Origin of the sequence: Streptomyces sp. NPDC047880 (assembly GCF_040706515.1) — a bacterium.
Lineage (GTDB): Bacteria > Actinomycetota > Actinomycetes > Streptomycetales > Streptomycetaceae > Streptomyces.
This window is the reverse complement of sequence record NZ_JBEZOK010000016.1, coordinates 114,397-163,796: the sequence shown is the minus strand read 5'-3', so window position 1 is coordinate 163,796 and position 49,400 is coordinate 114,397. Positions and strand designations below refer to the sequence as shown.

The following is a 49,400-nucleotide window of genomic DNA, read 5'->3' as shown; positions in this document are numbered from 1 at the left end:
GAGGAAGGCGCGCAGGGCCTCGGGGGTGTTGGTGTCGAGGGCCTTGGTGGCTTCGCGCTTGACGCCTCGGCCGGAGTCGGGGTCGCCGATGATGCGGACGATGGCGACGCGGTCGTCTTCGGCCTGGGCGAGGCGGTAGCCGGTTTCGAGGAAGGCGCGCAGGGCCTCGGGGGTGTTGGTGTCGAGGGCCTTGGTGGCTTCGCGCTTGACGCCTCGGCCGGAGTCGGGGTCGCCGATGATGCGAACGATGGCGACGCGGTCGTCCTCGGCCTGGGCGAGGCGGTAGCCCGTCTTCAGGAACTCCCTCATGTCCTCCACGGTGCCGTCGAGCGCCTCGTTGGCCTCGCGGGCGACGCCGCGGCCGGAGTCCGGGTCGGCGAGGATGCGCGCGATCGCGATACGGAGCTCGTCCTCCGACATCTCGTCCACCGGCGTCCCGTCCGACGGCGCTGCCGACACCACCGCGACCGCCGCGGGAGCGGTGCCGGCGGCGAAGGCCGGAGTGGTGAGCAGGAGGGCGGGCGCCAGGGCGCCGGCGGCGACGAGCAGGGCACCGCGGGTGAGTCTCATGCGTGAACCTTCCTTCGGGGCAAGGGAATCGAGAGCATGTTCGCATGTCCCGTTCGGCGGGTCCGCCCATTTATGACGGAGCGTCAACGTCCCTGCCCGCGAGGTCACTTCCGGCCGTCGGGCGCGTACTCCTCCAGGAAGTGGGCGACGCGGTCGGCGTAGCCGCGTACGTCCGGGGGCACGCCCTTCGTCGCGTTCACCGTCCGGTACGACGTGCGGTACGCCGCGGCGATGAGGACGCGCCGGTCGCCCGGCAGGTCCTCCTGCAGGCGCGGGGCGATCCAGCACAGGTAGCGGCCCATCGCCGGGATGGACTCGGCGGGCGGGAAGGGGGGTTGGGGGACCGTCTCGCCTGGGGTGCCGTCCTCGTTCATCCACCAGCGCAGGACGCGCGGGGTCCAACGGGCGATGCCGTACTCGTTGTTGTCGGGGTCGGAGAGGTCCGGGTCGAAGTCGCTCTCCACCTTCAGCATGGCGGCGATCAGGACCGGGCTGACCTCCTTCTGGTCGCAGTCGTGCGCCGTCTCCACGATCAGCAGCCGGTAGGCGGGCGGAACGCCCCGGTCGGTGCGCAGTTCGGAAGCGCCGTACGCGGCGGCGGAGACGTTTGCGGACGCGCCGGACCCGGTTCCGCCGCCGGTTCCGCCGGCGCCCGCCCAGACGCTGATGCCGTAGGCGAGGGCGGCCAGGGCCGCGGCGGCTCCGGTCAGGACGGCCGCGACGGACCCGCGGCGCATGCGGCGGGCGGTACGCATGCGGCGGGCGGTGCGCAGGCGGGGCAGGCGGAAGACGTGCCGGTCCGGGCCCGCGGCCGCCGTCACACGGCGCAGCAGCTCGGTGCCGCCGATGCGCTGCCGGTGCGTCCGGGTCAGGCAGGCGCACACGATCTCCCGCCAGTCGTCGGGCAGTTCCGGCGACAGACGCAGCTCGTCGGCGCCGCGGGCGTACGCCGCCGCCGCGTCCCGGCGGGCGGCCGGGGTGGCGCCGGGCAGCGGGAAGGCGCCGGTGAGCACGAGGTGGGCGAGGACCCCGAAGGCCCAGATGTCGGCGGAGGGGCGGATACGGCGGCCGCGCTCGCCGATCTCGGTCCACAGGAGTTCCGGCGGGGTGTAGTCGGGTGTGGAGAAGGCCGGGGTGTAGGCGTGGGTGCCCTCCAGTTCGGCGGCCATGTTGAAGTCGGCGAGACGGACCGAACCGTCCGCCATCAGCAGCACGTTGGCCGGCTTCAGGTCGCCGTGCACCCAGCCGGCGCCGTGCAGCTGGGCGAGGCCCTCCGCGATCTGCCCGAGCAGCCCGGGGCCGGCGGCGGGCCGGGGCGAGGCGGCGAGCAGGGCCGACAGGGAGCCCTCGGCCCGTTCCAGGACGAGGACGGTGGCGCCGTCCAGGTCCGGACGGCCCGGGTCGTCGACCGTCAGCGTCTGGTACATCCGCACCAGCCGCGGATGCCTCAGCCGCCGGTACAGCTCGACCTCCCGCTCGATCAGTTCGCGCAGGTGGGTCAGCCGGCGGGGCGTGGCCGTCCCGGTCGGCAGGAACTTCAGCGCGGCCGTGGGCGGCAGTCCGGTGCCGTCACCGACGCACCGGGCCGCGTACACGCTGCCGAAGGCGCCCGTCGCGATGGGCTCGCACACCTCCCAGACGCCGACCCGGTAGCCCTTGGGCACGGGCACGGCGTACGCCTCGGTCACCGGACCGACCCGGCCCGGTCGAGGCGGCCGAGGATCCGGGTGGCGCGGTGCGCGGACCCGCGGGCGCGGCGTTCACCGGGCGTGATGTGGAGGTGGGTGGGGTTTCGCTCGTCCTCCGTGGTCGGCGGAGGTACCACGATGATGCTGTACAAGGTGCTCTCCCCGTGCCTGAACGGCTACACCGTCAGACTAGGGCGACGCACCAGGGCCGTGCCCCCCCTCGTACGGGTGAGACACGGCCCTTGGATGTTGATTGGCGTGAACCGGTCCTGCCGACCGGGTCCGTTCAGTAGCGGGGGCGGTTGAACCAGGCCTTGCCGGCCGAGTTGCCGACGAACACCGCGACCAGGACGGCCAGGATGGTGTGCACCAGACCGACGATGACGAACGGGTAGATGCCGAGGACCGCCGTGATGATGGCGAAGACCAGGATGGTGACCCGGGCGCCGTTGCCGCCGTTCTTGAACTTCGTCGCCAGGACGGCCGCGAACACCAGCCAGGCCAGGCCGAACACCACGTAGCCCCAGATCACGCCGGTCGAGTCACCGACCAGATCCTGGAAGGCGGTGTTGTCCTTGAGGGACTCGTCGTCCTTCGCGGCGTTCAGGGCCACGGCCGCGAAGGCGAAGATGGCGATGCCGACGACCTGCAGACCGACGATGACCCACAGCATCACGCGGGCCGCGCTCACCGAGCCGGGCATCGTGGTCGGCGCGGCGGGGCCGCCGTAGGGGGAGACCGGAGGGGCCTGCGGATAGCCGTAACCGGGAGCCTGCCCCTGGTCCTGCGGGTAACCGTAGCCCGGCTGCTGCGGCTGCTGCCCCTGGGGAGCGCCGTAGGGGTTGTTCGGGTCGCCGTAGCTCATGGGGGACTTTCCTCCGTTGGTCCTTGTGCGGGCACGACGCGTGACATCCGCACGGAGGAAAACCTTCAGTATTGCGACCGTCCCCCCGTTGAGCTGCCCGCGGTACTTGTCATGTCATCGTTCTGCACCACTGACCGGCTTGTCCAGCCGCATTCCCGATGTGTTGTGCAAGTGCAACATCGCCGATCATGGGCGGATACGGGGCATGGGAGCCCCCGGTGCCCGGATTGCGGGCGGATTGGAACCGTGGCGGGGTCATCCGCGAGGATGGGGGCATGACCGCCCAGATTCTCGATGGCAAGGCCACCGCAGCCGCGATCAAGTCCGATCTGACCGCCCGCGTGGCGGCGCTGAAGGAGAAGGGCGTCACGCCCGGCCTCGGCACGATCCTGGTCGGGGACGACCCCGGCAGCCAGAAGTACGTCGCCGGCAAGCACCGCGACTGCGCGCAGGTGGGTATCGCCTCCATCCAGCGCGAACTGCCCGCCACGGCCACCCAGCAGGAGATCGAGGCGGCCGTCCGCGAGCTGAACGAGGACCCCGCCTGCACCGGGTACATCGTGCAACTGCCGCTCCCCAAGGGCATCGACGAGAACCGCATCCTCGAACTGATGGATCCGGACAAGGACGCGGACGGTCTGCACCCGATGAACCTGGGGCGTCTCGTCCTCAACGAGCCCGCCCCGCTGCCCTGCACCCCGAACGGCGTGCTGACGCTGCTGCGCCGCTACGGCGTGGAGATCAAGGGCGCCGAGGTCGTGGTCGTCGGACGCGGTGTGACCATCGGCCGGCCGATGCCGCTGCTGCTCACCCGCCGCAGCGAGAACGCGACCGTGACGCAGTGCCACACCGGCACCCGTGACCTGTCGGCGCACCTCAAGCGCGCGGACATCATCGTGGCCGCCGCCGGCTCCGCCCATCTGATCCGCGCCGAGGACGTGAAGCCCGGTGCGGCCGTCCTCGACGTCGGTGTCTCGCGCAGCGCCGAGGGCAAGATCGTGGGCGATGTCCACCCCGATGTCGCCGAGGTCGCCGGCTGGATCTCCCCGAACCCCGGCGGAGTCGGCCCGATGACCCGTGCCCAGCTGCTCGTCAACGTGGTCGAGGCGGCGGAGCGCAGTGCCGGCTGAGCACCAGGCCCCCAGTGGGCAGCAGGCCGCCGGCGGGCACGAGGCTCCCGCCGGGCGCGAGTCCCTCGGCGGGCACGAGTCGCCGGAGGACCTCACCGTCCGGGACCCCGTCAGCGCGCCCGACGCCGAGGGGCGGCCGCGGCGGGTCACCCGGCGCTTCCCGCTGTTCACCAAGGACACCGCGCGGCCCGAGGGCGGTGGCCGGGCCGCACCCGGGGACGCTCCCGCCCCGGCCCGCCAGTGGCCGGTGCTCGCCGTGCTGGGGCTGACCGGACTCGGACTGCTGGTGACCGCTTTCGGTCAGTTCCGGTTCGGGACGCTGCTGATCGGCGTCGCTCTGCTGGCCGGCGGGGCGATGCGCTGGCTGCTGCCGGGCGTCGGCATGCTCGCCGTCCGCTCCCGGTTCACGGACATCGTCACCTACGGCCTGCTGGGCACCGTGATCGTCCTGCTGGCGCTGATGGCCCAGCCGAATCCGTTGCTGCAGATTCCGTTCCTGAAGGACACCCTGCACTTCACGGTCACCAACGAGTGACGGGACGGCGGCCCGTCCTCTCCCCCGAGGAAGGACGGGCCGCCTGCACACACCACCCTCCTGCACGGCGAACGACCTGTTCAACGGCTGTCAGTACGCTGTGGCACGGAGGTGACGGTTCCGGTACGTCTCGCTTCCGGTACCACACAAAGTGGTGCGACGGCGGGGTTGGCATGGACAATCGGGACGGTCCAGGGTGTATCGCGCGCGGTCACCATGCTCCTGTGCGCCCCTCGTCAGGGAACTGAGATCCTGACTGGGCGCATCCCTGTGGGTATCCAGAACGGGGACTCGGCCAAGGCCGCCACGCGCGGGGCGAACAGCGCGAGAAATATCAGCACGTACCGGGGGGAAGAGGGGGAGCAATGCCTCGTTGGAAGGCCTTGCCGGATGAGCTCGATCCGCAGATCAGGGAGTTCACCAGTCAGCTGCGCAGGCTCGTGGACCGGGGTGGTCTGAGCATCGCGTCGGTCGCGGACCGCACGGGCTACAGCAAGACGTCGTGGGAGCGTTATCTGAACGGCCGGCTGCTCGCCCCCAAGGGCGCGATCGTGGCCCTGGCCGAGGTCACCGGCACCAATCCGGTGCACCTGACCACCATGTGGGAGCTGGCCGAGCGTGCCTGGAGCCGCTCGGAGATGCGGCACGACATGACGATGGAGGCCATCCGGATATCCCAGGCGCGCGCCGCGCTCGGGGAGTTCGGCGGGCAGGACTTCAGCGACCCCGCGGCCTCCGGCAAGGCGGCCTCCGCGGGCGAGGGCAGAGCAGCCTCCGCGGGCGGCGGCGAGCCCGCCCGCCGTAGCGGCGGCACCACGGTCACGCCGGGCATCGCGGGACCGGCCGGTGTGGCGCCGACCGTGCCGCCCCAGCCGACGGCCCCCGAGGTCCAGGACTCCACCGGCTCCGGTCTGCGGGAGGAGGGCGGCCGGGCCGCCGAGCCCGAGGTCAACTCGTGGGGCCTGGCCGGTTACCAGGGCCCGTCGCCGTCGGGCGGGCGCTCCGCCGGCACCGGTGCGGGCAGGGGGGCCCGGCCCGGCTCGGCTTCCGGGGCCTCCGCGGGGTCGTCCGGCCCCGGCCGGAGCTCCGGTGCCGGAGCGGGCTCGTACGGCGAACCGCAGGACGCCGTCCCGGCCCGGGCCGGAGGGTCCGGCGGGTCCGGTGGCGCCGGGGGGAACCGCCGGGGGGCCTCCGCCTCCGCCGCCGCGGGCAAGAAGCGGACCATGACGTTCCTCGCGGGTGTCGTGGGCGTGCTCGTGGTGATCGCCGGCGCCTTCTACCTCATGGGCGGCGATGGCGACGACGAGGCCAAGGGCACAGACACGTCGCCCAAGCCGACCGTCAGCAGCGACCCGAAGCTGCCGCCCGGCGTGAAGTGCGGCGGTGACAGCTGCACCGGCAAGGACGCGGAGGCCATGGGGTGCAGCGGTGACCGGGTGACCACGGCCGAGACCGCGACCGTCGGCACCACCGTCGTTGAGGTCCGCTACAGCGAGACCTGCAAGGCGGCCTGGGGGCGCATCACCCAGGCGGCACAGGGCGACGAGGTGCAGATCAGCTCGGGCAGGGCGAAGCAGACCGGCAGCATCACCGAGGCCGGGGACGCCATCGCCTACACCCCGATGGTGGCCGTGAAGAACGCCGCGGACGCCAAGGCCTGCGCCACGCTGACGGCCGGACAGAAGGGGTGCACCGGCTGACAGGCGGCGTGCGGTCCGCCCGCGCCCGGCCGGGACATTCCGAAAGGGAGGAATGCCCGCCCTGATCGGGGGCAGGCGAACCGTACCCCCACGGGAGTCCGGCACGGTCGGTATCCCCCAGGCGGCCGCCTTCGTCCTCCTCTCCCGGACGGGCGGCCGCCTCTCTCGTTCGGCACGTACGCGTGTGCGGGCCGAACGGGGTTGTGGGCTGGGCCACACCGACCCGGACGTACGAGATCCCGGATGCGCGATAGCCTGACCGCTGGTCGGATCTCTTGACGCCAAGAGATCGATCAAACGTCCGGGGCAGGGACCCCGCCCCACCGCCAGCTGTCATACGGAGAACGCCATGACCCGCACTCCCGTGAACGTCACCGTCACCGGCGCGGCCGGCCAGATCGGTTACGCCCTGCTCTTCCGCATCGCCTCCGGTCAGCTGCTCGGCGCGGACGTGCCGGTGAAGCTGCGCCTCCTGGAGATCACGCCGGCGCTGAAGGCGGCGGAGGGCACGGCCATGGAGCTGGACGACTGCGCGTTCCCGCTCCTCCAGGGCATCGACATCACCGACGACCCGAACGTCGCCTTCGACGGCGCCAACGTCGGTCTGCTCGTCGGCGCCCGCCCCCGCACCAAGGGCATGGAGCGCGGCGACCTGCTGGAGGCCAACGGCGGCATCTTCAAGCCGCAGGGCAAGGCCATCAACGACCACGCCGCGGACGACATCAAGGTGCTGGTCGTCGGCAACCCGGCCAACACCAACGCCCTCATCGCCCAGGCCGCCGCGCCGGACGTACCGGCCGAGCGGTTCACCGCGATGACCCGCCTCGACCACAACCGCGCGCTGACGCAGCTCGCGAAGAAGACGGGCTCGACGGTCGCCGACATCAAGCGCCTGACGATCTGGGGCAACCACTCCGCCACCCAGTACCCCGACATCTTCCACGCCACGGTCGCCGGCAAGAACGCCGCCGAGGTCGTGGGCGACGAGAAGTGGCTGGCCGAGGACTTCATCCCGACCGTCGCCAAGCGCGGCGCCGCCATCATCGAGGCCCGCGGCGCCTCGTCGGCCGCCTCCGCCGCGAACGCCGCCATCGACCACGTCTACAGCTGGGTCAACGGCACCGCCGAGGGCGACTGGGTCTCCATGGGTATCCCGTCCGACGGTTCGTACGGCGTGCCGGAGGGCCTCATCTCCTCCTTCCCCGTCACCACCAAGGACGGCAAGTACGAGATCGTCCAGGGCCTGGAGATCAACGAGTTCTCCCGCGCCCGGATCGACGCCTCCGTCAAGGAGCTCGAGGAGGAGCGCGAGGCGGTCCGCGGCCTCGGTCTCATCTGACTCATCTGACCGGAGCCCTCAGGGCTTCATCCGGGTTTCGCACGCGGGCCCCGCACCGGTTCTCCGGCGCGGGGCCCGCGGGCTTTCCCGGAGCCGGCGGCCCCGGACCGGGCCGCACGGCACCCGCGATGCCGGACTCGGCCCCACTCCTCCCTGCTCGCCGGGGGCGACGCCGGCCGGGGCGCCGCGTTCACCAGCCGTGACGGGCGGGATGTCCGGCCCTGGTGAACCGACGCCCGGTGCGCCGGCGCCGACGGCCGATTCGCCGCACCTTTCGTCCTGTTTGTCCACATCTCCCGTGATGCAGCGCACTTTCGGCCACGGGTGCGCATGCAATTGCGGGAGTCGGGCAGGCGAACTCGGTCTCTTAGTGACACGACTGTGACACAGGGGCGCTGATCAGGAACGGAAGGCGAAGAGCGATCATGGCGGAAAGTACCGAACTTCAGGCGCGTGAAACCATCCATGCGGGAGGAGAATGGCGGGCGGCCATCTCCGGGGCCACGCGCGAGATCCTCGACCCCGCGGACGCGCTGCCCTTCGCCGTGGTCGCGGAGGGCGACGAGAAGGACACCGATCTGGCGATCGCCGCCGCCCGGCGCGCGTTCGACGAAGGCCCCTGGCCGCACACCCCCGTCCCCGAGCGGGCCGCGCTGCTGCGCCGGGTCGCCGATCTCCTGGTCCGGGACCGCGACAAGCTCGGCCGGCTGGAGGCCCAGGACGCGGGCAAGACCGTCGAGGAGGGCCGCGTCGACATCGACTGCGTCGCCGACGCCTTCCGTTACTTCGCCGACCTGGTCGCCGGTGAGGCACCCGGCCGGGTCGTGGACGCCGGTTCGGCCGACATCCACAGCGTCGTCGTGCACGAGCCCATCGGCGTCTGCGCGATGATCACGCCCTGGAACTACCCGCTGCTCCAGGCCAGCTGGAAGATCGCCCCCGCCCTCGCCGCCGGCAACACCTTCGTCGTCAAGCCGAGCGAGATCACCCCGATGACGACGATCGCGCTCATCGAGCTGCTCGTCGAGGCCGGCCTGCCCGAGGGCGTCGCCAACATCGTCACCGGCCCGGGCCACTCGGTGGGCGCGCGCCTGTCCGAGCACCCCGACGTCGACCTGGTCTCCTTCACCGGCGGCCTGGTCAGCGGCACCAAGGTCGCCCAGGCCGCCGCCCCGACCGTCAAGAAGGTCGCCCTCGAACTGGGCGGCAAGAACCCCAACGTCGTCTTCGCCGACGCCTGCGCCACCGAGGAGGGCTTCGACACCGCCGTCGACCAGGCCCTCAACGCCGCCTTCATCCACAGCGGCCAGGTCTGCTCGGCCGGCGCCCGCCTCATCATCGAGGAGTCCGTCCGGGACCGCTTCGTCACCGAACTCGCCCGCCGCGCCGAGAAGATCCGCCTCGGCCGCGGCACCGAGGACGGCGTCGAGTGCGGCCCGCTCGTCTCCGAGCAGCAGCGCGCCAAGGTCGAGATGTACGTCGAGTCCGCCCTCAAGGAGGGGGCGGTGCTGCGCTCCGGAGGCAAGCGCCCCGAGCCGTCCCCGCAGCGCCCCGAGAACGGCTACTTCTACGAGCCGACCGTCCTCGACCACTGCCACCGCGAGATGCGCGTGGTGCGGGAGGAGGTCTTCGGGCCGGTCCTCACCGTCGAGACCTTCCGCACCGAGGACGAGGCCGTCGCCCTCGCCAACGACACCGAGTACGGACTCGCGGGCGGCGTCTGGACCGCCGACCCGGGCCGCGCCCGGCGCGTGGCCGGCCGGCTGCGCCACGGCACCATCTGGATCAACGACTTCCACCCCTACCTGCCGCAGGCGGAGTGGGGTGGCTTCGGCAAGAGCGGGGTGGGCCGGGAACTCGGCCCGGCCGGACTCGCCGAGTACCGAGAAACCAAGCACGTCTACCAGAACCTCGCTCCGAAGCCGGTGCGCTGGTTCGCGGGCTGACCCCCGCCTCCCGCGGGGCTGCCGACCCCCATCCCGGGCTGACCCCCACATCCCGGGCTGACGTCCCCGCCCCCGAGCCCGTTCACTTCATCCCCACTGGAGCAAGTACGCCATGTCCCACACCAGCCATGAGTACGACTATGTCGTGATAGGCGGCGGAACCGCTGGTTCCGTCATCGCCTCCCGCCTGACCGAGAACCCGGACGTCACCGTCGCCGTCATCGAGGGTGGCCCCAGCGACGTCGGCCGTGACGACGTACTGACCCTGCGCCGCTGGATGGGTCTGCTCGGCGGCGAACTCGACTACGACTACCCCACCACCGAACAGCCACGCGGAAACTCGCACATCCGGCACAGCCGGGCCCGCGTCCTGGGCGGCTGCTCCTCGCACAACACGCTGATCGCCTTCAAGCCGCTGCCCGCCGACTGGGACGAGTGGGAGGCCGCCGGCGCCAAGGGCTGGGGCGCGGTGCAGATGGAGGCGTACTTCGCCCGGCTGCTCAACAACATCGTCGCGGTCGACGAGAAGGACCGGAACGCCATCGCCCGCGACTTCGTCGACGCGGCCCAGGAGGCCCTGGGCGTGCCGCGCGTGGAGGGCTTCAACAAGAAACCGTTCACCGAGGGCGTCGGCTTCTTCGACCTCGCCTACCACCCCGAGAACAACAAGCGGTCCTCGGCGTCGGTGGCGTACCTGCACCCGGTGATGGACGAGCGGCCCAACCTGACGATCCTGCTGGAGACCTGGGCGTACAAGCTCCAGCTCGACGGCGACCGCGCCGAGGGCGTGCACGTGCGCACCAAGGACGGCGAGGAGATCCTCGTCAAGGCCCGCAACGAGGTGCTGCTCTGCGCCGGCGCCGTCGACTCGCCGCGGCTGCTGATGCACTCCGGCATCGGCCCCAAGGCCGACCTGGAGAAGCTCGGCATCCCCGTCACCCACGACCTGCCGGGCGTGGGTGAGAACCTGCTCGACCACCCCGAGTCGGTCATCGTCTGGGAGACCAACGGCCCCATCCCGGAGAACTCCGCGATGGACTCCGACGCGGGCCTGTTCGTGCGCCGCGACCCCGAACTGGCTCACCCCGACCTGATGTTCCACTTCTACCAGATCCCCTTCACGGACAACCCGGAGCGACTGGGCTACCGGCGGCCGGAGTTCGGCGTCTCCATGACCCCGAACATCCCCAAGCCGAAGAGCCGCGGCCGGCTGTACCTGACCAGCGCCGACCCCGAGGTCAAGCCCGCGCTGGACTTCCGCTACTTCACCGACGAGGACGACTACGACGGCAGGACCCTCGTCGACGGCATCAGGATCGCCCGTGAGATCGCCAAGACCGAGCCCCTGGCCGGCTGGCTCAAGCGCGAGGTCGCCCCCGGCCCGGACGTCACCGGCGACGAGGAACTCAGCGAGTACGCCCGCAAGGTCGCGCACACCGTCTACCACCCCGCCGGGACCTGCAAGATGGGCGCCGCCGACGACCGGTCGGCCGTCGTCGACCCGGAGCTGCGCATCCGCGGCCTGGAGGGCATCCGCATCGCGGACGCCTCCGTGTTCCCCACGATGACCACCGTCAACCCGATGATCGGAGTCCTCATGGTCGGTGAGAAGGCCGCCGAGCTGATCGGTGGTGGTTCCAAGTGACCGCGACCCTCGAACCCCCCACGGAGCAGACCATGGACACCGCACCCGTCTTCTCGGTGGAGGGCCTGTGGAAGGTGTTCGGCCCCAAGGCCGAGCGCGTACCCGGCGACCCCGAGCTCACCGCCCTCGACCCGGCCGAGCTGCGCTCCCGCACCGGCTGCACGGCCGCCGTCCGCGACGTCACCTTCGATGTGCGCAAGGGCGAGGTCTTCGTCGTCATGGGCCTGTCCGGCTCCGGCAAGTCCACGCTGGTGCGCTGTCTGACCCGGCTGATCGAGCCGACCGCGGGCACCATAGCCATCGACGGCGAGGACGTCCGCGCCATGGACCGCTCCCGGCTGCGCGAACTGCGCCGCCACCGCGCCGCCATGGTCTTCCAGCACTTCGGCCTGCTGCCGCACCGCACGGTCCTCGACAACGTCGCCTACGGCCTGGAGATCCAGGGCATGGGCAAGGCCGAGCGGCGCGAGCGGGCCGCGGAGGTCGTGGCCAAGGTCGGCCTCGAGGGCATGGAGCACCGCCGCCCCACCCAGCTGTCCGGTGGCCAGCAGCAGCGCGTCGGCCTCGCCCGCGCGCTCGCCGCCGACCCCGAAGTACTGCTCTTCGACGAACCGTTCAGCGCGCTCGACCCGCTGATCCGGCGCGACATGCAGGACGAGGTCGTCCGGCTGCACCGCGAGGAGGGCCGCACGATGGTCTTCATCACCCACGACCTCCAGGAGGCCCTCAAGCTGGGTGACCGCATCGCCCTGATGCGCGACGGCCGGGTCGTGCAGCTCGGCACGCCCGAGGAGATCGTCGGCTCGCCCGCCGACGACTACGTCCGCGAGTTCGTCCGCGACGTCCCGCGCGAGCAGGTCCTCACCGTCCGCACGGCCATGCGCCGCCCCTCCGCCGGCCAGGACGGCAGCGGACCGGCGGTGCGCCCCGACGCCACGGTGTCCGAGGCGATCGAGGCGGTCGCCCGCGCCGGCGCTCCGGCCCGGGTCGTGGACAAGGGCCGCTGCGTGGGCGTGGTCGACTCCGACACGCTCCTCGGCGTCGTCGCCGGGACGGAGCAGCCCGCTCCGCCCGGGACGGAGCAGCCCAAGGAGGCGGTGTGATGGCCACCATCACCGCGAACCCGCCCCACGTCGGGCTGCCCGGTCTCCTCAAGCACCGGGCCGTCCACAAGCTGCTGCTGCTCGCCCTCGCCGCCGCGATCCTCGTGCCCCTGGCCAACGCCCGCTGGGCGAGCGGCACCTGGCCGAGCGCGCTGACCGTCGACTTCTCGGAGCCGCTCGCCAAGGCCAGCGACTGGATCATCGACAACCGCGACAGCCACCCGCTGTTCCTCTACTTCTTCGGCCACGTCAGCAACGTCGTCGTCATCGCCGTACGGGCCGTCTACCTCACCCTCCTGGCCGTCGGCTGGGCGGGCGTCACGGCCCTGGGCGCACTGGTCGCCTGGCGGGTCGCGGGCGTGAGGCTGGCGCTCGGCACCGCGGCCGCGTTCCTCGCCTGCGGGCTGCTCGGCATGTGGGTGCCCACCATGCAGACGCTCGCCCTGATGGTCGTCGCGGTCCTCGCGTCGGTCGTCGTCGGCGCGCTGCTCGGACTCGCCGCCGGGCTGTCCGACCGGATGGACCGCATACTGCGTCCGGTCCTGGACACCATGCAGGTGCTGCCCGCCTTCGCCTACCTGCTGCCGGTCGTGCTGGTCTTCGGCATCGGCGTCCCGGCGGCCGTCCTGGCCACCGTCATCTACGCCGCCCCGCCCATGGCCCGCCTGACCTCGCTCGGTCTGCGCGGCGCGGACAAGGAGGTGCTGGAGGCCGTCGAGTCGCTCGGCTCCACGGCACGCCAGCGCCTGCTGACCGCCCGGATCCCGCTGGCCCGCAAGGAACTCCTCCTCGGCCTCAACCAGACGATCATGATGGCGCTGTCCATGGCCGTCATCGCGGCCGTCATCGGCGCGGGCGGTCTCGGTGACCGCGTCTACCAGGCCCTGGCCTCGGTCGACGTCGGTGCCGCGCTCGCCGCCGGCATCCCGATCGTGCTGCTGGCCGTCGTCCTGGACCGCGTCACCGGCGCGGCGGGCGAGAAGCTCGGCGCCGAACCCGAGCCGCACGGCGGCCGCGGCTGGCTCTTCGCTCTGGCCGGCGTCGTCGTCGTGGCGGTCGCCGGGCGGCTCGCGGGCCGCCTCGACTGGCCCGACTCCTGGGTCGTCGGCATCGCCGAGCCCGTCAACCGCGCCGTCGACTGGATGACCGCGCACCTGTACTCGGGCGTCCCGGTCGTCGGCGGCACCGCCGACTGGGCGGGCCACTTCACCACCTGGGTCCTCGACCCGATGCGCGACGGCCTGCAGGCACTGCCCTGGTGGGGCGTCCTGCTGATCGTCGCCGCCCTGGCCTGGGTCATCGGCACCTGGCGGACCGCGCTCACCGCCGTCCTCGCCATGGCCGCGATCGGCGTCCTCGGCGTCTGGAAGCCCTCCCTGGACACCCTCTCCCAGGTGCTGGCGGCCGTCGCCGTCACCCTGGTCGTCGGCTTCGCCGTCGGCATCGCCGCGGCCCGCAGCGACCGGCTGGAGCGGGCACTGCGCCCGGTCCTCGACGTGTTCCAGACGATGCCGCAGTTCGTGTACCTGATCCCGGTCGTCGCCCTGTTCGGCGTCGGCCGCGCCCCGGCCGTCGCCGCCGCGATCGTCTACGCGCTGCCGGCCGTCGTCCGCATCACCACCCAGGGACTGCGCCAGGTCGACCCGGCCGCGCTGGAGGCGTCCGGCTCGCTCGGCGCGACCAGCTGGCAGCAGCTGCGGCAGGTGCAGCTCCCGCTGGCCCGTCCGGCGCTGCTGCTCGCCGTCAACCAGGGCCTCGTCCTGGTCCTCGCCGTCGTCGTCATCGGCGGCCTGGTCGGCGGTGGCGCCCTCGGCTACGACGTCGTCTTCGGTCTCGCCCAGGGCGACCTGGCGACCGGTCTGGTGGCCGGCGGGGCGATCGTCTGCCTCGGCCTGATGCTCGACCGGGTGACGCAGCCCACCGAACGCCGCGCGAAGAAGGGAGCGTGACATGCGAGTCCGCAAGACTGCCGTGATCGCCGCGGCGAGCTCCCTGGCGCTGCTCACCGGCTGCGGCGCGGCCGACATGACCAAGCAGGCCTCGCCCTTCGCCAACGCGCAGGGCGCCAAGACCGTGACCCTGTCCGTGCAGTCCTGGGTGGGCGCCCAGTCCAACGTGGCCGTCGCCCAGTACATCCTGGAGCACGAGCTGGGCTACCGCGTCGACACCGTCCAGGTCGACGAGGTGCCCGCCTGGGACGCCCTCAGCCAGGGCCGCGTCGACGCGCTCCTGGAGGACTGGGGTCACCCCGAGCAGGAACAGCGGTACGTCAAGGACAAGAAGACGATCGCGCCCGGCGGCGGACTCGGCGTCACCGGCCACATCGGCTGGTTCGTCCCGACGTACCTCGCCGAGCAGCACCCCGACATCACGAACTGGAAGAACCTCAACAAGTACGCCGACCTCTTCCGCACCCCGGAGAGCGGCAGCAAGGGCCAGCTGATGGACGGTTCGCCGTCCTACGTCACCAACGACAAGGCGCTGGTGAAGAATCTGAAGCTGGACTACCAGGTGGTGTTCGCCGGGTCCGAGGCGGCGCAGATCACGCAGATGAAGCAGTTCGCCAAGGAGAAGAAGCCCTTCCTCACCTACTGGTACTCCCCGCAGTGGCTCTTCAAGAAGGTCCCGATGACCGAGGTGAAGCTGCCGGCGTACAAGGAGGGCTGCGACGCCGACCCGGAGAAGGTCGCGTGCGCCTATCCGCACACCCCGCTGCAGAAGTACCTCAACGCGGACTTCGCGAAGAAGGGCGGCAAGGCGGCGGCCTTCCTGAAGAAGTTCAAGTGGACGACCGAGGACCAGAACGAGGTCTCCCTGATGATCGCCGACAAGAAGATGACGCCGGAGGACGCGGCGAAGAAGTGGGTGGACAGCCACGAGTCCACGTGGAAGAAGTGGCTGTCCTGACGTTCACCGCGCCAGCCGGTCGGCGATCTCCCGCAGGGCCCGGGCGGCCCGCCGCTGGAGTCCCGGCCCGAAGGTGATCCGGGTGGCCCCCAGCGCGCCGAGTTCGGCGGGTGAGGGGCCACCGTCGGCCGGGGCCCATGCGTTGACCGGCCCCTGGATCCCGGCCCGCAGCAGCGGCAGCACCTCCGGCGGGGCCTCGATCGGGTACACGCAGTCGGCCCCCGCGGCGACGTACAGCGCGGCCCGCTCGATGGTCCGTCCGGGATCGTCGACCCCGCGGACGAAGGTGTCGATGCGCGCGTTGACGAACAGCCGGTCACCGGCCGCCTCCCGCACCCGGGCCAGCCAGTCGGCGTGTGCGCGCGGGTCCTTGAGCACCCCGTCCTCGGAGTCCTCCAGGTTGCACCCGACCGCCCCCACCTCCAGCAGCCGCTCCACGAGGTCCTTCGGGGCGAGCCCGTAACCGCCCTCCACGTCCGCCGACACGGGCACGTCGACGGCCCGGACGATCCGGGCGACCGCCGCGAACATCTCGTCGGCCGGGACCTGCCCGTCCTCGTACCCGAGCGAGGCGGCGACCCCGGCGCTGGGCGTGGCGAGCGCCGGGAAACCCGCGTCGGCGAACACCCGCGCACTGGCCGCGTCCCACGGCCCGGGCAGGACCAGCGGGTCGCCGGGCGCCCGGTGATGATGCAGTGCGCGGAAAGCCTCCACCTTGCTCACGGCGTGTACCCCCCAGGCGGGATCCGGCGGCCGACCATCACCCGGTTCCAGTTGTTGATGGCGACGACCAGCCCGATCAGATGGGCGAGCCCGGCCTCGTCGAAGTGCTTGGCGGCCCGCTCGTACACCTCGTCCGGCACGAAGCCCTCGGTCAGCACGGTCACCGCCTCCGTCAGGGCCAGCGCGGCCCGCTCCCGCTCGTCGAAGACCTCCTCGGCCTCCTGCCACGCGGCCAGCAGACCGAATCGCTCCTCGCTCACCCCGTACTCGCGGGCGATCGCGAGGTGCATGTCGAGGCAGAAGGCGCAGTGGTTGAGCTGCGAGGCGCGGATCACCACGAGTTCGGCCAGGGCCGGATCGCCGAGACCCTTCTTCGCCGTGGCGCTCAGGGCGGACAGGGCCCGCCCGACCGCCGGATCCAGCAGCCGGGTCCGAGCGCTCACTTGTACTGGCCGGGCTGGTAGTGGCCCGGCACCATCCGGCAGGTCACCCCGAACCGGTTCCAGGCGTTGATCACCGTGATCGCGGCGATGACCTGCGCCAGCTCGGCCTCCTCGAAGTGCTTCGCGGCGGTGTCGTAGACCTCGTCCGGTACGAAACCGTCCGTCAGGACCGTCACCGCCTCCGTCAGCTCCAGCGCCGCGATCTCCTTCGCGGTGTAGAAGTGCCGCGACTCGTCCCAGGCGCTGAGCTGCACGATCCGCTCGACGCTCTCGCCCGCCGCCAGGGCGTCCTTGGTGTGCATGTCGATGCAGAACGCGCAGTGGTTGATCTGGGAGGCCCGGATCTTCACCAGCTCGTACAGCGTGTGGTCCAGGCCCTTACGGGCGGCGGTCTCCAGACGGATCATCGCCTTGTAGACCTCGGGCGCATGCTTGGCCCACTCCAGGCGCGCGGGCCGCTCGGGGGCGTACTCCACGCTGTCCGGGGGCGTCGTTACGTCGGTGTGCGTCGTCATGCCGTCGACCCTAGGAAGGAAGCAGCCCAGGAGTATGGTCCATTTCCATGGCGGAATCCTGGGCCACTCTGGGGCTCGACCTGCACGTGGAGCCGACCGGGCCGGGCCTGAGACGGGGGCTGACCGACGCCCTGCGCGAGGCCGTGCGCTCCGGCCGGCTGACCCCCGGCATCCGGCTGCCGTCCTCCCGGGCACTCGCCGCCGACCTGGGCATCGCCCGCAACACCGTCGCCGACGCCTACGCCGACCTGGTCGCCGAGGGCTGGCTCACCGCCCGGCAGGGCTCGGGCACCCGGGTCGCCGAGCGGCGGGTCGTCCCGCCCGCGGGCACCGCGCCCCACCCCCGCGCTCCCGGCCGCCCGGCCTACGACCTGCGCCCCGGCAGCCCCGACCTCGCCTCCTTCCCGCGCGCGCAATGGCTGAAGGCCGCCCGCCGCGCCCTCAACGCCGCCCCGCACCGGGCACTCGACTACGGCGACCCGTACGGCCGTCCGGAGCTGCGTGCCGCGCTCGCCGGGTACCTCTCCCGGGCCCGGGGCGTACGCGCCGACCCCGACCGGATCGTGGTGTGCGCCGGGTTCGCACACGGCCTGGAGCTGCTCGCCACCGTCCTGCGGGCGCGCGGGGCGCGAACCGTCGCGGTCGAGTCGTACGGCCTCGACTCGCACCACAGGATCCTGTCCGGCTCCGGCCTCACCACCGCCCCGCTGCCGTTCGACCGACTCGGCACGGACCCGGCCGAGCTGTCCGGAGCCGGTGCGGTCCTCCTCACCCCGGCCCACCAGTTCCCCATGGGCGTGCCCCTGCACCGCGACCGCCGCAGGGCCGTCGTGGACTGGGCGCGGCACACCGGCGGTCTGGTGCTGGAGGACGACTACGACGGCGAGTTCCGCTACGACCGGCAGCCCATCGGCGCTCTCCAGGGCCTGGACCCCGACCGGGTGGTCTACCTGGGCACGGCGAGCAAGTCCCTCGCGCCGGGGCTGCGGCTCGCCTGGATGGTGCTGCCGCCGGGCCTCGCGGAGGAGGTCGCGGCGGCCAAGGGCGGCGTCGACATGTGCGGGACGCTGGACCAGCTGACCCTGGCCGAGTTCCTCACGTCCGGTGCCTACGACCGGCACGTGCGCGCGGCCCGCCTGCGCTACCGGCGCCGCCGGGACGCCCTGGTCGCCGCCGTCACGGCCCGGGCCCCCGAAGCCCGTGTCAGCGGCATCGCGGCCGGTCTGCACGTCCTGCTGCGGCTGCCGCCGGGCACCGAGCAGTCGGTGGTCCAGGCGGCGCACTGGCGGGGTCTCGCGCTCCACGGACTCACCCGCTACACCCACCCCGGCGCGCGGGCCGAGCCCGTCGACGCCCTGGTCGTCGGCTACGGCACGCCGCCGGACCACGCCTGGTCGGGAGCACTGGACGGGCTCTGCGCGGTACTGCCGGGATAATCACCGAATTCCCTTCGGGAATTCTGGACGAAGGATATGGTCCCCGCACGGGTGAACGGCCGCCGCCTTTTCCGCGGCCCAGGACGCCGAAGGCCCACAGCCGGCTCGCGCCGCGCCCGTCGGGAACAGCGGCCACCGCCACCTCCCGCACCGCCGGATGGCCGCGCAGCGCGGCCTCCACCTCCGGCGGCGAGACGGTGATGCCGCCGGCCATCTCCATGTCGTCGACGCGGCCCAGTTGCCGGTAGGTGCCGTCCGGTTCGCGGCGGGCCCGGCCGCGCGTGGCCAGCCGGCCGCCGACCGGCGTCCGGGCGGTCTCCTCCGGCCGGTTCAGGTAGCCGGGCGTCACCGTCGGCCCCGTACCCACATCTCGCCCTCGTCGCCGTCCGGCACGGGCCGGCCGTCCCGGTCGCGCAGCTCCACCTCGAAACCGGGCACGGGAAGGCCCACGGTGCCCGGACGGTGGTGGGCGAAGCCGTTGGCGCAGAACGGCCGCGGGATTCCCGGGCGCCCCGGTCCCGGCCGGGCTCAGCGTGGCCTGCGGGCTGGTCATCGCCGGGCCTCCCCGGCCGCACCGGCCTTCTGCCCCGGGGACCGCGGGCGCGTCGGGTCGGCCGTGTGCCGGCTGAGGGCCCGCAGGGGGGCCGCGGTCTTCAGCAGCATCTCCTCGTACTCGGCCTCCGGGTCGGACCCGAGGACGATCGCGCCGCCCGCCCCCAGATGCACCCGGCCGTCGATGAAGACGGCGGTCCGGATCACGATGGCGAGGTCCGCGCCGCCGCCGCACCCGAAGTAGCCGAGGGCACCGGAGTACACGCCACGGGCCTCGGTCTCCAGCGAGTCGATGATCTCCAGCGTGCGCAGCTTCGGCGCGCCGGTCATCGACCCGCCGGGGAAGCAGGCACGGACGCAGTCCACCGCGTCCGTGCCGTCCCGCAGCCTGCCCTGCACGGTCGAGACCAGCTGGTGCACGGTGGCGTACGTCTCCGTGGCCATCAACTGGGAGACCCGCACGGTCCCGGTCCGGCACACCTGCCCCAGGTCGTTGCGCAGCAGGTCGACGATCACAAGGTTCTCGGCGCGGGTCTTGGCGTCCGCCGCGAGCGCGTCACGCAGCCGGGCGTCCTCCTCCGGTCCGTCGCCCCGGGGCGCGGTGCCCTTGAGGGGCCGGGCCTCGGCGGTGCCGTCCCGGCCGATCCGCAGGAACCGCTCGGGCGAGGAACCGGCCACCTCCAGCTCCCCGAATTTCAGGAACGCCGCGTGGGGGGCCGGGTTGTCGCGGCGCAGCGTCCGGTAGAACTCCAGCGCGTCGGGCGGGGCGGGCAGCCGGGCGGCGTTCGTCAGGCAGACCTCGTAGCTGGTGCCCGCCTGCAGCGCCCGCCGGCACGCCTCGATGTCGGCGAGGTAGGCCGCCCGGTCGCGCACCAGCCACGGCTCGGCGGCGCCGGGGTCGGCCGGGGACGGCGGCCCGGGCAGCACCGGCCGCTCCGTCGCCACGCAGGAGAGACCGGTCAGCACGCCCTCCAGCCAGTCGGCGGCCTCCCGCGCGGCCTGCGGGGTGTCCTCCGCCAGGCACACCACGTAGGTGAAGCCCTTCTCGTGGTCCACCGCGATCACCCGGTCGGCGAACAGCCAGGCGGCGTCCGGGGCGGGGGAGCGGTGCCGGTTGGACGACCCGCAGTCGGCCTTCACCTCGTAGCCGAAGTAGCCGACGTAGCCACCGGTGAAGTCGAACGGCAGCCCCGTCGCGTCCACGCGGCGGTTGGTCAACTGCCGCTTGAGGTAGTCGAAGACGCTCGCCCTGACCCGCCGCACCGGCCGGCCCGCCCGCTCTATCTCGCACTGCCCGGCGGCGACGTCGTACCGCACGAACTCCGCGAGCGGCCCCTGGTCGTCCCCGAGGAACGAGAACCGCGAACGCCCCGGCTCGACCAGCGAGCTGTCCAGCCAGAAGGCACGCGGTGACCCGGCGAACAGCCGGCCGAAGACCGCCTCGGTGTCCACGGCACCGCTGATCCGCCGGGTGTGCAGCCGATACCCGGCCCGCCCGGGGTGACGGGGCCGGGTGCTGGCGGCGGCGGACGCACCCGCGCCGTCAGGCGTGCCCCGTCCCGCGGCCGGGACGCCCGGGTGCGCCGAAGCGGTCTCGCTCGACGGTTTCGCCGCGCCGAGGGGGACGACGGCCGCCCGGGAGCGCGCGGTGACCTGGAAGACGGCCGCCGTCGCGGGCTTGCGAAGGGGCCCGGGGCCCCCGAGGGCGGCCCCTGCCCGCCGGAGCCCCGCGTCGCACTCCGGGACGACGGGCCGCCGCCGGACCCCTTCGTGCGACGGCACGGCGGTGTTCTTCGAGCGCAGCTTGCCGGCCCGCTCGGCCGTCAGGTTGCGGAAGTTCACGAGCATGCGGTGCCCGTACTCCGTGAGGACCGACTCCGGATGGAACTGCACTCCCCACAGCGGCCGTTCGCGGTGCCGGAGCCCCATCAGGACACCGTCCTCCGACCAGGCCGTGGCCTCCAGGGTCTCCGGCAGCGGCTCGCGCACGGCCAGCGAGTGGTAGCGGACGGCGGTGAAGTGCTGCGGCAGGCCGTGGAACAGGTCCCGTCCGTCGTGCCGGATCGTGGACAGGTGCCCGTGCCGCGGCCGTGGCGCGGGCACCACCCGTCCCGCCTCGCCGAGCGCGATGCCCTGGTGCCCCAGGCACACCCCGAGCACGGGAACCGGGGAGGTCGCCAGCAGCCTGCTCCCGATGCCGAAGTCACGCGCCTCGCCCGGGTGCCCCGGGCCGGGGGACACCACGAGGTTGTCGAACGCGCGGAGGTCGGGGAGACCGTCGACGGGCGCGTCGTTCCGGACCACCACCGGCTCCTCGCCGTTGACCTCGGCGATCAGCTGGAACAGGTTGTACGTGTACGAGCCGTAATTGTCGATGAGCAGGGTCTTCACCCGCCCACCTCCCTCTGTTCGTTCACGGGCCTATGCGGCCCGGCGTTTGTGCCGCCCGCGCAGTGCCTGGAGCGACGGATACAGCCATTTCCTGAAGAAACGCTGGGGTCGCGGCATGAGAATCCAGGTGACGAGGGCCGTCAGACACAGACACAACAACAGCGTGCGAAACAGTGCATTGAGGTCACCGAGGTGGGGAAGCACCGTCGGATTGAACAGGAGCACCGGCGGGAAAACCGCGCTCATATTCACGAACCACAGTTTCCACTTGGCCGGCGGGGCCGGTGGCGCGGGCGTCAGCGTCTGCGCGTCGAACCAGGCCCGGGCGCCCGGCACCCTCCGGCGCTCCGCCTCCCGGGCGACCCCTTCCAGCCGGGCGTCCCACTGCTCCCGGGAGGGCGATTTCTCCCAGGCCAGGGCCGAACCCTCGCTGGCGAAGCGATGGACGACATGCCACTCCGCCCCTCCGTCGACAAGTACTCCACCCCCCCAGAAATCCCGGCTGTCGCGCGGTCGCGCCCAGCATGGCCCACCCCCGGGAATGGAGGTCGGCCGCACGGCCCGGCGTCACGCGATAGGCCACGGTGACCGTGGACGGGATTACTGGTCACGCCGTCCCTTACGGAAAGCGCTCGCCGCGCGTTCAAGATTCAACGAATAATTCTCCGGCTGTTCGCGGAATCGCTCCCGAAGCACGGGCTTTCAGCAGCCGGAAAGTGCCTGCTCACGCCCGCGCGGCAGCGCCCTCCTCCGCCTCCACCGGCGCCTCCCCGAACCGTGACAACGCCAGCGCCCCCGCCACCGCCACCGCGAAACCGACGATCGCCAGCCAGCCCAGCCCCGGCCGCGTACGGTCCCCGAGCCACACCACCCCGATCAGTGCCGGCGCCACGGTCTCCCCGAGCACCAGCCCGGCCGTCGCCGTGGTGACCGACCCGCGCTGCAGGGCCGTGGTCAGCAGCAGGAACGCCGCCCCGCCGCCGAGCAGCAGCGCGTACGTCGCCGGATTCGGGAACAGCTCACCGGGCGAGAACCCGTCGATCAGCCGCACCGACACCTCCACCACCCCGAACCCCAGCCCCGCGCCCAGTCCGAGCGTCAGCGCCCGCCCTCGCTCCGGCAGCCGCCCGCCGAGCACCCCGAGCAGCAGCACCCCGGCCGCCGCCCCGAGCATCGCCCACGGCAGCCAGCCCGGCCCGGGCTCGTCGCCCTCCGCCCCCGACGCCAGCCCCAGCAGCGCGAGCCCGGCGCACACCACCGCCACCGCCGCCCACTCGACGCGGCTCAGCCGCACCTCGAGCAGCCGCGCCGCCACCACCGCCGTCACCGCGAGACTCGCCGCCAGTGCCGCCCCCACGGCGTAGATCGGCACCGACCGCAGCGCCAGGATCTGCAGCACGAAGCCGAGCCCGTCCAGCGCCAGACCGGCCAGATACCGCCACTGCCGCAGCGCCCGCCACAGCAGCGCCACGTCCCCGCCCGGCCCGGTCGCCGCCGCCGACCGCGCGGCGATCGCCTGCAACACCGTCGCCGTACCGAAGCAGACCGCCGCACCAAGGGCGCACACCATTCCAAAGATCACAAAACGACAGTAGGGGAGCGGCCCCGGCCGGGGGGCCATGCGCGCCCGTCCTCACCCCTCTCTAGGCTGACCGCCTGTCAGTGCACGGAACGGGGAGACACGGGGAGACACGCACATGGCTGAAACACGGCGACGGCTGCGTTCGAGCACGGTGGTGCTGGGCGGCATGGGCGTCCTCGCGGCGGCCCTGTCCGCCTGCGGCTCCGACCCGGACCGCCGCTGTGTGGACCGGGACAGCTACGACTACATCAACGGCTACAAGATCGTCGCCGACAAGAACTGCTCGTCCGGCACGTCCTCCTCCGGCAAGGGCCGCAAGACCGGCAAGACCAGGGCCGCCGACGCCGACTGGTACTACGACGCCGACGTCAGCGGCGGCTACGCCGACCACGGCACCTTCAGCCGCAGCGAGGCCGTCGACCGGGGCGGCTTCGGCTGCTCCGGCTCCGGCAGCGGCGGCGGCTGACGGGCGGGTACGGCAGATGGAACGCAGAACCGCCGAGCCCCGCCCCGGCTGGCAGCAGACCGTCGAGGAACAGGGTCTGATCTATCCCCTGACCCGCTACCCCGACGGCTCCCTGCGCCCCTACTGGGACGAGAGCGCGTACTACGTCTTCTCGCTGGACGAGGTCGAGGCGCTGGAAGAGGTGGTCGAGGACCTCCACCGCATGTGCCTGGCCGCGGCCGACCACATCGTCAGCCGGGACCGCTTCGCCGACCTCGGCATCACCGACCCCCGCGTGGCCCGCACGGTCGCCGAGGCCTGGCACCGCCGCGCCGAACTCCCCTCCGTCTACGGCCGCTTCGACCTCCGCTACGACGGCACCGGCCCGGCCAAGCTCCTGGAGTACAACGCGGACACCCCCACCTCACTGGTCGAGGCCGCGTCGCCCCAGTGGTTCTGGATGGAGGACCGCTTCCCCGGCGCCGACCAGTGGAACTCCCTGCACGAGCGCCTCATCGACGCCTGGAAGAAGCAGGCCGCCCTCCTGCCGCCGGGCAACCCCCTGTACTTCGCGTACTCGTCCGCCGACGAGCTCGGCGAGGACATGATGACGGTCGCCTACCTGAAGGAGACCGCCGAGCAGGCGGGCCTGGCGACCGACTGGATCGCCATGGAGGAGATCGGCTGGGACCGCCTCTCCGGCCGCTTCGTCGACAACCGCCTGCGCTTCATCCGCAGCATCTTCAAGCTCTACCCGTGGGAGTGGCTCACCACCGACCGCTTCGCGGACCACGTCCTGGACACCCTGGACAACGGCGGCGGCACGGGCTCCACCCTGTGGATCGAGCCGGCCTGGAAGATGCTCCTCAGCAACAAGGCGCTCCTGGCCGTCCTCTGGGAGCTGTTCCCGGACCACCCGAACCTTCTCCCGGCGTACCTGGACGGCCCCCGGGACCTGCCCGCTTCCGAGGGCTGGGTGGCCAAGCCCCTCCTCGGCCGCGAGGGCGCGGGCGTCACCATCCACGAGCCCGGGTCCGCGCCCGCCGTCCGCGACGAGCCCTGCTGCTACCAGCAACTGGCCCCCCTCCCCGACTTCGACGGCAACCGGGTGGTCCTGGGCGCCTGGGTGGTGGAGAACGAGCCTGCCGGCCTGGGCATCCGCGAGTCCTCGGGCCTGATAACGGACGAGTACGCGAGGTTCCTGCCCCACGTGATCCTTTAGACGGGGCCGGGAGGAGCACGCCCCTGAAAGGGGCGCGGGGAACTGCGCGACAAGCCACGTACTCCCGCACCCGGCACCGAGAGCAACCCGGCAGACGCTCCCCGCCCGCCCCACCCGGTAGGCTGACCGTGGGCCGTGACTGGCGCGCTGGGATGGGACCAACCATCGGGGAGCGGCCCGAGCAGACAGAGCCGTGCGCCTGGGCCGTACCGTGAACGCTGAACGCAACGTCCGGAGGTCCACACATGTCAGCCGAGCCCCTTTCCCCCGCTTCCACCGCCTACCGCGCCGCCCTCGACGTGATCCGCGCCGTGGAACCCCGCGTGGCGGACGCCATCGGCCAGGAGGTCGCCGACCAGCGCGAGATGCTCAAGCTGATCGCCTCCGAGAACTACGCCTCCCCGGCCACCCTCCTCGCGATGGGCAACTGGTTCAGCGACAAGTACGCCGAGGGCACCATCGGCCGCCGCTTCTACGCGGGCTGCCGCAACGTCGACACCGTCGAGTCCCTCGCCGCCGAGCACGCCAAGGAGCTCTTCGGAGCCCGCCACGCCTACGTCCAGCCGCACTCGGGCATCGACGCCAACCTCGTCGCCTTCTGGTCGGTCCTCGCCCAGCGCGTCGAGGTCCCCGCCCTGGAGAAGGCCGGCGCCCGCCAGGTCAACGACCTCTCCGAGGCCGACTGGGCCGAGCTGCGCCGTGCCTTCGGCAACCAGCGCATGCTCGGCATGTCCCTGGACGCCGGCGGCCACCTCACCCACGGCTTCCGCCCGAACATCTCCGGCAAGATGTTCGACCAGCGCTCCTACGGCACGGACCCGGCCACGGGCCTCATCGACTACGAGGCGCTGCGCACCTCCGCCCGCGAGTTCAAGCCGCTGATCATCGTCGCCGGCTACTCCGCTTACCCCCGTCTGGTGAACTTCCGGATCATGCGGGAGATCGCCGACGAGGTCGGCGCGACGCTCATGGTCGACATGGCGCACTTCGCCGGTCTGGTCGCGGGCAAGGTCCTCACCGGCGACTTCGACCCGGTCCCGCACGCCCAGATCGTGACGACCACCACCCACAAGTCGCTGCGCGGCCCCCGCGGCGGCATGGTGCTGTGCGACGACTCCCTGAAGGACCAGGTCGACCGCGGCTGCCCGATGGTCCTCGGCGGCCCCCTCCCGCACGTCATGGCGGCCAAGGCCGTGGCCCTCGCGGAGGCCCGCCAGGAGTCCTTCCGCGACTACGCCCAGCGCATCGTCGACAACTCCCGCGCGCTGGCCGAGGGCCTGATGCGCCGCGGCGCGACGCTGGTGACGGGCGGTACGGACAACCACCTGAACCTGATCGACGTCGCCTCCTCCTACGGTCTCACCGGCCGCCAGGCCGAGGCGGCCCTGCTCGACTCGGGCATCGTCACCAACCGCAACGCCATCCCCGCCGACCCGAACGGCGCCTGGTACACCTCCGGCATCCGCATCGGCACCCCCGCCCTGACCACCCGTGGCCTCGGCACGGCGGAGATGGACGAGGTGGCCGGACTGATCGACCGCGTCCTCACCACCGCGGAGCCGGGCACGATCAAGTCGGGCGCCCCCTCCAAGGCGTCCCACGTCCTCGACGCGAAGGTGGCGGACGAGATCTCCCAGCGCGCCACCGACCTCGTGGCCGGTTTCCCGCTGTACCCGGAGATCGACCTCGGCTGACACCCGCGCCCGTCAATCGTCCAGGTCGATCAGCACCTGACGAGACTCCTCCCGCGGCGGTCCGGCTTCCCGCCGGGCCGCCGCGCGGCGTACCGGCAGCGTGCCACCGGCACCGGCCGCGAGCCCCAGCGCCCGGCCGCCACCGCCCAGCGCACCTCACCCCGCGCCCCATGGGGCAGATCAGCGGCCGACGCACTCCCCGCGGGAGCGCCCTGCCCGGCACCGAGCAGCCGCGCCCCGTCCAGCCGCTCGAAGAGCGACCGCCGGTGCCCCCCCGGTGCCAGCGGATGTCGTCGTCCTCCACGGCGGGCGCCGGATCCGTGCGGACCCAGGGCGTACCGTCCTGGTCCTGCCGCTCGACGGCCACGTCCCCGCCCGGCGGCCGGTTGGTGCTCGGCCGGCCGCCGACACCGGACAGCCCCCACACCACGGTGAGCCTCACCTGCGGAAAGTTCCCCTTCGTCCCTTCCTCCGGCACCCCCTCCGTCCCCCTGGCCATGGGCTGCGGCAGCTGCCACAGACGGGCGAAGCCGCGCCGGCCCGAGCGCGCCGCCGTCGTCCGCCCCGTGCCGCCCGCCACGACCATCGCCACGTCCGGGACGTCCCGCCCCCGCGCCGGGAGGGCCGCGGCGGCCGGGACCGCCGCACACCCCGCCGGCACGACCGCCGCCATCACCCCCGCGTGGGCCGCGCCACCCGGCTCCGGCCCCGCGCTCTCCCGGCCCCGCCTCGTGCCCGCATCGGTCCCCCTCCAGGTCCACCCACCCGAGCACGGCCGGGGAGACCCCCGCGTGCCTCCCCCTCTTGTTACACCGCCCGAGCCGAACAGGAGCCCGTCTGTTTCCGGCCGGTTCCGGATCGGCCCCCGGGACCTGAGAGAATGGGGAGCATGGCCTCTGACCGACCTCGCGTGCTCTCCGGGATCCAGCCCACCGCCGGCTCGTTCCACCTCGGCAACTACCTCGGCGCCGTCCGCCAGTGGGTGGCCCTGCAGGAGACCCACGACGCGTTCTACATGGTCGTCGACCTGCACGCGATCACCATCCCGCAGGATCCGAAGGACCTGCGCGCGAACACGCGCCTGGCCGCGGCCCAGCTCCTCGCGGCGGGCCTCGACCCGGACCGCTGCACGCTCTTCGTGCAGAGCCACGTCCCCGAGCACGCCCAGCTCGCCTGGATCATGAACTGCCTCACCGGTTTCGGCGAGGCCGGCCGGATGACCCAGTTCAAGGACAAGTCCGCCAAGCAGGGCGCCGAGCGCGCCTCGGTCGGCCTGTTCACGTACCCGATCCTCCAGGTCGCGGACATCCTGCTCTACCAGGCCCACGAGGTCCCGGTCGGCGAGGACCAGCGCCAGCACATCGAGCTCACCCGTGACCTCGCCACGCGCTTCAACGGCCGGTTCGGCGAGACCTTCACGCTGCCCAAGCCGTACATCCTCAAGGAGACGGCGAAGATCTACGACCTCCAGGACCCGTCGATCAAGATGAGCAAGTCGGCGTCCACGCCGAAGGGCCTCATCAACCTCCTCGACGAGCCGAAGGCCACGGCCAAGAAGGTCAAGAGCGCCGTCACCGACACGGACACCGTGATCCGCTACGACGCCGAGAACAAGCCGGGCATCAGCAACCTGCTCACGATCTACTCGACCCTCACCGGCGAGAGCATCGCCGAGCTGGAGGAGAAGTACACCGGCAAGATGTACGGCGCGCTCAAGACGGATCTCGCCGAAATCATGGTCGAGTTCGTCACGCCGTTCCGGGAGCGCACCCAGCAGTACCTGGACGACCCCGAGACGCTCGACTCGATCCTGGCCAAGGGCGCCGAGAAGGCCCGCGCGGTCGCCGCGGAGACCCTCGCCCAGGCGTACGACAAGGTCGGCTTCCTGCCCGCCAAGCACTGAACCGGCCCCCGCGCACAGCCGTACCACCGAACAGCGCTGTACATCACTCCGGTTGCGCCTGCCCGTAACCCGGCTGTGGCCGTACAGTCGATAACCGGGTGGTCGTATCAGCGGCCACACTGACACGACAGGAGACGACGTGGGGACCGTAACGATCGGTGTCTCGATCGCGGTCCCGGAGCCTTACGGCAGCGAGCTCCAGCAGCTGCGCGCGGGCTTCGGCGACGCCGCTGCTCACGGCATCCCCACGCACGTCACCCTGCTGCCGCCGACGGAGGTCGACGAGGCCTCCCTGCCGGCGGTCGAGGCGCACCTGGCCGAGGTCGCGGCGGCCGGCCGCGCGTTCCCCATGCGGCTGTCCGGCACGGGCACCTTCCGGCCCCTGTCGCCGGTGGTGTACGTCCGGGTCGTCGAGGGCGCGGAGGCCTGCACGCTGCTCCAGCAGCAGGTCCGCGACCCCGCCGGGCCGGCCGCACGCGAACTGCAGTTCCCGTACCACCCGCACGTCACGGTGGCGCACGGCATCGACGAGGCGGCCATGGACCGGGCCTTCGAGGAACTCGCCGGGTACGAGGCCGAGTGGCCCTGCACCGGCTTCGCCCTCTACGAGCAGGGCGCCGACGGCGTCTGGCGCAAGCTCCGCGAGTTCCCCTTCGGCGGCTCGGTGGTCCCCCCGCAGGCCGGGCGGGCGGAGCGCGGTTCGGTCCCCACCCGCTGAGGCCCCCGCCGGTCAGACCGGCAGCCGCCCAGACCTCCCCCCGTCGGTCACCGGCAGCCGTCAGCCCCCCTGTCGTTCACCGGCAGCTGTCAGGCCTCCCCCTGCCGGTCAGGCGGGCATCCGCCGAACCCCCTGCCGGTCAGGCGGGCATCCGCCGAACCCCCTGCCGGTCAGGCGGGCATCCGCCGAACCCGTGCCGGTCAGACCGGCAGCCGGCGGAACACCCCGCGCGGCAGGTGCCGCAGCGCCGCCATCACCACGCGCAGCGTCCCCGGCACCCACACCGTCTCCGTGCGGCGCCGCAGCCCCAGCTCCACGGCCGTCGCGACCGCCTCCGGTGTGGTCGCCAGCGGCGCCTCGGGCAGCCCGGCGGTCATCCGCGTCCGCACGAAGCCGGGGCGTACGACCATGACGTGCACGCCCGTGCCGTGCAGCGCGTCGCCCAGGCCCTGGGCGAAGGCGTCGAGGCCGGCCTTGCTGGAGCCGTAGATGAAGTTCGCCCGGCGGGCCCGCTCGCCCGCCACCGACGACATCACGACCAGCGAGCCGTGTCCCTGGGACTGGAGCGAGCGGGCGCACACCAGGCCAGCCGAGACCGCGCCGGTGTAGTTGGTCTGCGCGACCCGTACGGCCGCCTCGGGCTCGCGCTCGTCACGGGCCTGGTCACCCAGCAGCCCGAAGGCGAGCAGCACCATGTCGACGTCGCCCTCGGCGAAGACCTTGCCGAGCACGGCCTCGTGGGAGGCCGGGTCGAGCGCGTCGAAGGCCACGGTGTGGACGTCGGCGCCGAGCCCGCGCAGCTGCCCGGCGGCCTCCTCCAGGGCGGGGGAGGGGCGGCCCGCCAGCCAGACCGTGCGGGTGCGGCGGGCGATCAGCCGGCGGGCGGTCGCCAGCGCGATCTCCGACGTGCCGCCGAGGACGAGCAGGGACTGGGGGAGGCCGAAGGCGTCCTTCATGACAGCTCCTAGGGGATGGCTCAGAGACTGAGGCGGCGGGCCAGGTCGGACACGAACACCCCGCTCGGATCCAGCCGGGCGCGCAGCTCGCGGAAGTCGTCGAGACGCGGGTACATGGCCGCGAGCAGCTCGGGACGCAGCCGGGCGTCCTTCGCGAGGTAGACGCGGCCCTCGGCGGCGGCGACCTCCTCGTCCAGCTCGTCGAGGAAGGTGCCCAGGCCGGGCAGGCCCGCCGGGATGTCCAGGGCCAGCGTCCAGCCCGGCACGGGGAAGGACAGCCAGCCCGGGTCGGACTCCCCGAAGCGCTTGAGGACGGCCAGGAAGGACGGGCAGCGGCGTTCGGAGATGCGGCGCACGATCCGGCGCAGCGCGTCCTCCCGGCCGTAGCCGACGACGAACTGGTACTGCACGAAGCCGCCGCGGCCGTAGACGCGGTTCCAGTGGGGCACGCCGTCCAAGGGGTGGAAGAAGCCGGAGATCCGCTGGAGTTGGCCGGTCCGGGCGCGCGGGGCCTTGCGGTACCACAGCTCGTTGAACAGGCCCACGGTCGTCCGGCTGAGCAGGCCCTCGGGGAGGATCGCGGGGGTCGCCGGGAGGCGGGGGGTGCGGAAGGCGAGCGGCTCCCGGCGCAGGCGTGCGGGGAGCGCGTCCAGGGGTGCGTGGTCGCCGCGGGTGAGGACCGCGCGCCCGGTGGCGGCGCCCCGGGCCAGCAGGTCGATCCAGGCGACCGAGTAGCGGTAGCGGTGGTCGGTGGCCGCCAGCCGGGCCATCAGGTCGTCGAGGTCCGACGCCCGCTCGGTGTCGACGGACATCAGCGACGTCTCGACCGGCTGGAGCCGGATCGTCGCGGTGAGGATCACTCCGGTCAGGCCCATGCCACCGGCCGTCGCGTCGAACAACGGCGTACCGGGGATCACCGTGCGGATCTCGCCGTCGGCGGTGAGCAGTTCGAGCGCGAGGACGTGCCGCGCGAAGGAGCCGGAGACGTGATGGTTCTTGCCGTGGATGTCGGCGCCGATCGCCCCGCCGACGGTGACGTAGCGGGTGCCGGGGGTGACCGGCACGAACCAGCCGAGCGGCAGCAGCACCTCCATCAGCCGGTGCAGGGAGACGCCCGCGTCGCACAGCACGGTCCCGCCGTCGGCGTCGATCGCGTGCACCCGGTCCAGGGCCGTCATGTCGAGCACGGAGCCGCCCGCGTTCTGCGCCGCGTCCCCGTACGCCCGCCCCAGGCCCCGGGGGATCCCGCCGCGCGCCCCGCAGTCCCGGACGGCCGCTGCGGCTTCCTCGTACGTCCGCGGACGGATCAGCCAGGCACCAGTGGGTGCGGTGCGGCCCCAACCTGTGACGGTGGTGTGGTTCAGGCCCATGACGTCCGGGTCGGAATCGGTGTCGGCAGACATGTTCGTGACCGTATCGCCCCACTGTGAGCGATCAGTTCGGGAACATGGCATCCCTCCCCGAAATGGGTGATTAATGGGATGTCGCTCAATATTGCCGGAGTTCAGGCCTGATGGGCGTGAACAGTGAGTCCACATGGACGACCTCGACGACCTGCACGACATGGACCACCGGATCGTTTCGGCGCTCAGGGAGTGCGGCACCGACCCGCGCGTCGCCGGCGCCGCCCGTGCCCTGTCCTGGGCGGGGGAACACGCGGCGCTGTGGCTGGCGGCGGGGCTCGCCGGAGCCGCCGTCGACAGTGGGCGACGCGGCGCCTGGCTGCGCGGCACCGCCCTCACCGCCGGGGCGCACCTGGTCAGCATGGGGGTGAAACGGGTCGTGCGCCGGCCGCGTCCCGCACACGTCGAGCCCCTGGTGCGCACCGCCGGCCGGCACTCCTTCCCCAGCTCGCACGCCACCTCCGCCGCGGCCGCCGCCGTGGCCTTCGGCACCCTGGGCGCACAGGCGGTCCCGCCGCTCGCCGGCCTGGTGTGCGTCTCACGGCTGGTGGCCGGCGTCCACTTCCCCACGGACGTGGCGGCGGGTGCGGCCCTGGGCGCGCTCACGGCCCGGCTCGGCGCCCGCTGGATGCGGGGAGGCGCCCACCATGACTGAGACGGCCGTACTGCGGCAGCGCACCCACCAGGAGCGGCCCGCACCACCCCGCAAGGGCGGTGTCCTGGCCGGTCTCCTCAAGACCGCGCGCCCGAAGCAGTGGGTCAAGAACGTCCTCGTGGTCGCCGCCCCGGCCGCCGCCGGCGAACTCTTCTCCCGCCACGCCCTGATCCAACTCGCCCTGGTCTTCCTCCTCTTCACCGCCTGCGCCGCCGCCGTCTACCTCGTCAACGACGCCCGCGACGCCGACGCCGACCGCGCCCACCCCGTCAAACGGCACCGCCCGGTCGCCGCCGGGCAGGTCCCCGTACCCGTCGCCTACGCCGTCGGCGGCTGCCTCGGCCTCCTCGCGCCCGCCGCCGCGGCCTGGCTGTGCGGCCCGGCCGTCGCCGCCCTGCTGACCGCCTACCTCGCGATGCAACTGGCCTATTGCATCAGCCTCAAGCACGTCCTGGTCGTCGACCTCGCAGTCGTCACCACCGGCTTCCTGATGCGGGCCATGATCGGCGGACTCGCCCTCGGTATCCCGCTGTCCCGCTGGTTCCTGATCACCACCGGCTTCGGCGCGCTGTTCATGGTGTCGGCCAAGCGCTACTCGGAAGCCGTCCAGATGGCCGGAAAAGCGGGCGCCACAAGGGCGTTGCTCACCGAGTACACCACCGGATACCTGCGCTTCGTCTGGCAGCTCGCAGCCGGTGTCGCCGTCCTCGGCTACTGTCTGTGGGCCATGGAGGAGGGCGGCGTCCCGCACACCAGCGTGCTGCCGTGGCGCCAACTGTCCATGGTGGCCTTCATCCTGGCGGTCCTCAGGTACGCCGTCTTCGCCGACCGCGGCACGGCCGGCGAACCCGAGGACGTCGTCCTGCGCGACCGGGCCCTCGCCCTCATCGGCGTGGCCTGGGTGGCGATGTACGGCCTGGCCGTGGCGAATTGGTGACCGCACGCGCGTGGCGCGGCCCAGCCACCCCCGGCCGCCGGGCCCGGGCGCGGCGGGGCCCCGGCGCCCCCCGCCGCCGGGAACTGCTCGGCTTCGCCACCGTCGGTCTCCTCGCCTACGCCGTCGACCTCGCCCTGTTCACCGCGCTGCGCGGCCCCGCCGGAGTCGACCCGCTCACCGCCAAGTCCCTGTCCTTCCTGGCCGCCTGCACGGTCGCCTACGCGGGCAACGCCCTCGGCACCTACCGCGCCGCCCGCACCCCCGGCCTGCGGGCCTACGGCGCGTTCTTCGCGGTGAACCTCGCCGGAGCCGCCGTCCAGCTGCTCTGCCTGGCCGTCAGCCACTACGGCCTCGGCCTCACCTCGCAGCGCGCGGACACCGTCTCCGGCACGGTCGTCGGTATGGCGCTGGCCACAGTCCTGCGGTTCTGGGGTACCCGTACATGGGTGTTCCGGGCGGAGGGCAGAGTCGGATCATGGACTGGCTGAAAAAGCTCCCGGTGATCGGGCCGTGGTCGGAGCGGCTGATGATCACCCACGTGTGGCGGTCGTACGAGCGGCTCGACCGTGTGAAGTGGCCGCGGCTGGCCGCCGCGATGACCTTCAGGAGTTTCGTCGCGCTGTTCCCGCTGCTGACGGTGTCCGCCACCATCGCCGCCGCCACGCTCAGCAAGGAGCAGGAGGAGAAGCTGCGGGACAAGCTCGTCGAGCAGGTTCCCGGCATCTCCGACCAGCTGGACATCGCCGACCTGGTGGACAACGCAGGCACGATCGGCCTCATCGCGGGCGCGCTGCTGCTCTTCACCGGCATCAGCTGGGCCGGCTCGATGCGCGAGTGCCTGCGCGCCGTGTGGGAGCTGCCCGACGAGGAGGAGAACCCGCTCCTGCGCTACGTCAAGGACGCCGGTGTCCTGGTCGGCCTCGGCGGCGCGCTCCTGGTCACCATCGCCGCCTCCGCCATCGCCTCCGCGATGATCGGCTGGGTCACCCGGCAGCTCGGCATCGACGAGGGCGGCTGGGGCGGGGTCCTGCTGCACGTCGCCGCGTTCCTGATCGCCGTGCTGGCGAACTTCCTGCTGCTGCTCTACGTGCTGACACTGCTGCCCGGCGTCGAGCCGACACGCCACCGCCTGTTCGTGGCGGCACTGACCGGCGCGATCGGCTTCGAACTGCTGAAGCTGCTGCTCAGCGGCTATCTGCAGGGTGTGGCGGCGAAGAGCATGTACGGCGCGTTCGGGGTGCCGGTCGCGCTGCTGCTGTGGATCAACTTCACCTCGAAGCTGGTGCTGTTCTGCGCCGCCTGGACGGCGACGCAGAGCAAGGAGGACGAAGTCCCCGAGATCACGGGCGAGTGCGGCGGCGCACCAGATCCGGCAGCGGCCAACGGCGGTTGATCAGGAACGCGCCGCCCGCGAGCAGCACCAGCACCCCGCCCGTGATGCCGAGCGCGGTCCCGATGCCGCTGGAGCCGTCCGCGGCCGGGGCGCTCGCCGTCGGCTTCGAACCGGTCCCGGCCGTGCCGCTGCCGCCGTCCCCGGAGCCGCCGGCCTCGCCGGAGGGGTTCGCGCCGGGCTGGGCACCGCCCTGCGCGGCGCCCTTGGGCGGCACCAGCTCACCCACCGGCTGCACCTTCCCGGCCGCCTTGAAGCCCCAGTCGAACAGCCGGGCCGTCTCCTTGTAGACCTCGTTGTGCTCGGGCTTCTCCGGGTTCATCACCGTCACCAGCAGCACCTTGCCGCCGCGCTCGGCGACGCCGGTGAAGGTGGCGCCGGCGTTGGTGGTGTTGCCGTTCTTGACGCCCGCGATGCCCTGGTAGACGGGCACGTCGGAGTCACCGGCCAGCAGCCGGTTGGTGTTCTGGATCTCGAAGGACTCGCGGACCTTCTTGCCCTTCTTGCCCTTCTTGGTCTCCCCGGGGAACTTGGCCCGCACCGTCGAGGCGTACTCGCGGAAGTCCTTCTTCTGCATCCCGGAGCGGGCGAACAGCGTCAGGTCGTACGCGGAGGAGACCTGTCCCTCGGCGTCATAGCCGTCCGGGCTGACGACGTGCGTGTCGAGGGCCTGGAGCTCCTCGGCGTGCTCGTTCATCGCCTTGACGGTGTTCTCGACGCCCCCGTTCATGGCGGACAGCACGTGCACGGCGTCGTTGCCGGAGCGCAGGAAGACGCCCAGCCACAGGTCGTGGACCGTGTACGTCTCCTCCTCCTTTATCCCGACCATGCTGGAGCCCGCGCCGATGCCGGCCAGGTCCGCGGGCACGACCTTGTGCTTGGTGTCGCTCGGGAACTTCGGCAGCAGCGTGTCCGCGAACAGCATCTTCAGCGTGCTGGCGGGGGCGAGGCGCCAGTGCGCGTTGTGCGCGGCCAGGACGTCACCGGACTCGGCGTCGGCGACGATCCAGGAGCGGGCGGTCACGTCCTTCGGCAGTACCGGCACGCCGCTCGCCAGGTTCACCTGCGTGCCGGGCCTGCCGAGCCGGGCACCGCCCACACCCGACATCGACGCCGGGGGCGTGACCGAGGGGCTCGCCGACGGGCTGCCCGAGGGCTTCGGGGCGGCGACGGCGGCGGATGCGGCCAGGGCGAGGGACGACAGGACGGCGGAGGTGACCAGCAGGGATCGCCTTACGGTCTCTTTCGGGGCGGGCACGGTCGGAAACGTACATGCCGTACGGGGGGAAGTCCCGCCTCCGGCCCCACCCCGCGAACGGAACCGGACAGGTCCTGGCGATACTGGGTGCATGAAGCTCAGCCGCCCCGTCTCCTGGTTCCTGCTCGCCTTCGGGGTGTGGAGCTGGGTCATCTGGATCACTTTCGTCAAGAACCTGGTCAAGGACGGCAGCGGGCTCGCCTTCGACGACGGCCGTCCCACGGCCTACTTCTGGGTGCACCTGCTGCTCGCCGTCGTCTCCTTCGTATTGGGGACGGTCATCGGGGCCATCGGGTTGCGTGGTCTGCGCGCACTGCGCCGGACGTCATAGCGGCGATCGGGAGACACGACACCGTGGTCATCGTTTTCGTCCTCGTGGCCGTACTGGTGCTGGCCGTCGTCGTGACGGCCAACTGGTACGTGTGGCGCCGCCTGTTCCGCGACACGACCAGCGGCCCGGGCCTCGTCCGCCGGGCGGGCGCGGTCCTCATCGCCGGCGGCTGGGCCCTCGCGATCACCGCCCTGGTCGCCGAGCGCTCCGGCGCCCCCTTCTGGCTCCAGCAGACCCTCGCCTGGCCGGGCTTCCTGTGGCTGGCCCTGTCGATATACCTGCTGCTGGCGGTGGTGGCCGGTGAATTCGTCCGCCCGCTCCTGCGCCGCTTCCTCGAACACCGGGCGAGACGGACGGACCAGGCCCGGCAGACGAGCGGCACCACCGCGCCGCAGACGAACGGCAGCGACGCGGTCTCCGTCTCCGCGGGCGCCTCGCAGCCCAACGGCGGTGGTGGCGCGGCCTCCACCACGACCGCCGTGCCCGCGGCCGGCTCGCGGGCGGGCGGCGCCGGAACCACCGCTTCGGCGACGGCGCCCGCAGCCGCTTCGCGGCCCCACCGTGCCGCCGACGCGTCCACGGCCGAGACCGCCGCGCCGCAGGCGAACGGCAGCGGCCCCGCCCCCGCGCCCGGGACCGCGACCGGCGATGCCGATGGAGCACCCGCCTCCGCCGCCGCGCCCGAGGGCGCTCCGGAGCCCCGTGCCACCCCGGACCCGAGCGGCACCGCCACCCCCGCCGGTTCCTCCCGCCGTCTGTTCGTCTCCCGGGTCGTCGCCGGAGCCGCGGCGGCCGCCGCCGTCGGGACCGTGGGGTACGGCACCTACGGTGTGCTGCGCGGGCCGAAGGTCAAGCGGGTCACCGTGCCCCTGGCCAAGCTGCCGCGCGCCGCACACGGGTACCGGATCGCCGTCGTCAGCGACGTGCACCTCGGCCCGGTCCTGGGGCGCGGCTTCGCACAGAAGGTCGTCGACACGATCAACGGCACCCAGCCCGACCTGATCGCGGTCGTCGGCGACCTGGTCGACGGCAGCGTGAAGGACCTCGGGCCCGCGGCGGCCCCGCTCGCGCAGCTGAGGGCACGTCACGGGTCCTACTTCGTCACCGGCAACCACGAGTACTTCTCCGGCGCCGAACAGTGGGTGGAGGAGGTCCGCCGCCTGGGCATCGACCCCCTGGAGAACGCCCGCCGGGAGATGCCGTACTTCGACCTGGCCGGGGTCGACGACATCGCGGGCGAGGACGAGGGCCAGGGCCCCGACTTCGCGAGGGCGCTCGGCGACCGGGACACCGCACGCGCGTGCGTGCTGCTCGCCCACCAGCCCGTCCAGATCCACGACGCCGTCGAGCACGGCGTCGACCTCCAGCTCTCCGGCCACACCCACGGTGGCCAGCTGTGGCCCGGCAACCTCGTCGCCGCCGGCGCCAACCCCACCCTCGCGGGCCTGGACCGCTACGGCGACACCCAGCTCTACGTCTCACGCGGCGCCGGCGCCTGGGGCCCGCCCACCCGGGTCGGCGCACCCTCGGACATCACCGTCATCGAACTCGCGTCGAAGCGGGCCTGACCGCCAGGACCCTGTGAGAACACTGTGAAACCGGACCGAACCGCCCATCGGTAAGGTCTTTCCCAACTCGTCAGATCTCCCTTCCCCTGCTCGAAATCCTGTGATGGGGTGAGCCCGCCGCAAAGGGGTGCGGCACACGCACAAGGGCCTTCAGGGGCCTGGGGAGGGCAAAGCCGATGCGATCGGTTCGCATACGGACACTCGCGGTGCTGCTGGTCCTGGCCGCCGCGGGTGTGGGCGCCTGGCAGTTCCTGCCGTCGAGGGGCGACGGGAAGACCATCACGGTCGGCACGACCGACTGCGTCACCTCGCTCGACCCCGCCGGGGCTACAGCAACAAGACCGTCGACCGGCTGATCAAGGACAGCCGGCGCTACGCCGAGCGGACCGAGGCCGAGCGGGACTTCCGCTCGGTGCAGCAGACGGTCGCCCAGGACGTGCCGGTGCTGCCGCTGTGGCAGGCCAAGGAGTACGTCGTCACCTCCGAGGACGTCGGCGGCGGCCAGTACCTGTCGGACGGCACGGGCGTGTTCCGCCTGTGGAGTCTCACCGCGCTCTGACGGCCCGGCCCGCCCTCAGGACTCGGTGCGCCGCCGGGCCGCCGGATCGGGGATGGCGTTCGTCATCCCCGGCAGGAACTCCGTGAACAGCTCGTGCACCTCGCGCACGAGCGGCCGGAGCACCCGGAAGCGGGCCAGGGCGACACCCCGCGCGGTGAGCCGGGCACCGCGCTCGGCCAGCCGGTAGCTGCGCTCGCGCCCCTCGGTGCGGTCGAAGATCCAGTACAGGACGAGCCCCATCTGGGACAGCCACATCAACTCGGGCAGGATGTCCCGCAGTTCCTCGGGGACCTTGGTCTTCGTGGCCCCGGCGAGCACCTCACGGTGGACGCTGATGGCCTCCTCGCGCGCGTGCTCCGACTCGGGGGAGAACGGGCTGAGCGGGCTGTCCGGGTCGGCGGCGTTCTTGAAGAACTGCACCGCGAACTCGTGGTACGGCGCGGCGATGTCGAGCCAGGCCCGCAGCACCCCCGCGAGGCGGGTCTCCAGGTCGCGCTCCCGGTCCAGGATCTCCCGGACCGCCACCTGGTGCTCGGCGGCGATCCGGTCGTAGAAGCCCTGGATCAGGTGCTCCTTGCCCGCGAAGTAGTAGTACGCGTTGCCGACGGAGACCCCGGCCTCCTTGGCGATGGCCCGCATCGTCGTCTTGTCGTAGCCGCGCTCCTGGAACAGCCGCATGGCCGTCTCCAGGATCAGGGCGCGGGTCTGCTCGGACTTGGTGGGGAGGGCGCCGTCGTCGGGGCCGTCGTTCTTCGCGGACACGGGAAGAGAGCCTAACGTCAGCGCGGGTCCGGCTACCGGGGGGCGCAGGTGCCGTCGGCGCAGCCCGGCGCGGTGTGGCTCCAGCCGCTGCCGGGGTCGTACGACCAGCCGTCCGCGCGCCGGTACACCTGGCCGCCCCACTGCGCCCCGCCGGCCTGTCCCCGGTGCCACTGCGCGCCGCGCCACTTGGCGGCGGCGAGCACCGCGCCCTTGGCGAGCCGGGCGCCGGCCGGGGTGCTCAGCCGGTGGGCGAGCGGCCGGTGCTCGCGCAGCGCCCACAGGGTGACCACCCAGGCGGCGGGTCCCCGGTAGACCTGCCCGGCGTCGCCGACGACGGTGATCTCGTCGAGGGTGGCGCCGTGGTCGAGGCCGGGGAAGCGCCGCCTGGCCTCCTCGGAGGCGGCCGGGACCAGCTCCAGCGGCACCAGCTTCGGCTGCCGCAGGAGCCAGTCGCGCAGGAACGCGCACAAGGAGCACTCGGCGTCGTACAGGACGGTGAGCCGGCGGACCGGTGCGGCCGCCTGGATGCCGGTGGCGTTCGTGCCGTTCGCGTTCACCTGGGTCTCCGCTCAGGCCTGCGGCTGCGGGGCGACCCAGCCCTGCGGCGGCACGGGCGGCACCTGCTCCCGTTCCATGGCGCCCCGGCGCCGGATCCGGTTGAGCACGTAGACGTTGCCGAGGTGCATCACGCCGAGGACCAGCAGCACCACGCCGAGCTTGGTCGACAGGGCCTCGAAGATGCCGCGCGCGTCGGTGATGGTCCCGTCGCCGCTCAGGTACAGCGCGACGAAGCCGAGGTTGACGAGGTAGAAGCCGACCACCAGGAGGTGGTTGACGGCGTCGGCGAGCTTCTCGTTGCCGTGCAGCACGTCGGCCAGGAAGACCTTGCCGTTCCGGCTGAGCGTGCGGGCCACCCAGACGGTCAGACCGATGCTGACCAGCAGGTAGATGACGTAGGCGATGACCGTGCGGTCCATTGCCCCACCCTTCTTGAACACGTTCAAAACGCTGTCGGGGATGACTCTAGACCTACTTTTGAACATGTTCAACACAAGGGCCCGGGAGGATTGTCAGTGGTGCCTCGTACTGTCGTCCGCATGGGAATCGTGACGTTCGTCGACGAGACGACGGCGGGGGAGCGGCGCACGGCCTGGGGGCTGGAGATCGCCGAAGAACGGCTGACCGTACGGGAACTGATCCGGCGCCGGGTGTTCCAGGAGGTAGCGGAGTACAACGCCCGTACGCCGGAGGTCTTCCAGGGGCTCGTGCAGCCCGAGGGCACCGAGCGCGTGCTGAACGGCTACGCGGTGCGCACGCCCCGCCGGATCGCCCCCGAGCGGCAGACGGCCCTGGCCGAGCGGGTACACCGCCGACGCCACGTACTCGCCCTACGGCGAGGTGCTGCGCACGGTCTCGGGCGCGCAGCCGAACCGCGTATGGACCACCAACTTCGTGGATCCGCACACCGGCCGCCTTCAGCGCACGGTGGCGGACCGCGAGACGGCGGGCCCGCACCGCATCACGGACAGCTACTACTCCTACGACGCGACCGGCACCATCACCTCCAACGCGCGCAAACTCAGCGAGGCGGCGGGTAGCACGTGGGACACCCAGTGCTTCACGTATGACGTGATGGGCGAACTGGCCCACGCCTGGACGTCGAAGACAGAACCGAACGGTGGCGGCACCGGCTGCAAGTCTGCGAACGGCACGACCTGGGGCCCCCGCACCACGTACGCCTTCTCCTCGGGCCCGGTCGCCGACGCTCCTGACGAAGCATCGGACACGACGGCCCCCGACGGCTCCCTGGCGTCGACGCTCGCGGCCGCGGCACCCGAATCCACCACGCTGGCCACGGGCGCGACGGCCTACAACCAGTCCTTCACCATTGACTGGCTCGGCAACCGGGCGACACTCACGGAGCACGATCCGGCGGACGCGACGAAGGACCTCACCTACTCCTACGGTTACGGCAAGACGGTCGCAGGCAGTGGCACGACGTTGTACAAGTCCCAGCCGCACACGATGACGTGGATCAGTTCCACGCCCACAGGCAAGGACAGCGCCTACACCTACGACGCCGCGGGCAACACAACAGTCCGGGACCTGTCCGACACCACGCAGAACTTGAGCTGGACGGCGGAGAACAAGCTCGACACCATCACGGACGACGGCAAGAAGACGACGTACGTCTACGACGCCGATGGTAACCGTCTGCTGGAGAACTCACTGTCGGGCTCGACGCTGTACCTCGGCGAGGTCGTGGAAGCTGCGGAAGCGGTGCGTGCGCTCCCGGCGCCGCTTCGGATAGGGGTGCGTCGTGATCGTCTCATGCCGATCGGATCGTAATGAGCGACCGCATCTGGACTCACTGCCACATCAGTCACAGGAGCCCTACGACGAGGGGCCGGAACTCAGTCGCTCGTTCTCGCCTGGCCGGCCTTGAGAATCTCCGCCACGTCGAGGGTCACCTTCGCGCCGATGGAGTCGGGCAGGGTGACGAGCTCGCCGGGAGCGTGTGGGCGATGGCTCTCGTAGCCGTTTCCCACCGGGTCGGTCAGGACGTGGAGGCGTTGGTGCTTGCGATCCACGATGACGTAGACCGGGACGTTGGCCTCGGCGTAGGCGGCGACCTTCGTCTTCAGGTCGTTTTTCCAGTTCGTGGAGGTGACTTCCAGCACGAGGCGGAAGCAGACCGGGTCGTAGGCGTTGTTCTCGACGTGGTGATCCTCGAAGTCGGCGTCCACGACCGCAAGGTCGGGGATGGCGTAGTCCTCCGGCTCCATGGGCAGCCAAAGACCGACGCCCTGAAGGACCTCGGTTTCGCCTCCGTCCAGGTCGGCTGCCATGAAGGGACGCATGAGTTTGGTCAGCGCGCGAGCATGGGCGCCGTCAGGGGACGGGGTCACGAGGAGATGGCCTCCGATGATCTCGACGCGGTAGCCCGGATGGCGCTCCATGATCTCGTCGGCGATGGTCGTGAGGGTGACCGGCTCTTCGTCGTGGAAGGGCTGCTCGACGGAAGCTGCGGACATCAGGTGCCTCCTGGGAACTGGTGTCGAGAGCATCATCGTAGGTCGGACGCCGCCCCCAGTGTCCGTCCCGGACTCGGTCACCCGAACGTGTGGCATATGCCAGAGGGCCCCGTCTCCAGTGGAAACGGGGCCCTCGTCGGCAACCTGCGAGGCTCAGAAGCGGCGCGTGATCAGCGCTCGCTTCACCTCCGCGATCGCCTTGGTGACCTCGATGCCGCGCGGGCACGCGTCCGTGCAGTTGAACGTCGTGCGGCAGCGCCACACGCCGTCGCGGTCGTTGAGGATCTCCAGGCGCTGCTCGCCCGCCTCGTCACGCGAGTCGAAGATGAAGCGGTGCGCGTTGACGATGGCGGCCGGGCCGAAGTACTGGCCGTCGTTCCAGAAGACCGGGCACGAGGTGGTGCAGGCCGCGCAGAGGATGCACTTCGTCGTGTCGTCGAAGCGCTCGCGGTCCTCGGCCGTCTGGAAACGCTCACGCGTCGGCTCGTTCGTGTCCTTCGTGATGAGGAAGGGCATGACGTCGCGGTACGCCTGGAAGAACGGCTCCATGTCGACCACGAGGTCCTTCAGGACCGTGAGGCCCTTTATGGCCTCGACCGTGATCGGCTTCTCGGGGTTGATGTCCTTGATCAGCGTCTTGCAGGCAAGGCGGTTCTTGCCGTTGATCCGCATGGCGTCCGAGCCGCAGATGCCGTGCGCGCAGGAACGGCGGAACGTCAGCGTGCCGTCCAGGTCCCACTTGATCTTGTGGAGGGCGTCGAGGACACGCTCCTTGGGGTCGATCTCCACCTGGAAGTCTTCCCACACCGCCTCCGCCGCGATCTCCGGGTTGAACCGGCGGATGCGGAAGGTGACCGTGATGTAGGGGGAGTCGGCGAAACCGGGCTCGGGCTTGCCGGCCGCGTCTTCCTTGTCCAGAACGGGGGTAGCCATCAGTACTTACGCTCCATCGGCTGGTAGCGGGTCTGGACGACCGGCTTGTAGTCGAGACGGACGGTTTCGGAGCCGTCGGCGCCGACCTCGCGGTACGCCATGGTGTGCCGCATGAAGTTGACGTCGTCGCGGTTCGGGTAGTCCTCGCGGTAGTGACCGCCGCGGGACTCCTTGCGGGCGAGCGCGGAGACCGCCATGACCTCGGCGAGGTCGAGCAGGTTGCCCAGCTCGATGGCCTCCAGCAGGTCCGTGTTGAACCGCTTGCCCTTGTCCTGGATCGCCACGTTCTTGTAGCGCTCGCGCAGCTCCGCGATCTTCTCGACCGCCGTCTTGATGGTCTGCTCGGTGCGGAACACCATGACGTTGGCGTCCATGGTCTCCTGCAGCTCGCGCCGCAGGTCCGCCACCCGCTCGTTGCCGGTGGCGTCGCGCAGCCGCTCCACCTGCTCGATCACGAGCTCCGCCGGGTTCTCCGGCAGCTCGACGAACTCCGCCTTCTGCGCGTACTCGGCGGCGGCGATGCCCGCGCGCTTGCCGAAGACGTTGATGTCCAGCAGCGAGTTCGTGCCGAGGCGGTTGGCGCCGTGCACGGAGACGCAGGCGACCTCGCCCGCGGCGTACAGACCGGGAACGACCGTGGTGTTGTCCGCCAGGACCTCACCCTCGACGTTCGTCGGGATGCCGCCCATCGCGTAGTGGGCCGTCGGCTGGATCGGGATCGGGTCCGTGTAGGGCTCGATGCCGAGGTAGGTGCGCGCGAACTCCGTGATGTCCGGGAGCTTGGCGTCCAGCTGCTCCGGCGGGAGGTGCGTGAGGTCCAGGTAGACGTGGTCGCCCTCGGGGCCGCAGCCGCGGCCCTCACGGATCTCCGTGTAGATGGAGCGGGACACGACGTCACGGGACGCGAGATCCTTCATGACCGGCGCGTACTTCTCCATGAAGCGCTCGCCGTCCTTGTTGCGGAGGATGCCGCCCTCACCACGGGCGCCCTCCGTCAGCAGGATGCCCATGCGCCAGATGCCGGTCGGGTGGAACTGGAAGAACTCCATGTCCTCCAGCGGCAGCCCGCGGCGGTAGACGGCCGCCTGGCCGTCACCGGTCAGCGTGTGCGCGTTGGACGTCACCTTGAAGAACTTGCCGCAGCCGCCGGACGCGTAGACCACGGACTTCGCCTGGAAGACGTGGATCTCGCCGGTGGCGAGTTCGTACGCCACGACGCCCGCCGACTTCTTGACGCCGTCGACCTCGGTGATCAGCTGGTCCAGGACGTAGAACTCGTTGTAGAACTCCACGCCCTCCTTGACGCAGTTCTGGTACAGCGTCTGGAGGATCATGTGGCCGGTGCGGTCGGCCGCGTAGCAGGAGCGGCGGACCGGGGCCTCGCCGTGGTTCCGGCTGTGACCGCCGAAGCGGCGCTGGTCGATCGTGCCGTTGGGCGTCCGGTTGAACGGCAGGCCCATCTTCTCCAGGTCGAGGACCGAGTCGATGGCCTCCTTCGCCAGGATCTCGGCGGCGTCCTGGTCGACCAGGTAGTCACCGCCCTTGACCGTGTCGAAGGTGTGCCACTCCCAGTTGTCCTCCTCCACGTTGGCGAGCGCGGCGGCCATGCCGCCCTGCGCGGCGCCCGTGTGGGAGCGGGTGGGGTACAGCTTGGTCAGCACGGCGGTGCGGCTGCGCTTCGTGGACTCGATGGCCGCGCGCATGCCCGCGCCACCGGCGCCGACGATGACGGTGTCGTACTTGTGGATCTTCATGATTCTCGCAGCCCCGTGCCTAGCGGATGTTCGGGTCGAAGGTGAAGATCACCAGCGTGCCCAGCAGGATGGTGAACACCGTGGCGGTGTAGAGCAGGCCCTTGAGCCACAGCCGGGTGTTCGCGCGCTCCGCGTAGTCGTTGATGACCGTGCGCAGGCCGTTGGCGCCGTGCAGCATGGCGAGCCACAGCATCAGCAGGTCCCAGACCTGCCAGAACGGGGACGCCCAGCGGCCCGCCACGAAGGCGAAGCCGATCTTGGAGACGCCGCCGTCCAGCACGAGCTGGATCAGCAGGTGGCCGAGGACCAGGACGACCAGCACGACGCCCGACAGGCGCATGAAGAGCCAGGCGGCCAGCTCGAAGTTGCCCCGGGTGCTCTTCGGGGTCTTCTTGGTCCGCTGGCGCGGTGCCTCGATGAAGGGCGCCGGGTTGTCGACGGTGTAGACGGCGCCGCCCTCGACGGGGCCGACGCCGGCGGCGGTCTTCTCAGACGTGGACATTGGCGTCAGCTCCCGAAGAGTTCACGAGCGGCGTGGCCGAGGACGGGGTAGATCGCCCCGAGCATCAGCACGACCCACAGGGCTACGACGGTCCAGAGCATCTGCTTCTGGTACCGGGCGCCCTTGATCCAGAAGTCGACGGCGATGACGCGCAGACCGTTGAGCGCGTGGAAGAGGATGGCGGCGACGAGGCCGTACTCCAGCAGCGCGACGATCGGCGTCTTGTACGTGGCCACGACGTTGTCGTAGGCCTCAGGGGACACGCGGACGAGGGCGGTGTCCAGCACGTGAACGAACAGGAAGAAGAAGATGAGGACGCCGGTGACTCGGTGAGCCACCCAGGACCACATTCCTTCCCGGCCGCGGTACAGCGTTCCAGCCGGCACGGAAGTTTCCTCCGGGAGCGGGGATTGGGGCCGCGCCGGCTTGGTGTGTCGGTCGGGCCCGGCCGGGTACGGTCCACCGGCCCCCAGCATCGTAGCGAGGCGCTGCGGCTGGGCTGCGCCGGGGTCCCGGGGTGTGATCAAACTGGCACGCAAAGAGGTACTGGTGGGCTAGTGCCGCCAGAGGGGTGGGGGTGCCCGGGGGCGCCGGGGTGCGGGCCGTCAGTGGTTGATCGCGCAGTTCCCCGCGCCCCTCAGGGCGCTGATCAACCGTTCCCTCGCGAGCCGCCGGAGTTCGTCCGCCGTCACGGCCCGCTCCTCCTCCGGATCGTTCGTCAATCGTGACCGGATGGCCTCCAGGAGCCGGTCCAGGGTCTCGGCGGGTGACACGCCGTCCAGGCAGATGACGAACACGTGCCCGAAGCGGGCCTCGTAGGCGGCGTGGGCCGCGCTCAGGGCGGTGTGGGCCGCGGAGTAGGTGTCGGGCGGGAGCGTGGGCAGATGCTCGGCCGCCAGCGCGTCCGTGAGCTCCGGCCAGGTCAGGTCGTAGGCCGCCTCGTCCGCCGCGGCCAGCAGGGAGTCCAGGTCCGGGTAGGGGCGGTGTGCCGCGACGCGCCGGGACCAGCGGAGGCTGCGCAGGCAGGAGAGGAGGGCCTGCTCCAGGTACTCCTCGGAGGCTGCGTTGAAGTGCTCCACCGGTATGGCGAGTCGGCCGGGGAGATCTGGGAGACGGTGCGCGGGCAGCGTGGGTCCTTGTGGGCGTCACGTGTGTCGGCAGGACAAGTTGTGAGAGATGTGACGTCACGCTACCGAGTACGACCATGACGTGTCCGAAGGATGCCTGAATTTCACCCGGGAGGGAGAGTTTCGGCGCGCGTGGTGGACGCGCGCCATCCCGCGCCGGGTTTTAGGTTGGCTGGGTGAGTCAGCACAGGCGCCGGACTTCGGCGAAGCAGGGGAAACAGCGGCAGGTGCTGGTCGTGGCCATGGCGGTAGCCCTGGTCGTGGTCGCGGCCGGGGTGAGTCTCGGGCTCTGGGCGGCCTCGGGGGGTGACGCCGGGTCCACGGGCCAGGAGGCGAGATCGTCTCGGGGGGCCACGGCGGCGGCACCCCCGGACAGGGCGCCGGAAGCGGCCCCCACCCCCGGCCCGACCCGCTCCTACCCCCTGTCCGAGGCGCCCCGCACCATCCCCGCCGTGCGCGACCACGAGCCGGCGCGCGGCCCGGGCTGGCGCCCCGAGAAGGGCAACAGGGTGGTCGTGGACGACCCCGCGCTGGCCGACGAGGGACGGCTGGTCGCCGGCGAACTCGGCATGACGTACGCGGGCGAGAGGGGCGACACGAAGGCCGGGGACCTGCGGCTGGCGCTGAACGACGGCAAGGGGGCGAACCCGGAGTCGTACGTGATGACCGTGCGCGACGGGCGGGTGGAGATCGTCGGCCCCACCGACACGGGGGTCTTCTACGGCACCCGCACGCTCAAGCAGGAGACCCACGACGGCGGCACGGCCCCCGAGGGCGTCGTGAAGGACGAACCGGCCAAGCCGCAGCGCGGATTCATGCTGGACATCGCGCGCAAGAACTTCACGGCGGACTGGATCGAGGACCGCGTCCGGGAACTGGGCGACCTCAAGTTCAACCAGCTGGGGCTGCACTTCTCCGACGACCAGGGATTCCGGATCGAGTCCGACACGCAGCCGGAGATCGTGTCCCAGCCGCATCTGACCAAGGCGCAGGTGCGGAAGATCGTCGACCTCGCGGAGAGCCGGCACATCACCGTCGTGCCCGAGATCGACTCGCCCGGCCACCTGGGCGCGGTCCTCCGGGCCCACCCCGACCTGCAGCTGCGCACCGCACAGGGGTCGGCGGTGCAGGGCGCCATCGACATCTCCAAGCCCGAGAGTGCCGAGATCGTCGACGAGCTGCTGAACGAGTACGCGGAGCTCTTCCCCGGCAAGCCCTGGCACCTCGGGGCCGACGAGTACCAGGCGCTGGTCCGCTCCGACCCGGAGGCGACGTTCCCGCAGCTGGCCGAAGCCGCGCAGAAGAAGTACGGCTCCGGCGCCACGGTCGCCGACCTCACCACCGGATGGCTCAACGACCGGGCCGCCACCGTCCGCGAACACCAGCGCACCCCGCGCGCCTGGAACGACGGCTTCTTCCGCGGCACGTCCGTCGAGCCCGCCGAGGACATCCAGGTCGCCTACTGGACCGGCAAGGAGATCGGCGCCCGGGCGCCCCTGGAGTACCTCCAGGCGGGCCGCAAGGTGATCAACTACAACGACGAGTTCCTGTACTACGTCCTCGGCGAGCCGCAGACCTTCGTCTACCCGACGGGGCAGCGGATCTACGAGCAGTGGACGCCACGGGTGCTGCGCGGCACCGCGGCCGTGCCCGCGCGCTACGACGGCCAGATCCTCGGCGGGTCCTTCGCGGTGTGGTGCGACCTCGCGGACTCCCAGACGCAGGAGCAGGTGGCGGCCGGGATCCGGATGCCGCTGCGGGCGACCGTCCAGAAGCTGTGGGACCCGGGCGAGCCCGAGCTGTCCTGGGCGCAGTTCCGGGCGCTGGCGGACAGGCTCGGCTGACCGGCACGAATTGGCCCATACGCCTGCGAACTCCCGTACGACTGTGGTGGTCTTCTCGCGAGCAGCATCGAATATGCCGGGGGGAACCGGGTCATGGGCTACTGGGGATATTTCGTCGTGGGCCGCGGGGAGCGGCCGCTGCCGGAGCTGGACGCGCTGGCGGGGGCCGGGGACGGCCTCACGCAGCGCGCCTCGGCGCCGGGCGGATGGCAGGTGTGGGAGTACCCGAGCAGTGACGGCGACATCGGGAACATGAACGCCCTCGCCCGGGAGACCGGGGCGCCCGCGCTCTTCGGTTACGTCATGAACAGCGAGTGCGTGGTGCTGGAGGCCGCGGCCCCGCAGAGCGGGGTGTGGACCACCTGTCTCGCCCGCTCCGCGATGGCCGGGTACCTGGGGCCGGACCAGGAGGGCCTCACGCTGGAGGACTACTTCCTGGAGCCCGGCGACGCCGCCGAGCGGGCGGTGCGCTGGGCCGCGGAGGCCGGGCGCGAGGTGAACGCCGACGCGCTGGTGGACGTACTGACCTCAGACCCTGATCCCCTGGCCGAAAACCTCTTGTTCCGCTTCCTCGACAGGCTGGGCGTGGTGCCCCTGTGACACTCCGGGGCCGTTGCGCGCAGTAAGGGGAGGTGCGGGTTCCGTGAGGGGTGACGGCTGGCAGCGGCCTGGCCGGGCCCCGGAGAAGGCCCGCGGAGGGAGACGTGGATGAGCCTGGTGGAGTTGATCGCACAGGCCGACGAGCGCGGGCTGACCGCGAGCGGGCTGGCTTGTTTGGATCGGTGCGTGCCCCTGCTGGGCGGTGACGACGAGATCCTCAGGCCGGTCTGGGCGAGTCTCAGCGACGGCGCCGGTGCCGAGGAGTGGGGCGAGCGGCTGGAGCAGGCGCGCGGCAAACTGGACGCTGACGGCACCGAGGACGAGGCGGTCGCGCTCGCCCACCGGATGCTCGAGGCCGCCCCCGCCGAGCGGTCCGCCGCCGCGGTCCGGGTGTGGGCCGACGCCTGCTCCGTGGCCTCCCTCCAGATCCACCGGCTCCTCGACACCGCCGAGGACGAGGCCGCGTCCGTGGACTCCCGCCGCGAAGGGCGTACGGACGGCATGTCGCCCCTCGTCGCCGCGGAACTGCGCCGCCAGGTCACCGTCCTGGAGGTCCTGGCCGGACACGGTCCGGCCGGGCTGCGCCGGGCCCTGGAGGTGTCGGTCGAGGGGCGGCGGGTGCTGCGCGCGGTGGTGTCCCGCCGCAGCCGGCAACAGGGCTGAGGGAAGCGGGCCCCAGGTGCCCGACCGGCCTAAACCCCGTTCCTGGAAGAGTCCTGTGACTGTCCCTTGGG

At 71.8% G+C, this 49,400-nt stretch carries 46 protein-coding genes, 5 pseudogenes and 1 riboswitch; of the genes and pseudogenes, 27 read left to right on the top strand and 24 right to left on the bottom strand.

Translation table 11 applies throughout. The annotated features are described in order from the left end of the window. The 4 genes and pseudogenes from AB0937_RS23945 to AB0937_RS23930 form a co-directional block, all read right to left on the bottom strand. A partial coding sequence (locus AB0937_RS23945; protein WP_366714217.1) for an ALF repeat-containing protein occupies nucleotides 1-570 on the bottom strand: 570 nt, incomplete at its 3' end. 104 nt (nucleotides 571-674) lie between these two features. Beyond that, nucleotides 675-2,258 (bottom strand): protein kinase, encoded by a 1,584-nt coding sequence (locus AB0937_RS23940; protein WP_366714216.1) that lies wholly within the window; start codon nucleotides 2,256-2,258, stop codon nucleotides 675-677. Between the two features lie 47 nt (nucleotides 2,259-2,305). Beyond that, a pseudogene (locus AB0937_RS23935) lies at nucleotides 2,306-2,410 on the bottom strand (FHA domain-containing protein); the annotation flags it as partial. 134 nt (nucleotides 2,411-2,544) lie between these two features. Next, on the bottom strand, nucleotides 2,545-3,123 hold the full coding sequence (locus tag AB0937_RS23930; RefSeq protein WP_366714215.1) for a hypothetical protein: 579 nt from the start codon (nucleotides 3,121-3,123) through the stop codon (nucleotides 2,545-2,547). A gap of 275 nt (nucleotides 3,124-3,398) precedes the next feature. Here AB0937_RS23930 and AB0937_RS23925 point away from each other — a divergent pair, with 275 nt between their 5' ends. The 9 genes from AB0937_RS23925 (at nucleotide 3,399) to AB0937_RS23885 (ending at nucleotide 15,428) form a co-directional block, all read left to right on the top strand. Next, the gene (locus AB0937_RS23925) at nucleotides 3,399-4,253 is read left to right on the top strand and encodes a bifunctional methylenetetrahydrofolate dehydrogenase/methenyltetrahydrofolate cyclohydrolase (RefSeq protein WP_366714214.1); all 855 of its coding nucleotides are present in this window, start codon (nucleotides 3,399-3,401) and stop codon (nucleotides 4,251-4,253) included. Further along, on the top strand, nucleotides 4,243-4,788 hold the full coding sequence (locus tag AB0937_RS23920) for a DUF3017 domain-containing protein (RefSeq protein ID WP_366714213.1): 546 nt from the start codon (nucleotides 4,243-4,245) through the stop codon (nucleotides 4,786-4,788). Before AB0937_RS23925 ends, AB0937_RS23920 begins: the two co-directional genes overlap by 11 nt. Before the next feature lie 383 nt (nucleotides 4,789-5,171). Next, the gene (locus tag AB0937_RS23915) at nucleotides 5,172-6,488 is read left to right on the top strand and encodes a DUF2690 domain-containing protein (RefSeq protein ID WP_366714212.1); all 1,317 of its coding nucleotides are present in this window, start codon (nucleotides 5,172-5,174) and stop codon (nucleotides 6,486-6,488) included. A gap of 349 nt (nucleotides 6,489-6,837) precedes the next feature. Then, nucleotides 6,838-7,827: a malate dehydrogenase gene (locus AB0937_RS23910; protein ID WP_366714211.1), complete on the top strand. Its 990-nt coding sequence runs from the start codon at nucleotides 6,838-6,840 to the stop codon at nucleotides 7,825-7,827. 425 nt (nucleotides 7,828-8,252) lie between these two features. Then, nucleotides 8,253-9,773 (top strand): aldehyde dehydrogenase family protein, encoded by a 1,521-nt coding sequence (locus AB0937_RS23905; protein ID WP_366714210.1) that lies wholly within the window; start codon nucleotides 8,253-8,255, stop codon nucleotides 9,771-9,773. A gap of 112 nt (nucleotides 9,774-9,885) precedes the next feature. After that, nucleotides 9,886-11,418, top strand: a complete 1,533-nt coding sequence (locus tag AB0937_RS23900; RefSeq protein WP_366714209.1) for a GMC oxidoreductase — start codon at nucleotides 9,886-9,888, stop codon at nucleotides 11,416-11,418. Between the two features lie 32 nt (nucleotides 11,419-11,450). Beyond that, on the top strand, nucleotides 11,451-12,521 hold the full coding sequence (locus AB0937_RS23895) for a glycine betaine/L-proline ABC transporter ATP-binding protein (protein WP_366714208.1): 1,071 nt from the start codon (nucleotides 11,451-11,453) through the stop codon (nucleotides 12,519-12,521). Next, nucleotides 12,521-14,470 (top strand): ABC transporter permease subunit, encoded by a 1,950-nt coding sequence (locus AB0937_RS23890; protein WP_366714207.1) that lies wholly within the window; start codon nucleotides 12,521-12,523, stop codon nucleotides 14,468-14,470. The genes AB0937_RS23895 and AB0937_RS23890 overlap by 1 nt, the downstream gene beginning before the upstream one ends. A 1-nt stretch (nucleotide 14,471) precedes the next feature. Further along, on the top strand, nucleotides 14,472-15,428 hold the full coding sequence (locus tag AB0937_RS23885) for an ABC transporter substrate-binding protein (protein ID WP_366714206.1): 957 nt from the start codon (nucleotides 14,472-14,474) through the stop codon (nucleotides 15,426-15,428). Nucleotides 15,429-15,431: 3 nt separating this feature from the next. Here the strand turns inward: AB0937_RS23885 and AB0937_RS23880 are convergent, their stop codons facing one another. From AB0937_RS23880 to AB0937_RS23870, 3 genes are read right to left on the bottom strand one after another with little or no spacing between them, the layout of a single operon-like run. Continuing rightward, complete coding sequence (locus tag AB0937_RS23880; RefSeq protein ID WP_366714205.1) at nucleotides 15,432-16,151, bottom strand: isocitrate lyase/phosphoenolpyruvate mutase family protein; 720 nt, start codon at nucleotides 16,149-16,151, stop codon at nucleotides 15,432-15,434. Beyond that, nucleotides 16,148-16,594, bottom strand: coding sequence for a carboxymuconolactone decarboxylase family protein (locus AB0937_RS23875; protein WP_366714204.1), 447 nt, complete (start codon nucleotides 16,592-16,594; stop codon nucleotides 16,148-16,150). Before AB0937_RS23875 ends, AB0937_RS23880 begins: the two co-directional genes overlap by 4 nt. Next, nucleotides 16,591-17,109, bottom strand: a complete 519-nt coding sequence (locus tag AB0937_RS23870) for a carboxymuconolactone decarboxylase family protein (RefSeq protein WP_366714203.1) — start codon at nucleotides 17,107-17,109, stop codon at nucleotides 16,591-16,593. The genes AB0937_RS23875 and AB0937_RS23870 overlap by 4 nt, the downstream gene beginning before the upstream one ends. A gap of 47 nt (nucleotides 17,110-17,156) precedes the next feature. Here AB0937_RS23870 and AB0937_RS23865 point away from each other — a divergent pair, with 47 nt between their 5' ends. Next, the gene (locus AB0937_RS23865) at nucleotides 17,157-18,545 is read left to right on the top strand and encodes a PLP-dependent aminotransferase family protein (RefSeq protein WP_366714202.1); all 1,389 of its coding nucleotides are present in this window, start codon (nucleotides 17,157-17,159) and stop codon (nucleotides 18,543-18,545) included. Between the two features lie 82 nt (nucleotides 18,546-18,627). On the opposite strand, the pseudogene AB0937_RS23860 reads toward AB0937_RS23865, so the two are convergent. The 4 genes and pseudogenes from AB0937_RS23860 to AB0937_RS23845 all read right to left on the bottom strand — a co-directional run. Beyond that, nucleotides 18,628-19,034 (bottom strand): annotated as a pseudogene (locus AB0937_RS23860) (AMP-binding protein); the annotation flags it as partial. Between the two features lie 60 nt (nucleotides 19,035-19,094). Continuing rightward, entirely contained in the window at nucleotides 19,095-21,488 is a 2,394-nt protein-coding gene (locus tag AB0937_RS23855) for a chorismate-binding protein (RefSeq protein ID WP_366714201.1), read from the bottom strand. Nucleotides 21,489-21,518: 30 nt separating this feature from the next. Further along, entirely contained in the window at nucleotides 21,519-21,824 is a 306-nt protein-coding gene (locus AB0937_RS23850) for a hypothetical protein (RefSeq protein WP_366714200.1), read from the bottom strand. Between the two features lie 388 nt (nucleotides 21,825-22,212). Next, nucleotides 22,213-23,058: a hypothetical protein gene (locus AB0937_RS23845; protein ID WP_366714254.1), complete on the bottom strand. Its 846-nt coding sequence runs from the start codon at nucleotides 23,056-23,058 to the stop codon at nucleotides 22,213-22,215. A 127-nt stretch (nucleotides 23,059-23,185) separates the two neighbouring features. Here AB0937_RS23845 and AB0937_RS23840 point away from each other — a divergent pair, with 127 nt between their 5' ends. The 3 genes from AB0937_RS23840 (at nucleotide 23,186) to AB0937_RS23830 (ending at nucleotide 26,431) form a co-directional block, all read left to right on the top strand. Further along, complete coding sequence (locus tag AB0937_RS23840) at nucleotides 23,186-23,536, top strand: hypothetical protein (RefSeq protein WP_366714199.1); 351 nt, start codon at nucleotides 23,186-23,188, stop codon at nucleotides 23,534-23,536. A gap of 16 nt (nucleotides 23,537-23,552) precedes the next feature. Then, nucleotides 23,553-24,737: a glutathionylspermidine synthase family protein gene (locus AB0937_RS23835; protein ID WP_366714198.1), complete on the top strand. Its 1,185-nt coding sequence runs from the start codon at nucleotides 23,553-23,555 to the stop codon at nucleotides 24,735-24,737. A 125-nt stretch (nucleotides 24,738-24,862) separates the two neighbouring features. Beyond that, a riboswitch (ZMP/ZTP riboswitch) is annotated at nucleotides 24,863-24,949 on the top strand. A gap of 33 nt (nucleotides 24,950-24,982) precedes the next feature. Beyond that, entirely contained in the window at nucleotides 24,983-26,431 is a 1,449-nt protein-coding gene (locus AB0937_RS23830) for a glycine hydroxymethyltransferase (RefSeq protein ID WP_366714197.1), read from the top strand. Nucleotides 26,432-26,443: 12 nt separating this feature from the next. Here the strand turns inward: AB0937_RS23830 and AB0937_RS23825 are convergent. Next, a pseudogene (locus AB0937_RS23825) lies at nucleotides 26,444-27,017 on the bottom strand (hypothetical protein). Nucleotides 27,018-27,320: 303 nt separating this feature from the next. Between AB0937_RS23825 and trpS the strand changes: the two are divergent. Then, nucleotides 27,321-28,334: a tryptophan--tRNA ligase gene (gene trpS, locus AB0937_RS23820; RefSeq protein ID WP_366714196.1), complete on the top strand. Its 1,014-nt coding sequence runs from the start codon at nucleotides 27,321-27,323 to the stop codon at nucleotides 28,332-28,334. A gap of 139 nt (nucleotides 28,335-28,473) precedes the next feature. Further along, complete coding sequence (locus AB0937_RS23815) at nucleotides 28,474-29,052, top strand: 2'-5' RNA ligase family protein (protein WP_366714195.1); 579 nt, start codon at nucleotides 28,474-28,476, stop codon at nucleotides 29,050-29,052. Between the two features lie 200 nt (nucleotides 29,053-29,252). Here the strand turns inward: AB0937_RS23815 and AB0937_RS23810 are convergent, their stop codons facing one another. After that, nucleotides 29,253-30,008, bottom strand: a complete 756-nt coding sequence (locus AB0937_RS23810; protein WP_142160355.1) for a decaprenylphospho-beta-D-erythro-pentofuranosid-2-ulose 2-reductase — start codon at nucleotides 30,006-30,008, stop codon at nucleotides 29,253-29,255. 20 nt (nucleotides 30,009-30,028) lie between these two features. Further along, entirely contained in the window at nucleotides 30,029-31,411 is a 1,383-nt protein-coding gene (locus AB0937_RS23805) for an FAD-binding oxidoreductase (RefSeq protein WP_366714194.1), read from the bottom strand. Between the two features lie 133 nt (nucleotides 31,412-31,544). Here AB0937_RS23805 and AB0937_RS23800 point away from each other — a divergent pair, with 133 nt between their 5' ends. From AB0937_RS23800 to AB0937_RS23785, 4 genes are all read left to right on the top strand, one after another. After that, nucleotides 31,545-32,066: a phosphatase PAP2 family protein gene (locus AB0937_RS23800; RefSeq protein ID WP_366714193.1), complete on the top strand. Its 522-nt coding sequence runs from the start codon at nucleotides 31,545-31,547 to the stop codon at nucleotides 32,064-32,066. Continuing rightward, nucleotides 32,059-33,003: a decaprenyl-phosphate phosphoribosyltransferase gene (locus tag AB0937_RS23795; RefSeq protein WP_366714192.1), complete on the top strand. Its 945-nt coding sequence runs from the start codon at nucleotides 32,059-32,061 to the stop codon at nucleotides 33,001-33,003. The genes AB0937_RS23800 and AB0937_RS23795 overlap by 8 nt, the downstream gene beginning before the upstream one ends. 83 nt (nucleotides 33,004-33,086) lie before the next feature. After that, a complete protein-coding gene (locus AB0937_RS23790; protein ID WP_366714253.1) occupies nucleotides 33,087-33,491 on the top strand; it encodes a GtrA family protein in 405 nt (134 codons plus the stop codon). Then, nucleotides 33,479-34,396, top strand: a complete 918-nt coding sequence (locus AB0937_RS23785; RefSeq protein WP_366714191.1) for a YihY/virulence factor BrkB family protein — start codon at nucleotides 33,479-33,481, stop codon at nucleotides 34,394-34,396. Before AB0937_RS23790 ends, AB0937_RS23785 begins: the two co-directional genes overlap by 13 nt. Here the strand turns inward: AB0937_RS23785 and AB0937_RS23780 are convergent. After that, nucleotides 34,344-35,651 (bottom strand): D-alanyl-D-alanine carboxypeptidase, encoded by a 1,308-nt coding sequence (locus AB0937_RS23780; RefSeq protein ID WP_366714190.1) that lies wholly within the window; start codon nucleotides 35,649-35,651, stop codon nucleotides 34,344-34,346. The genes AB0937_RS23785 and AB0937_RS23780 overlap by 53 nt on opposite strands. A gap of 91 nt (nucleotides 35,652-35,742) precedes the next feature. On the opposite strand from AB0937_RS23780, the gene AB0937_RS23775 reads away from it, so the two are divergent. The 4 genes and pseudogenes from AB0937_RS23775 to AB0937_RS23760 form a co-directional block, all read left to right on the top strand. After that, a complete protein-coding gene (locus AB0937_RS23775) occupies nucleotides 35,743-35,982 on the top strand; it encodes an SCO4848 family membrane protein (protein WP_003992504.1) in 240 nt (79 codons plus the stop codon). 23 nt (nucleotides 35,983-36,005) lie between these two features. After that, nucleotides 36,006-37,550, top strand: a complete 1,545-nt coding sequence (locus AB0937_RS23770) for a metallophosphoesterase (RefSeq protein ID WP_366714189.1) — start codon at nucleotides 36,006-36,008, stop codon at nucleotides 37,548-37,550. A gap of 176 nt (nucleotides 37,551-37,726) precedes the next feature. Further along, nucleotides 37,727-37,906, top strand: coding sequence for a hypothetical protein (locus AB0937_RS23765; protein ID WP_366714257.1), 180 nt, complete (start codon nucleotides 37,727-37,729; stop codon nucleotides 37,904-37,906). Then, nucleotides 37,876-38,109, top strand: a pseudogene (locus AB0937_RS23760) (peptide-binding protein); the annotation flags it as partial. The gene AB0937_RS23765 and the pseudogene AB0937_RS23760, both read left to right, overlap by 31 nt. 15 nt (nucleotides 38,110-38,124) lie before the next feature. Here AB0937_RS23760 and AB0937_RS23755 read toward each other — a convergent pair. From AB0937_RS23755 to AB0937_RS23745, 3 genes are read right to left on the bottom strand one after another with little or no spacing between them, the layout of a single operon-like run. Beyond that, a complete protein-coding gene (locus AB0937_RS23755; protein WP_366714188.1) occupies nucleotides 38,125-38,871 on the bottom strand; it encodes a TetR family transcriptional regulator in 747 nt (248 codons plus the stop codon). A 32-nt stretch (nucleotides 38,872-38,903) separates the two neighbouring features. Next, a complete protein-coding gene (locus AB0937_RS23750) occupies nucleotides 38,904-39,398 on the bottom strand; it encodes a DCC1-like thiol-disulfide oxidoreductase family protein (protein WP_366714252.1) in 495 nt (164 codons plus the stop codon). Nucleotides 39,399-39,440: 42 nt separating this feature from the next. Further along, a complete protein-coding gene (locus tag AB0937_RS23745; RefSeq protein ID WP_366714187.1) occupies nucleotides 39,441-39,848 on the bottom strand; it encodes a hypothetical protein in 408 nt (135 codons plus the stop codon). A 385-nt stretch (nucleotides 39,849-40,233) separates the two neighbouring features. Here AB0937_RS23745 and AB0937_RS23740 point away from each other — a divergent pair. Then, a pseudogene (locus tag AB0937_RS23740) lies at nucleotides 40,234-41,130 on the top strand (hypothetical protein); the annotation flags it as partial. Nucleotides 41,131-41,285: 155 nt separating this feature from the next. Here the strand turns inward: AB0937_RS23740 and AB0937_RS23735 are convergent. The 6 genes from AB0937_RS23735 to AB0937_RS23710 form a co-directional block, all read right to left on the bottom strand. Then, complete coding sequence (locus tag AB0937_RS23735; RefSeq protein WP_366714186.1) at nucleotides 41,286-41,906, bottom strand: Uma2 family endonuclease; 621 nt, start codon at nucleotides 41,904-41,906, stop codon at nucleotides 41,286-41,288. Between the two features lie 153 nt (nucleotides 41,907-42,059). Next, entirely contained in the window at nucleotides 42,060-42,839 is a 780-nt protein-coding gene (locus tag AB0937_RS23730; RefSeq protein WP_358278032.1) for a succinate dehydrogenase iron-sulfur subunit, read from the bottom strand. Then, on the bottom strand, nucleotides 42,839-44,593 hold the full coding sequence (gene sdhA / locus AB0937_RS23725) for a succinate dehydrogenase flavoprotein subunit (RefSeq protein WP_366714185.1): 1,755 nt from the start codon (nucleotides 44,591-44,593) through the stop codon (nucleotides 42,839-42,841). The genes AB0937_RS23730 and sdhA overlap by 1 nt, the downstream gene beginning before the upstream one ends. Before the next feature lie 19 nt (nucleotides 44,594-44,612). Continuing rightward, nucleotides 44,613-45,095 carry a succinate dehydrogenase hydrophobic membrane anchor subunit gene (locus AB0937_RS23720; protein ID WP_033311431.1) on the bottom strand — a complete coding sequence of 161 codons (483 nt, stop codon included), beginning with the start codon at nucleotides 45,093-45,095 and terminating at the stop codon, nucleotides 44,613-44,615. Nucleotides 45,096-45,100: 5 nt separating this feature from the next. After that, on the bottom strand, nucleotides 45,101-45,481 hold the full coding sequence (sdhC, locus tag AB0937_RS23715; protein ID WP_010047075.1) for a succinate dehydrogenase, cytochrome b556 subunit: 381 nt from the start codon (nucleotides 45,479-45,481) through the stop codon (nucleotides 45,101-45,103). Between the two features lie 219 nt (nucleotides 45,482-45,700). Further along, nucleotides 45,701-46,174, bottom strand: coding sequence for a 2-oxo-4-hydroxy-4-carboxy-5-ureidoimidazoline decarboxylase (locus AB0937_RS23710; RefSeq protein WP_366714184.1), 474 nt, complete (start codon nucleotides 46,172-46,174; stop codon nucleotides 45,701-45,703). A 290-nt stretch (nucleotides 46,175-46,464) separates the two neighbouring features. Here AB0937_RS23710 and AB0937_RS23705 point away from each other — a divergent pair, with 290 nt between their 5' ends. The 3 genes from AB0937_RS23705 to AB0937_RS23695 all read left to right on the top strand — a co-directional run bounded on the left by AB0937_RS23705 (nucleotide 46,465) and on the right by AB0937_RS23695 (nucleotide 49,329). After that, the gene (locus tag AB0937_RS23705; protein ID WP_366714251.1) at nucleotides 46,465-48,066 is read left to right on the top strand and encodes a family 20 glycosylhydrolase; all 1,602 of its coding nucleotides are present in this window, start codon (nucleotides 46,465-46,467) and stop codon (nucleotides 48,064-48,066) included. 93 nt (nucleotides 48,067-48,159) lie between these two features. Continuing rightward, the gene (locus AB0937_RS23700) at nucleotides 48,160-48,666 is read left to right on the top strand and encodes a hypothetical protein (protein WP_366714183.1); all 507 of its coding nucleotides are present in this window, start codon (nucleotides 48,160-48,162) and stop codon (nucleotides 48,664-48,666) included. Between the two features lie 108 nt (nucleotides 48,667-48,774). Beyond that, nucleotides 48,775-49,329 (top strand): hypothetical protein, encoded by a 555-nt coding sequence (locus AB0937_RS23695; protein ID WP_366714182.1) that lies wholly within the window; start codon nucleotides 48,775-48,777, stop codon nucleotides 49,327-49,329. Nucleotides 49,330-49,400: the final 71 nt, after the last annotated feature.

Excerpts from the sequence above, each read along its gene's own strand:
- AB0937_RS23930 (WP_366714215.1), bottom strand. The coding sequence starts at position 3,123 with ATGAGCTACGGCGACCCGAACAACCCCTACGGCGCTCCCCAGGGGCAG.
- AB0937_RS23925 (WP_366714214.1), top strand. The coding sequence starts at position 3,399 with ATGACCGCCCAGATTCTCGATGGCAAGGCCACCGCAGCCGCGATCAAG.
- AB0937_RS23910 (WP_366714211.1), top strand. The coding sequence starts at position 6,838 with ATGACCCGCACTCCCGTGAACGTCACCGTCACCGGCGCGGCCGGCCAG.
- AB0937_RS23905 (WP_366714210.1), top strand. The coding sequence starts at position 8,253 with ATGGCGGAAAGTACCGAACTTCAGGCGCGTGAAACCATCCATGCGGGA.
- AB0937_RS23900 (WP_366714209.1), top strand. The coding sequence starts at position 9,886 with ATGTCCCACACCAGCCATGAGTACGACTATGTCGTGATAGGCGGCGGA.
- AB0937_RS23895 (WP_366714208.1), top strand. The coding sequence starts at position 11,451 with ATGGACACCGCACCCGTCTTCTCGGTGGAGGGCCTGTGGAAGGTGTTC.
- AB0937_RS23890 (WP_366714207.1), top strand. The coding sequence starts at position 12,521 with ATGGCCACCATCACCGCGAACCCGCCCCACGTCGGGCTGCCCGGTCTC.
- AB0937_RS23885 (WP_366714206.1), top strand. The coding sequence starts at position 14,472 with ATGCGAGTCCGCAAGACTGCCGTGATCGCCGCGGCGAGCTCCCTGGCG.
- AB0937_RS23870 (WP_366714203.1), bottom strand. The coding sequence starts at position 17,109 with ATGACGACGCACACCGACGTAACGACGCCCCCGGACAGCGTGGAGTAC.
- AB0937_RS23865 (WP_366714202.1), top strand. The coding sequence starts at position 17,157 with ATGGCGGAATCCTGGGCCACTCTGGGGCTCGACCTGCACGTGGAGCCG.
- AB0937_RS23845 (WP_366714254.1), bottom strand. The coding sequence starts at position 23,058 with ATGGTGTGCGCCCTTGGTGCGGCGGTCTGCTTCGGTACGGCGACGGTG.
- AB0937_RS23840 (WP_366714199.1), top strand. The coding sequence starts at position 23,186 with ATGGCTGAAACACGGCGACGGCTGCGTTCGAGCACGGTGGTGCTGGGC.
- AB0937_RS23835 (WP_366714198.1), top strand. The coding sequence starts at position 23,553 with ATGGAACGCAGAACCGCCGAGCCCCGCCCCGGCTGGCAGCAGACCGTC.
- AB0937_RS23830 (WP_366714197.1), top strand. The coding sequence starts at position 24,983 with ATGTCAGCCGAGCCCCTTTCCCCCGCTTCCACCGCCTACCGCGCCGCC.
- trpS (WP_366714196.1), top strand. The coding sequence starts at position 27,321 with ATGGCCTCTGACCGACCTCGCGTGCTCTCCGGGATCCAGCCCACCGCC.
- AB0937_RS23810 (WP_142160355.1), bottom strand. The coding sequence starts at position 30,008 with ATGAAGGACGCCTTCGGCCTCCCCCAGTCCCTGCTCGTCCTCGGCGGC.
- AB0937_RS23805 (WP_366714194.1), bottom strand. The coding sequence starts at position 31,411 with ATGTCTGCCGACACCGATTCCGACCCGGACGTCATGGGCCTGAACCAC.
- AB0937_RS23800 (WP_366714193.1), top strand. The coding sequence starts at position 31,545 with ATGGACGACCTCGACGACCTGCACGACATGGACCACCGGATCGTTTCG.
- AB0937_RS23795 (WP_366714192.1), top strand. The coding sequence starts at position 32,059 with ATGACTGAGACGGCCGTACTGCGGCAGCGCACCCACCAGGAGCGGCCC.
- AB0937_RS23785 (WP_366714191.1), top strand. The coding sequence starts at position 33,479 with ATGGACTGGCTGAAAAAGCTCCCGGTGATCGGGCCGTGGTCGGAGCGG.
- AB0937_RS23775 (WP_003992504.1), top strand. The coding sequence starts at position 35,743 with ATGAAGCTCAGCCGCCCCGTCTCCTGGTTCCTGCTCGCCTTCGGGGTG.
- AB0937_RS23765 (WP_366714257.1), top strand. The coding sequence starts at position 37,727 with ATGCGATCGGTTCGCATACGGACACTCGCGGTGCTGCTGGTCCTGGCC.
- AB0937_RS23745 (WP_366714187.1), bottom strand. The coding sequence starts at position 39,848 with ATGGACCGCACGGTCATCGCCTACGTCATCTACCTGCTGGTCAGCATC.
- AB0937_RS23735 (WP_366714186.1), bottom strand. The coding sequence starts at position 41,906 with ATGTCCGCAGCTTCCGTCGAGCAGCCCTTCCACGACGAAGAGCCGGTC.
- AB0937_RS23730 (WP_358278032.1), bottom strand. The coding sequence starts at position 42,839 with ATGGCTACCCCCGTTCTGGACAAGGAAGACGCGGCCGGCAAGCCCGAG.
- sdhA (WP_366714185.1), bottom strand. The coding sequence starts at position 44,593 with ATGAAGATCCACAAGTACGACACCGTCATCGTCGGCGCCGGTGGCGCG.
- AB0937_RS23720 (WP_033311431.1), bottom strand. The coding sequence starts at position 45,095 with ATGTCCACGTCTGAGAAGACCGCCGCCGGCGTCGGCCCCGTCGAGGGC.
- AB0937_RS23705 (WP_366714251.1), top strand. The coding sequence starts at position 46,465 with ATGGCGGTAGCCCTGGTCGTGGTCGCGGCCGGGGTGAGTCTCGGGCTC.
- AB0937_RS23700 (WP_366714183.1), top strand. The coding sequence starts at position 48,160 with ATGGGCTACTGGGGATATTTCGTCGTGGGCCGCGGGGAGCGGCCGCTG.
- AB0937_RS23695 (WP_366714182.1), top strand. The coding sequence starts at position 48,775 with ATGAGCCTGGTGGAGTTGATCGCACAGGCCGACGAGCGCGGGCTGACC.